The sequence below is a fragment of the Sphingobium sp. B11D3D genome, from assembly GCF_025961755.1.
GTDB lineage: Bacteria > Pseudomonadota > Alphaproteobacteria > Sphingomonadales > Sphingomonadaceae > Sphingobium.
Map to the genome: position 1 here is coordinate 3,118,468 of NZ_JAOQOG010000001.1, position 57,671 is coordinate 3,176,138.

Annotated in this window: 48 protein-coding genes, 1 tRNA gene and 1 riboswitch (3 of these 50 cut by a window edge); of the genes, 18 read left to right on the forward strand and 31 right to left on the reverse strand. The window is 63.4% G+C overall.

Features of this window, described 5'->3' with window-relative positions:
* The 10 genes from M2334_RS14755 to M2334_RS14800 all read right to left on the reverse strand — a co-directional run.
* Positions 1–287, reverse strand: the 5' portion of a protein-coding gene (locus M2334_RS14755; protein WP_264605803.1) for an arsenate reductase. The gene continues 64 nt to the left of window position 1, outside the view; only the first 287 of its 351 coding nucleotides appear in the window; the start codon lies at positions 285–287; the stop codon falls past the left edge of the window.
* 32 nt (positions 288–319) lie between these two features.
* Positions 320–754, reverse strand: a complete 435-nt coding sequence (locus M2334_RS14760; protein WP_181558641.1) for an RrF2 family transcriptional regulator — start codon at positions 752–754, stop codon at positions 320–322.
* A 120-nt stretch (positions 755–874) separates the two neighbouring features.
* A complete protein-coding gene (locus M2334_RS14765; protein ID WP_181558640.1) occupies positions 875–2,248 on the reverse strand; it encodes a class II 3-deoxy-7-phosphoheptulonate synthase in 1,374 nt (457 codons plus the stop codon).
* Between the two features lie 110 nt (positions 2,249–2,358).
* A complete protein-coding gene (locus tag M2334_RS14770; RefSeq protein ID WP_264605804.1) occupies positions 2,359–2,997 on the reverse strand; it encodes a YoaK family protein in 639 nt (212 codons plus the stop codon).
* A 9-nt stretch (positions 2,998–3,006) separates the two neighbouring features.
* On the reverse strand, positions 3,007–3,972 hold the full coding sequence (locus M2334_RS14775) for an NAD(P)-dependent oxidoreductase (RefSeq protein ID WP_264605805.1): 966 nt from the start codon (positions 3,970–3,972) through the stop codon (positions 3,007–3,009).
* The gene (gene cysS, locus M2334_RS14780) at positions 3,962–5,437 is read right to left on the reverse strand and encodes a cysteine--tRNA ligase (protein ID WP_264605806.1); all 1,476 of its coding nucleotides are present in this window, start codon (positions 5,435–5,437) and stop codon (positions 3,962–3,964) included. The genes M2334_RS14775 and cysS overlap by 11 nt, the downstream gene beginning before the upstream one ends.
* A gap of 123 nt (positions 5,438–5,560) precedes the next feature.
* Entirely contained in the window at positions 5,561–6,097 is a 537-nt protein-coding gene (gene infC / locus M2334_RS14785; RefSeq protein ID WP_181558636.1) for a translation initiation factor IF-3, read from the reverse strand.
* 224 nt (positions 6,098–6,321) lie between these two features.
* Positions 6,322–6,765: an acetyltransferase gene (locus M2334_RS14790; protein ID WP_264605807.1), complete on the reverse strand. Its 444-nt coding sequence runs from the start codon at positions 6,763–6,765 to the stop codon at positions 6,322–6,324.
* A 46-nt stretch (positions 6,766–6,811) separates the two neighbouring features.
* Positions 6,812–8,812, reverse strand: a complete 2,001-nt coding sequence (gene thrS / locus M2334_RS14795) for a threonine--tRNA ligase (protein WP_264595168.1) — start codon at positions 8,810–8,812, stop codon at positions 6,812–6,814.
* A gap of 281 nt (positions 8,813–9,093) precedes the next feature.
* Positions 9,094–9,435 (reverse strand): ArsR/SmtB family transcription factor, encoded by a 342-nt coding sequence (locus M2334_RS14800; protein WP_264595169.1) that lies wholly within the window; start codon positions 9,433–9,435, stop codon positions 9,094–9,096.
* A 70-nt stretch (positions 9,436–9,505) separates the two neighbouring features.
* Between M2334_RS14800 and M2334_RS14805 the strand changes: the two genes are divergently transcribed.
* From M2334_RS14805 to M2334_RS14820, 4 genes are all read left to right on the forward strand, one after another.
* Positions 9,506–9,973, forward strand: a complete 468-nt coding sequence (locus M2334_RS14805) for an SRPBCC family protein (RefSeq protein WP_264595170.1) — start codon at positions 9,506–9,508, stop codon at positions 9,971–9,973.
* A 155-nt stretch (positions 9,974–10,128) separates the two neighbouring features.
* A complete protein-coding gene (locus tag M2334_RS14810; protein ID WP_264605808.1) occupies positions 10,129–12,744 on the forward strand; it encodes a TonB-dependent receptor in 2,616 nt (871 codons plus the stop codon).
* Entirely contained in the window at positions 12,744–13,565 is an 822-nt protein-coding gene (locus M2334_RS14815; protein ID WP_264574377.1) for a hypothetical protein, read from the forward strand. The genes M2334_RS14810 and M2334_RS14815 overlap by 1 nt, the downstream gene beginning before the upstream one ends.
* A 108-nt stretch (positions 13,566–13,673) precedes the next feature.
* Positions 13,674–14,144, forward strand: coding sequence for a DUF4126 domain-containing protein (locus M2334_RS14820; protein ID WP_264595172.1), 471 nt, complete (start codon positions 13,674–13,676; stop codon positions 14,142–14,144).
* 126 nt (positions 14,145–14,270) lie between these two features.
* Here the strand turns inward: M2334_RS14820 and M2334_RS14825 are convergent, their stop codons facing one another.
* A complete protein-coding gene (locus M2334_RS14825) occupies positions 14,271–14,651 on the reverse strand; it encodes a hypothetical protein (RefSeq protein ID WP_264571954.1) in 381 nt (126 codons plus the stop codon).
* 562 nt (positions 14,652–15,213) lie between these two features.
* Complete coding sequence (locus M2334_RS14830; RefSeq protein WP_264605809.1) at positions 15,214–16,830, reverse strand: tannase/feruloyl esterase family alpha/beta hydrolase; 1,617 nt, start codon at positions 16,828–16,830, stop codon at positions 15,214–15,216.
* A 581-nt stretch (positions 16,831–17,411) separates the two neighbouring features.
* Here M2334_RS14830 and M2334_RS14835 point away from each other — a divergent pair.
* Positions 17,412–19,649 carry a TonB-dependent receptor gene (locus M2334_RS14835; protein ID WP_264605810.1) on the forward strand — a complete coding sequence of 746 codons (2,238 nt, stop codon included), beginning with the start codon at positions 17,412–17,414 and terminating at the stop codon, positions 19,647–19,649.
* A 58-nt stretch (positions 19,650–19,707) separates the two neighbouring features.
* Here M2334_RS14835 and M2334_RS14840 read toward each other — a convergent pair whose 3' ends face one another.
* From M2334_RS14840 to M2334_RS14865, 6 genes are all read right to left on the reverse strand, one after another.
* Complete coding sequence (locus M2334_RS14840; protein ID WP_264605811.1) at positions 19,708–20,946, reverse strand: GGDEF domain-containing protein; 1,239 nt, start codon at positions 20,944–20,946, stop codon at positions 19,708–19,710.
* Positions 20,947–21,063: 117 nt separating this feature from the next.
* The gene (locus tag M2334_RS14845) at positions 21,064–22,470 is read right to left on the reverse strand and encodes an efflux transporter outer membrane subunit (protein ID WP_264595176.1); all 1,407 of its coding nucleotides are present in this window, start codon (positions 22,468–22,470) and stop codon (positions 21,064–21,066) included.
* Positions 22,471–22,487: 17 nt separating this feature from the next.
* Complete coding sequence (locus M2334_RS14850; protein ID WP_264595177.1) at positions 22,488–25,664, reverse strand: efflux RND transporter permease subunit; 3,177 nt, start codon at positions 25,662–25,664, stop codon at positions 22,488–22,490.
* Positions 25,665–25,790: 126 nt separating this feature from the next.
* Positions 25,791–27,050, reverse strand: a complete 1,260-nt coding sequence (locus tag M2334_RS14855) for an efflux RND transporter periplasmic adaptor subunit (RefSeq protein WP_413716450.1) — start codon at positions 27,048–27,050, stop codon at positions 25,791–25,793.
* On the reverse strand, positions 27,047–27,451 hold the full coding sequence (locus M2334_RS14860; protein ID WP_181558624.1) for a hypothetical protein: 405 nt from the start codon (positions 27,449–27,451) through the stop codon (positions 27,047–27,049). Before M2334_RS14860 ends, M2334_RS14855 begins: the two co-directional genes overlap by 4 nt.
* Positions 27,452–27,776: 325 nt before the next feature.
* Complete coding sequence (locus M2334_RS14865) at positions 27,777–28,379, reverse strand: TetR/AcrR family transcriptional regulator (RefSeq protein WP_264605812.1); 603 nt, start codon at positions 28,377–28,379, stop codon at positions 27,777–27,779.
* A gap of 171 nt (positions 28,380–28,550) precedes the next feature.
* A riboswitch (cyclic di-GMP riboswitch) is annotated at positions 28,551–28,628 on the forward strand.
* Between the two features lie 202 nt (positions 28,629–28,830).
* On the opposite strand from M2334_RS14865, the gene M2334_RS14870 reads away from it, so the two are divergent.
* The 5 genes from M2334_RS14870 to M2334_RS14890 all read left to right on the forward strand — a co-directional run bounded on the left by M2334_RS14870 (position 28,831) and on the right by M2334_RS14890 (position 34,400).
* Entirely contained in the window at positions 28,831–29,952 is a 1,122-nt protein-coding gene (locus M2334_RS14870; RefSeq protein ID WP_264605813.1) for a hypothetical protein, read from the forward strand.
* Positions 29,953–30,062: 110 nt separating this feature from the next.
* Positions 30,063–31,667: a ShlB/FhaC/HecB family hemolysin secretion/activation protein gene (locus M2334_RS14875; protein WP_264605814.1), complete on the forward strand. Its 1,605-nt coding sequence runs from the start codon at positions 30,063–30,065 to the stop codon at positions 31,665–31,667.
* A gap of 113 nt (positions 31,668–31,780) precedes the next feature.
* On the forward strand, positions 31,781–32,251 hold the full coding sequence (locus M2334_RS14880) for a DUF3237 family protein (RefSeq protein ID WP_264574367.1): 471 nt from the start codon (positions 31,781–31,783) through the stop codon (positions 32,249–32,251).
* 3 nt (positions 32,252–32,254) lie between these two features.
* Entirely contained in the window at positions 32,255–32,767 is a 513-nt protein-coding gene (locus M2334_RS14885; RefSeq protein WP_181558620.1) for a nuclear transport factor 2 family protein, read from the forward strand.
* Positions 32,768–32,798: 31 nt separating this feature from the next.
* Positions 32,799–34,400, forward strand: coding sequence for a GMC family oxidoreductase (locus tag M2334_RS14890; RefSeq protein ID WP_264605815.1), 1,602 nt, complete (start codon positions 32,799–32,801; stop codon positions 34,398–34,400).
* A gap of 26 nt (positions 34,401–34,426) precedes the next feature.
* Here the strand turns inward: M2334_RS14890 and M2334_RS14895 are convergent, their stop codons facing one another.
* On the reverse strand, positions 34,427–35,992 hold the full coding sequence (locus tag M2334_RS14895; protein WP_264574361.1) for a carbon-nitrogen hydrolase family protein: 1,566 nt from the start codon (positions 35,990–35,992) through the stop codon (positions 34,427–34,429).
* 213 nt (positions 35,993–36,205) lie between these two features.
* On the opposite strand from M2334_RS14895, the gene M2334_RS14900 reads away from it, so the two are divergent.
* On the forward strand, positions 36,206–37,960 hold the full coding sequence (locus M2334_RS14900; RefSeq protein ID WP_264605816.1) for a PAS domain-containing protein: 1,755 nt from the start codon (positions 36,206–36,208) through the stop codon (positions 37,958–37,960).
* A gap of 154 nt (positions 37,961–38,114) precedes the next feature.
* Positions 38,115–38,201 (forward strand) — tRNA-Leu (locus M2334_RS14905).
* Between the two features lie 256 nt (positions 38,202–38,457).
* Here the strand turns inward: M2334_RS14905 and M2334_RS14910 are convergent.
* From M2334_RS14910 to M2334_RS14920, 3 genes are read right to left on the reverse strand one after another with little or no spacing between them, the layout of a single operon-like run.
* Positions 38,458–40,131, reverse strand: coding sequence for a recombinase family protein (locus tag M2334_RS14910; RefSeq protein WP_264605817.1), 1,674 nt, complete (start codon positions 40,129–40,131; stop codon positions 38,458–38,460).
* A complete protein-coding gene (locus tag M2334_RS14915; RefSeq protein WP_264605818.1) occupies positions 40,118–40,516 on the reverse strand; it encodes a DUF2924 domain-containing protein in 399 nt (132 codons plus the stop codon). The genes M2334_RS14910 and M2334_RS14915 overlap by 14 nt, the downstream gene beginning before the upstream one ends.
* The gene (locus tag M2334_RS14920; RefSeq protein WP_264605819.1) at positions 40,513–41,037 is read right to left on the reverse strand and encodes a DUF3489 domain-containing protein; all 525 of its coding nucleotides are present in this window, start codon (positions 41,035–41,037) and stop codon (positions 40,513–40,515) included. Before M2334_RS14920 ends, M2334_RS14915 begins: the two co-directional genes overlap by 4 nt.
* A 983-nt stretch (positions 41,038–42,020) precedes the next feature.
* On the opposite strand from M2334_RS14920, the gene M2334_RS14925 reads away from it, so the two are divergent.
* Positions 42,021–43,343: a DUF4365 domain-containing protein gene (locus M2334_RS14925; protein ID WP_264605820.1), complete on the forward strand. Its 1,323-nt coding sequence runs from the start codon at positions 42,021–42,023 to the stop codon at positions 43,341–43,343.
* Positions 43,340–44,800, forward strand: coding sequence for an argonaute/piwi family protein (locus tag M2334_RS14930; protein ID WP_264605821.1), 1,461 nt, complete (start codon positions 43,340–43,342; stop codon positions 44,798–44,800). Before M2334_RS14925 ends, M2334_RS14930 begins: the two co-directional genes overlap by 4 nt.
* 16 nt (positions 44,801–44,816) lie before the next feature.
* On the opposite strand, the gene M2334_RS14935 is transcribed toward M2334_RS14930, so the two are convergent.
* From M2334_RS14935 to M2334_RS14960, 6 genes are all read right to left on the reverse strand, one after another.
* Positions 44,817–45,818, reverse strand: coding sequence for a hypothetical protein (locus M2334_RS14935; protein WP_264605822.1), 1,002 nt, complete (start codon positions 45,816–45,818; stop codon positions 44,817–44,819).
* 218 nt (positions 45,819–46,036) lie between these two features.
* Positions 46,037–46,330, reverse strand: a complete 294-nt coding sequence (locus M2334_RS14940) for a DUF6378 domain-containing protein (protein WP_264605823.1) — start codon at positions 46,328–46,330, stop codon at positions 46,037–46,039.
* A gap of 19 nt (positions 46,331–46,349) precedes the next feature.
* Positions 46,350–46,880: a hypothetical protein gene (locus tag M2334_RS14945; RefSeq protein WP_264605824.1), complete on the reverse strand. Its 531-nt coding sequence runs from the start codon at positions 46,878–46,880 to the stop codon at positions 46,350–46,352.
* Entirely contained in the window at positions 46,834–47,739 is a 906-nt protein-coding gene (locus M2334_RS14950) for an ImmA/IrrE family metallo-endopeptidase (RefSeq protein WP_264605825.1), read from the reverse strand. The genes M2334_RS14945 and M2334_RS14950 overlap by 47 nt, the downstream gene beginning before the upstream one ends.
* A gap of 231 nt (positions 47,740–47,970) precedes the next feature.
* Positions 47,971–48,408 (reverse strand): hypothetical protein, encoded by a 438-nt coding sequence (locus M2334_RS14955; RefSeq protein WP_264605826.1) that lies wholly within the window; start codon positions 48,406–48,408, stop codon positions 47,971–47,973.
* A 657-nt stretch (positions 48,409–49,065) separates the two neighbouring features.
* Entirely contained in the window at positions 49,066–50,538 is a 1,473-nt protein-coding gene (locus tag M2334_RS14960; RefSeq protein WP_264572416.1) for an HWE histidine kinase domain-containing protein, read from the reverse strand.
* Between the two features lie 260 nt (positions 50,539–50,798).
* Between M2334_RS14960 and M2334_RS14965 the strand changes: the two genes are divergently transcribed.
* Together M2334_RS14965 and M2334_RS14970 are read left to right on the forward strand one after the other, a co-directional pair.
* Entirely contained in the window at positions 50,799–50,981 is a 183-nt protein-coding gene (locus M2334_RS14965; RefSeq protein ID WP_264605827.1) for a CsbD family protein, read from the forward strand.
* A 157-nt stretch (positions 50,982–51,138) separates the two neighbouring features.
* Positions 51,139–52,596, forward strand: coding sequence for a sensor histidine kinase (locus M2334_RS14970; protein WP_264572418.1), 1,458 nt, complete (start codon positions 51,139–51,141; stop codon positions 52,594–52,596).
* Here the strand turns inward: M2334_RS14970 and M2334_RS14975 are convergent.
* Positions 52,586–52,972, reverse strand: coding sequence for a response regulator (locus M2334_RS14975; protein ID WP_264572419.1), 387 nt, complete (start codon positions 52,970–52,972; stop codon positions 52,586–52,588). The genes M2334_RS14970 and M2334_RS14975 overlap by 11 nt on opposite strands.
* 466 nt (positions 52,973–53,438) lie before the next feature.
* Here M2334_RS14975 and M2334_RS14980 point away from each other — a divergent pair, with 466 nt between their 5' ends.
* Positions 53,439–55,067 carry an RNA-directed DNA polymerase gene (locus M2334_RS14980; protein WP_264605828.1) on the forward strand — a complete coding sequence of 543 codons (1,629 nt, stop codon included), beginning with the start codon at positions 53,439–53,441 and terminating at the stop codon, positions 55,065–55,067.
* Positions 55,060–56,667, forward strand: coding sequence for a DNA polymerase (locus M2334_RS14985; protein ID WP_264605829.1), 1,608 nt, complete (start codon positions 55,060–55,062; stop codon positions 56,665–56,667). Before M2334_RS14980 ends, M2334_RS14985 begins: the two co-directional genes overlap by 8 nt.
* A gap of 255 nt (positions 56,668–56,922) precedes the next feature.
* Here the strand turns inward: M2334_RS14985 and M2334_RS14990 are convergent, their stop codons facing one another.
* Positions 56,923–57,671: the 3' portion of a response regulator transcription factor gene (locus M2334_RS14990; RefSeq protein WP_264605830.1), read on the reverse strand. It continues 4 nt past the right edge of the window; 749 of the gene's 753 nt are visible here — the last part of the coding sequence; its start codon lies off the right edge, out of view; the stop codon is at positions 56,923–56,925.
* A protein-coding gene (locus M2334_RS14995) for an ATP-binding protein (RefSeq protein ID WP_264605831.1) crosses the window boundary here: on the reverse strand, positions 57,659–57,671 show its 3' end. 2,240 nt of this gene lie beyond the right edge of the window; only the last 13 of its 2,253 coding nucleotides appear in the window; the start codon falls outside the window, past its right edge; it ends in the stop codon at positions 57,659–57,661. Before M2334_RS14995 ends, M2334_RS14990 begins: the two co-directional genes overlap by 17 nt.

Below are 57,671 nucleotides of genomic sequence, written 5' to 3' on the forward strand. Positions count from 1 at the left end.
GTTACCACCGGGCGCTTGATCATCGAGGGATGCTCGACCATCAGCGCGATGGCCTTGGCCTCATCGATCCCGCTCTTGGCATCATCCGGCAGTTTGCGAAAGGTCGTACCGGCGCGGTTGAGCAGCACGTCCCATCCCGCCTGCTCTGACCAATCGGCCAGCTCCGCCTGCGTCGGCGGGGCTTTCTTGTAGTCGCGGAAATCATGAGCGATGCCCTGATCGTCCAGCCACTTGCGGGCCTTCTTCACCGTATCGCAATTGGGGATGCCGTGCAGGGTCAGGGACAATGCTCTCTCCTTGAAATACAGAACAGCCGCAATCAGGCCGGCGCGCCGACTTCGGCATCCTCGAATTTGTCGGCCAGCGTCAGGCGGTCGAGGATGGCGGCGGTCTCGTCGCGGACCTTGAGCATGATGCGCCGCAGCTCGCACTCATCTTCCGGCAGGCAGTTCTTGCAGGGCTGGTGTGCATAGCGGCTGGCACAGGGCACGAGCGCCAGCGCGCCATCGGTGAGCCGGAAGATGTCGCCATAGCGGATGTCGATCGGCGGCAATGCCAGCCAATAGCCGCCTTCCCGCCCCCGCCGCGTCGCCACGAGGCCCGCACGGCTGAGTTCGGACAGGATCACGGTCAGAAATTTGGCGGGAATATTCTGCGCGACCGCAATATCGGTGAGCTGGATCGGCCCCTCACCATAATGCCGCGCGAGGTGCTGGAGAGCGCGGATGGAATATCGCGTGCGTTGCGAAAGCATACCAACCTATTTGGCAGAGAATGCCGTCCGCGCAAGGGGCAAGCCCGCGCAATCGCTCGATAGCGGTTCTTTTTCAATCTCGGGAACGGGCCGTGACGCGCGCCACGGCCCTTCCGATTGTTAAGCGGCCTGCTTGCGCCGCTCGGCCAGCTCGTCGTTGAGCATTTCGGCCAGCAGGAAAGCCAGCTCCAGGCTCTGCGCCGCGTTGAGGCGCGGGTCGCAATGCGTGTGGTAGCGATCCGCGAGGCTCTGCTCGGTGATGTCGATCGCGCCGCCGGTGCATTCGGTGACGTTCTGGCCGGTCATCTCGGCATGGATGCCGCCGCCGAAGCTGCCCTCGGCGCGATGCACGGCGAAGAAGCCGCGCACCTCGGCGAGGATGCGCTCGAACGGGCGCGTCTTGTAGCCATTGGCCGCCTTGATGACATTGCCGTGCATCGGGTCGCACGACCACACCACCGGATGCCCTTCACGCATCACGGCACGCACGAGCGGGGGCAGCGCGCCCTCGATCTTGTCATGACCATAGCGCGTGATGAGCGTGATGCGCCCTGCCTCGCGGCGCGGATTCAGCGCATCGAGCAGGCGCAGCAGCACATCGGGCTGCAGGCTCGGCCCGACCTTCATGCCGATGGGATTGCCGATGCCGCGCAGATACTCGACATGGGCAGAGCCCTCGAAGCGCGTCCGGTCGCCGATCCACAGCATGTGCGCGCTGGTGTCGTACCACTGGCCGGTGAGCGAATCCTGACGGGTCAGGGCCTGCTCATAAGGCAGCAGCAGCGCCTCGTGGCTGGTGTAGAAGCTGGTCCCGCCAAGCTGGGGCACCGTGTCCGGCGAGAGACCGCAGGCCTTCATGAAATCCAAAGCTTCGCCGATGCGATCGGCCATCTCGCTGAACTTCTGGGCCCAGGGGCTGCGGCCCATGAAATCCAGCATCCAGCCATGCACCTTATCGAGGCTGGCATAGCCGCCGGTCGAGAAGGCGCGCAGCAGGTTGAGCGTGGCGGCCGACTGATTGTAGGAACGGATCATGCGCGCCGGATCGGGCTCGCGGCCATCTGCCGTGAACGCGATGTCGTTCACATTATCCCCGCGATAGCTCGGCAACTCTACGCCATCGATCGTCTCGGTTCCCGCCGAACGCGGCTTGGCGAACTGGCCGGCCATGCGACCCACCTTCACCACCGGCAGCTTGCTGGCGAAGGTGAGCACCACCGCCATCTGCAGCAGTACGCGGAACGTGTCGCGAATATTGTTCGGGTGGAACTCAGCGAAGGATTCGGCGCAGTCCCCGCCCTGCAGCAGGAACGCCTCGCCATTGGCGACCTTGGCCAGATCGGCCGTCAGGTTGCGGGCCTCGCCTGCAAAGACGAGCGGCGGAAAGGTCCCAAGCTGCGCCTCGGCTGCCGCGAGTGCCGCAGCATCGCGATAGATCGGCATTTGCAACCCTTCATGATCCCGCCAGCTTGCGGGCGACCATTTCGCCGTCATGATATTCCAGACTCCAAGCGTGTTCGCGCCACAACATGGGGTGCGGCGGACAAGGGGCAAGCCCCTACGCGTTTGAGGGCTTTGAGGCAAGGCGGTTGGGCACGGCGCTCCTAACGCGGCGCCGGGACGAACCGTGCGGCCAAAACTGTGAGAACCATCGCCAGCCCCGCCGCAATCCACAACGCTGAAGAGCCCAGCCTAGCATAAGCGAAAGCCCCGGTAATCGCGCCGGTCATCAGCCCGCTCCACAGGCCGAGGTCGACGCGCCAGTGGCTCGCATCCTTCCCGGTGAGACGGTTAGCAAGCGCCTGCCCCAACCGGACAAGCGCGCCGGTCATGTAGGTGAGCCCGACCTTCACCTCGCCATTATCGGCGAGCGCGGCATTTTCGGCGCCCATAGCCATGACCATCGCGGCGAGTGCAAAAGTCGGCGAAATCGGTGCGGCGAGCGCGGCCATTAGGAGCAGAGCCGTCACCAGGCCGAGCACGGCCGGACGGCGATGTGGACCCGCGCGATGCCCCACCAGCCCGCCCAGCACAACGCCCGTAACGAACCCGGCAATGAGGCCCGCGGCGGTCAGCGCGGCGCTGGAGCCCTCGCTGATCCCCACTGCCAACCGCGTGGAGTTGCCGCTCATGAACGAGACGAAAAAGCCGCCCGCAGTGAGGAAGCCCAGCGCGTCCACGAAACCGGCCAGCGCGGAGAGCGCGATGGCGAGGTTGAGCAGGCGGGCGTCGGACCTGAGCATCGCTCTCGCCTAATAATCCCGGTTGAGGTCGGCGACATGCTCCAAGGGCTCGCCGGCCAGATAGTGGCGGATATTCCGCGCGAATCGCTCGGCGCCGCGCTGGAAGGCGCTGGTCTGGCTCGGCCCCGCCAGATGCATGGTGACGAGCACATTCGGCGCGCGCCACAGCGGGTGTTCGGGCGGCAAGGGCTCGGGCGTCGCGACATCGAGGAAGGCGCTGCCCAGGTGCCCGGCCTCCAGCGAGGCGATGAGCGCGGGCTGATCGATCAGATCGCCGCGCGCGATGTTGATGAGGCGAGCGCCCGGCTTCATGGCGGCCAGTTCCTCAGCGCCGATCATCGCCCGTGTCTCGCTGGTGTTGGGCGCGGCGATGATGACGAAATCGAACTCCGCGAGGCGCGGGCGCCAGTCATCCGGACCGATCACCGCATTGGCGCCGTCTGCCGAGCGGCGCACGCCGGTCACCTGAACGCCGAAGGCGCGCAGGCGGGTGCCGATCTCCCGGCCGATGGCGCCATAGCCGATCACCAGCGCCCGCGCGCCCAGCAGCTCGAAATTGCCCGGCGGCCGCGTCAGCCAGTTCTGCCGGTCATGGGCGCGCACGACCTCGTCCAGTCGCTTGGCGAGCACCAGCGCGCCCATGACGGCATAATCGGCGATCACGTCCGGCATCAGGCCAGCGCCATTGGTGAAGATCTGGCCGCGCGCGCGCATGTCCTCGATCGGGAACGCATCGAAGCCTACGATGACCGTATGGATCCACTTGGCGTTCACCGCCGCGCACGGACCCTTGGCGTAGACATTGCCGGCGAACTCATCGAACCAGCCGATCTCCGCCTCCGGCGCAAAGGCCATCGCCTCTTCGGCCGTGGAGAAGCCGCGCAATATGACGCGCCCGGCGATCTCGGCGCCCAGCATGGCTTCCAGCCTCTCCCGCTGCGCTTCCGGCAGAACGATGAGCGGTTTATGCGCCATGATCGAGCCTCCATTCCCAGCCGAGCGGATCGCCGTCCATGACCTCGACGCCGGCGGCGAGCAGTTCGTCGCGCAGCGCATCCGAGGCCGCGAAGTCCTTGTCGGCCCGCGCAGCCCTGCGCCGGTCCATCAGCGCCGCGATGGCCCCTTCATCGATGGCGGCAGTCTTCGGACGCAGGCGCAGTTCTTCCCGCTCCAGAGTGAACAGCCCGAGGCCGAGCACGCTCTCCATCGCCTCGACCAGCGCGCGCTTCTCCTCGGCCGGCACCTTCTTCATCGCCAGCGCCTCGTCCAGCACGGTGAGCGCGACCGGCGTGTTGAGATCATCGCTGATCGCGGCATCGAAGCGCTCCAGCAAGGGCGTCAGCTTGGGATGCGCCACCGCATTAGCCGCAGCCACATCACGCAGGGGCGCTGCGCTCATCAGCATGCGCTTGAGCCGGGTCAGCGCCGCGCCGAGATTGTCCCAGCTGAACTCCAGCTCCGAGCGATAATGCGCCTGAAGGCACATCATCCGATAGGCGAGCGGATGATAGCCCCGGTCGATGAGCAATTGCAGCCGCAGGAACTCGCCCGATGATTTGCTCATCTTTCCGGTGCGGTCGATCAGGAAATTATTGTGCATCCACAGCCGTGCGCCGGAATGGGCCGCGCAATCGAGATGGCCGTGATCGGCATCATAGCCCTGGATCGCCTGATTCTGGGCGATTTCATTGGGGTGATGGATCTCGCGATGATCGATGCCGCCGGTGTGGATGTCGAACGGCAGCCCCAGCAGCGCGCGGCTCATCACCGAGCATTCCAGATGCCAGCCCGGCGCGCCCTTGCCCCAGGGCGAGTCCCATTCCATCTGTCGGCTCTCGCCCGGCGGCGTTCTACGCCAGATCGCGAAATCGGCGGCGTGGCGCTTGCCCTCGACCGGATCGATGCGGCTTTCGCCCTCGTCCGTCGCGGCGCGGGCAAGGCGGCCATAATCGGCGACCGTGCTGGTATCGAAATAGAGGCCGGTCGGCAGCTCATAGCAATGCTGGTCGGCAATACTCTTGGCGAACTCGATCATCTGCGGCACGAAATCAGTCGCGATCGACCAGTGCGCCGGCTGGCGGATGTTCAGCGCCGCCACGTCCGCCCAATAGGCCTGGGTATAGTGCTTCGCGATGTCCCAGATCGACTGCGCCTGCTGCGCGGCCATCCTCTCCATCTTGTCCTCGCCGGCATCGCCATCGTCGGTGAGGTGACCGACATCGGTGATGTTGATGACGTGGGTGAGCTTGAAACCCTTGAAACTCAGCGTCCGCCCGAGCGTATCCGCGAACACATAAGCGCGCATGTTGCCGATGTGCGGATAATTATAGACCGTCGGCCCACAGCTATAGACCCGCGCCTCGCCGGGGTGAACGGGATCGAACGGCTCGAGCTGGCGCGTAAGACTGTTGAAGAGCTTGAGTGACGGGGCTTGGATCATGGCGCGCCCATGTGAGCGCAGCCAGCGCGCGGGTCAACAGGGCACAAAGGCCGTGATGCGCTGACGGGGAAAGCCATAGCAATGGCAGAGGGCGGCGCAGGCACCGCCCCCTGACCGAAAATCTCAGCCCTTGGGTGCGAGCACCATGAGCATCTGCCGGCCTTCGAGGCGCGGATAGGATTCGACCTTGGCGATCTCGGCCGTGTTCTCGGCGACGCGCTGGAGCAGCTGCATGCCGAGCTGCTGGTGCGCCATTTCACGGCCGCGGAAGCGCAGCGTGACCTTGACCTTGTCGCCCTCACCGATGAAATCGACGACCTTCTTCATCTTCGTATCATAGTCATGATCGTCGATGTTCGGACGCATCTTGATCTCCTTGATCTCCTGCGTCTTCTGGGTCTTGCGGGCGATATTCGCCTTTTTCTGGGCCTCGTACTTATACTTGCCGATGTCCAGGAACTTGCAGACCGGCGGATCTGCATTGGGAGAGACCTCTACCAGGTCCAGACCGACGTCCGCTGCCTGCTCGATCGCCTCGCGCGTGAACATCACGCCCAGATTTTCGCCCTCTTCATCAATGACGCGCACCTTGGGCACACTGATGAATTCATTGTAGCGGGGGCCGTTCGCGGGCTGTGGCGCCATCGGGCGGCGCATCATCGGGGGACGTATAGCAGTTTCTCCTGTTGCCAATTCACATATGCGAGATGCGCACCTTACCGGTTTTCCATGAGAACGGAAAGAGGCCGTAGCGCGACACGAGGCGAACTGCGGCGCGAAGGCCACAGTTGCGTGCACCGTGCATTTAGGATCGCAAGCCGCTCACGGCAAGGGCCATCATCAGCGAGGCCGCATGATGAGTGAGCAGGGCGTTGCGGCATCCCTCAGCCCGGATGGCGGAAATGAATGAGCGGATAGGGCCGCCCTGCCGGATCGGTCTCTGAGCGCCCCGTGCGCACGAAGCCGCGCGCTTCGTAAAACGCGATGGCATGAGGCGCCTGCTCGCTGGCGTCCACCTTTGCGCCGGGCACCAGCGCGAGAGCGTGCGCGACAAGAGCGCTGCCATAGCCCTGACCATGCACGGCGGGATCGACGAACAGCGAATCGATCTCGTCTTCGCCCATGCCGAGAAAGGCCTGGATGGTGCCGGCCGCATCCGTCGCGACCCACAGGTCCACGGAGGGAAGATGCTCGTGTTCGACCATGCGATCGATCTCAACCCGGTCCTCGGGCGTGAGAAAGCCATGCGTCGCGTCGACCGCCGCCCGCCAGATCGCCAGCGCGCGCGGCAGATCGGCCGGAGTCGCCTTGCGGATGTGGATGCTCATCGGCTTCTCATCATCTAGCTCCTCCTCTTCAGGGGTGGGGCTAAGGTTAGGCCAGATCCGGGGGCGTGGCCTCCGCCACCAGTTGCGCGATGACCTCCTCCACGCTCAGCACCTTCTGATGCTCGTCACTGCCGAGGCGGCGCAGGGCGACGGTGCCCTCCTCCGCCTCGCGACGGCCCACGACCAGCAGATTGGGCACGCGCCCAAGGCTGTGCTCGCGCACCTTGTAGTTGATCTTTTCGTTGCGCAGATCGGTCTCGGCGCGGATGCCGGCGGCGCGCAGCTTCTCGACCACCTCGCTCGCATAGCCGTCCGCATCCGAGACGATGGTCGCGACCACTGCCTGCACCGGCGCCAGCCACAGCGGGAACTTGCCGGCATAATGCTCGATGAGGATACCGATGAAGCGCTCATAGCTGCCGAAGATCGCGCGGTGGAGCATCACCGGCCGGTGGCGCGCGCCATCCTCGCCGACATAGCTCGCATCCAGCCGCTCGGGCAGCACGCGGTCGGACTGGATGGTGCCGACCTGCCATGTGCGGCCGATGGCATCGGTGAGGTGCCACTCCAGCTTGGGCGCGTAGAAGGCGCCTTCGCCGGGCAGCTCCTCCCAGCCATACTCGTCCGTCGCAAGGCCGGCCGCGATAACGGCGTTGCGCAGTTCCGTCTCGGCCAGATCCCACATCTCGTCCGAACCGAAGCGCTTTTCCGGGCGCAGCGCGAGCTTGATCGAATAGGTAAAGCCGAAGTCCTTGTAGATGCGGTCGGCCAGCGCGCAGAAGGCGCGGACTTCATCGACGATCTGGTCCTCGCGGCAGAAGATGTGCGCATCGTCCTGCGTGAACTGGCGCACCCGCATCAGGCCGTGCAGCGCGCCATGCGGCTCGTTGCGGTGGCAGCAGCCATTCTCGTAGATGCGCAGCGGCAGATCGCGATAGCTCTTGATGCCCTGGCGGAAGATGAGGACATGCGCCGGGCAGTTCATCGGCTTGAGCGCCATCCACTGCGCATCATTCGACACGAGCGGGCCTTCGTCCTCGACATTCGGCACCTCGTCCGGGATGACGAACATATTCTCGCGATACTTGCCCCAGTGGCCGGACTGCTCCCACTGGCGCGCATCCATCACCTGCGGGGTCTTCACCTCGTTGTAGCCCGCGTCATCGATGGCGCGGCGCATATAGGCCTCCAGCTGGCGCCAGATGACGAAGCCCTGCGGATGCCAGAATACGCTGCCATGCGCTTCCTGCTGGAGGTGGAACAGGTCCATCTCCTGCCCGATCTTGCGATGATCGCGCTTGGCGGCTTCCTCCAGTCGCAGCAGATGCGCGTCGAGCTGCTTCTTGTTGAGCCAGCCGGTGCCGTAGATGCGCGAGAGCATCGCGTTCTTCTGGTCGCCACGCCAATAAGCGCCGGAGACGCGCGTCAGCTTGAAGGCCTGCGGATCGACCTTGCCGGTGGAGGCGAGATGCGGCCCGCGGCACATGTCCAGCCAATCGCTGCCGGACCAGTAGACAGTCAGATCCTCGTCGCCGGGCAGTTCGGCCGCCCACTCGGCCTTGAAGCGCTCGCCCTGCCCTGTCCAGCGCTTGACCAGCTGCTCGCGGGTCCAGACCTCGCGGCGCAGTGGCTTGTCGGCAGCGATGATCTCGCGCATCTTCGCTTCGATGGCGGGCAGGTCTTCCTCGGTGAACGGCCCGCGATCCGCCGGCGCCGCGACGTCATAATAGAAGCCATCGTCCGTGGAGGGACCGAAGGTGATCTGCGTGCCGGGGAACAGCGCCTGTACCGCCTCGGCGAGGATATGCGCATAATCGTGGCGGACCAGCTCCAACGCGTCCGCCTCGTCCCTGGCCGTGACCAGCGCCAGCTGCGCATCGGCCTCCAGCGGGCGGGTGATGTCGACCAGCTGGCCATCCACCCGCGCAGCCAGCGCCGCCTTGGCGAGGCCGGGGCCGATCGCGGCGGCGATCTCCGCCGGCGTGGTGCCGCGCGCAACCTCGCGCTGCGAGCCATCGGGGAGCGTGATTGTCACCTGTTGCGTCATCGGTCTGGTTCCTGCTGTGCGGCTTGCCGCTTAGGCAAGTGCGGAAGACTTGGGAAGAGGCGGAACGGGCCGGATGCGCATGACCGCCCCGATCCGCTGCTGGGATGGGGCCTTCGGTCCTGCGCGCTTCAATCGATGAGGCGCGTGCCGACGACCCCGGTGCTAGTCCGGGTGAGGGGCGTAGTCGCGACTGTGAAGCGCAGACGGGGCATGGCGGCTTTCATAAGGGGAGCGCGGAGGTTTGTCACCTGCTGGCGGGCATCCCTTACAGCGTCGTCGATTCAGCGCAGCCGAGCGAGCATCGACGCCGCATAGGCCGCATAAGGGCCGATCCAGCGCTCGTGGATCGCGTGAATGGGCAGTGCATCGAGGTGATTCCACCGCTCGCGCCCGCGCTTCTCGGCGATCACCAGCCCGGCACTCTCCAGCACGCCCAGATGCTGCATGACCGTGCAGCGATCCAGCTCCGGCAGGAGCGCGCACAGCATCCCGGTGGTCTGAGGGCCGCCCTTGAGCGCATCGAGCATCCGGCGGCGGGCGCGGTGACCGAGCGCCTTGAACAGCGCGTCGGCAGCATCCTCATTGTCCGTCTCGGGCTTTGCGATTTTAGTCTGCGTTGACATGTTATGTTTTTATAACATATGAGTCGCCCTATCAAGAGGCGGTGGTGCTTCCTTTGCGAGAGGATGGAGCATGGAGCTGAAGTTCACGGTCGGCGGGCGGATCGATAAGCCGGTGCATGAGGTATTTGAGGCCGTGGCGAACCCGGCCCACCTATCCCAATTCTTCACCACGGGCGGGGCGCAGGGGCGACTGGAACCGGGCGCAACGGTGACCTGGGACTTTCATGACTTTCCCGGCGCCTTCCCTGTCGAGGTGGTCGAGGTGGAGCAGAACGCGCGCATCGTGCTGCGCTGGGCCGGTGCGGACGACGCCGTGACGCCGGACGCCCAAGGCCGCGCGCTCACCACCGTGACCATGACCTTCACCGCGCTGGACGGCGGACGAACCCATGTGCAGATCAGCGAGGAAGGCTGGCGCGACAATGCGGCGGGCCTCAAAGCGTCCTACGGCAATTGCGAAGGCTGGACCGGCATGCTCTGCGCCATGCGCATATGGCTGGAGCATGGGGTAAATCTGCGCGACGGCTTTTATAAGTGACGAGCTGTCCCTGCCCACTGACCTGACGAGACCCACCCCGTCACCAATCCGTCATCCTCCCTTCATGTGCATGACGCCGTTCCGTCACCTCCCTGACGCAACGCCTCCCTATCTGCCGCCCCCAGAACAAAACCTGCTTTTGGGGACTCACCACAATGAAACCGCTTTACCCGACTTTCCGGGCCGCTTTGCTGTGCTCGGCCATTCTGCTTGCCACGCCTGCCTTCGCGCAATCCGCGCCCGTTCCGGAGGCCGAGAGCGAGGCCGGTGCGGACGGTGACACCATCGTCGTCACCGGCCAGCGCCGCGCGCAATATGAGGCGACGGCGGAGAAGCGCGAGGCGTTTGCGGTGATGGATGCGATCTCCGCCGACGATATCGGCAAGCTGCCGGACCATAATACGGCGGCGGCGCTGCGGCGCATTCCGGGTCTTTCCGTGCAGGAGGATCAGGGTGAGCCGCGCTTCCCGGTGCTGCGTGGCCTGCAATCCACCTACAACCGTACGACGGTGGACGGCGCGCTGGTGGCCGGCGTGGATTCGGGCGGGCGCACCGTGCCGCTGGACATCGTGCCCTCCGTGATGGCGGGGCGGATCGAGGTCATCAAGACGGTGACGCCGGAGAATGACGCCAATGCCGTCGGCGGCATCATCAATATCACCACCCGTAGCGCCTTCGATGCTGGGCGGCCGTTCTTCAACGGCATCGCCTCTTATGGCATTTATGAGCAGCATGGCGAGGTGCGCAACAGCAAGCCCTCCTACCGGCTGGCCTTTGCCGCCGGCACCACCTTCGGCGCGGATGACGAATGGGGCATCGTGATCGGCGCGAGCCAGGAGCAGCTCGATTACGACATTCCGCAGATCGAGGTAGCCAGCCCCTCCGTACGCGAATATACCGCCGCCGGCGCCCCGGTGGACAGCGGCGCGGCGACCGGCAACGGCATCCAGGTGCCGACCCAGCACCGCCTCTTCTGGTACAACAACACCAAGCAGCGCACCGGCGGCAACGCCAAGCTCGAATGGCGCCCCTCCGACACGTTCCGCTGGGAACTCTCCGGCGTCGTCGCCCGCACCGAGGACGATGAGGAGCGCATCGAATATCGCATGGAGCCGATCGGCAATGTCGCGAACCAGACGCAGACCAGCGGTCAGTTCGCGCGCGGGCGGATCATCGTGCAGCTCAACCAGCCGATTACGCGGCGCCTCGTCGCGCTCGGCCGCACCGCCTTCGCCTGGGATGGCGGCGAGCAATGGAAGCTGGACGGCGACGCGGTGTTCTCGCTCGGGCGGATGCGCGTGCCCAATGAGAGCATCGAGTTCCGCACCCGCGATGCCGACGCGACCCGCTATGCCTTCAGCTATGATACGTCGGACTTCTACCCCGTGTTCACGCCGACCAACACCGCCGCAGCGGTGAACCCGCAGAACTTCTATCTCCAGCAGCAGCGCAGCAATCTGGAGAAGTCGCTGGAGAAGAGCGGCCAGTTCCGCCTGAACTTCACTTATGGCGATGACAGCATCGACGGCGGCATCAAGCTCAAGACCGGCGCCGTGCTGCGCCTCACGAGCCGCAAGAACGAAGTCGAGCGGACCGACTACAAGGCCGCCAGCGGCTTCACCTACACGCTCGACAAGGTGGTGACCGCCGGGCCGAGCGAAGCGATCCGCGACAAATTCTACATTCCGATCCGCATCGATGCGCAGGCCTTTCCGGCCTTCTATCAGGCCAATCAGAGCCGCTTCACCACCACCGTCGCCTCGAAGGCGGGCGATTATAAGGTCAACGAGGACGTCTATGCCGGCTATGTGCAGGGCAGCACCCGGATCGGCAATGTCACGCTGCTCGGCGGCCTGCGCTATGAGCGCACGGAAGTCTCCTCCGATGCCTATCGCACGCTCGGAAGCGCGCTCACCCAGATCACGACGGACGGCAGCTATGGCAACTGGCTGCCCAGCGCGCACATCCGCTGGGATGTGACCGACCGCGTCGTGGTGCGCGGCGCTTATACCAACACCATCGGCCGGCCGGATTATTCCTCCATCGCGGCGAGCGAGACGCTCAGTTTCGATGGCAGCCAGCCAACGCTGTCCCGTGGCAATCCGGGCCTCAAGCCGCGCGAGAGCCGGGGCTTCGATCTCTCCTTCGAGTTCTACCCGAAGGATGGCGTGATCTCCGCCGCTTTGTTCCACAAGAAGATCAAGAACGAGATCTTCACCCTCTCCAATGTGGAGACGATCGATGTCGGCCGGGGCCCGGAGAGCGTACTCGTCTCTGAACCGCGCAATGCCGAAACGGCGACCATCAAGGGCCTAGAGCTGAACCTTCAGCAGGCGCTGACCTTCCTGCCCGATCCGTTCGACGGGCTGGGCATGAGCGCCAACGCGACCTTCCTCGATACGCGTTTCACCTTCCTCACCACGGCCGGCCCGCGCGTGACCGGCCTGTTCCTCCAGCCGGACACGGTGTGGAACGCCTCGGTCTATTATCAGAAGGGCAAGTTCGAGGGGCGCCTGTCTTACAACTATATCGGCGGCTTCCTGGAGACGATCAACGACACCATCCCCAATGCCGACCAATATTGGAAGAGCCGTGGCACGCTGGATGCCAATATCAGCTATCGCGTCACGTCCAACATCACGCTCTATGCCGAGGGGCAGAACCTCAACAATCAGGGCCGGCGCGAGCTGGTCGGGCCCGGGCGCACCTACCTGCAGGAATCCGCTGAATATGGCCGGACCTTCTGGTTCGGCGTGGCGGCGAATTTCTGATGGGCCTGCTTCTCGCTCTGGCAGCCAGTGCCGCCACGGCGGCAGCGGCGGCGGGGACACCCGCTGCCGCCCCGCCCCAGGGCCAGCCGGCCGAAACGCTGCGCCGCATCCCTGCCGAGGAAGCGCGGCAGGGCGTGGCGGTCGGCCCGAACGATGTCTATGCCGTCGCCAACTGGACCATCGCCCGCTACGATCGCAAGACCGGCGCGCGGCGGGCAGTCTGGACTGGCGAGCCGGCGCGCTACCCGCACATCAACAGCTGCGCGCTCATCAAGGCCGAGCTGGTGTGCGCGGCCTCCAACTTCCCCAGCGTGCCACAGGCCAGTTCGGTCGAGATCTTCGATCCCGTCACCCTCGCCCACAAGCGCACCGTCTCGCTCGGCCTTGGCACCGGCTCGCTGACCTGGGTCGACTGGCATGACGGACACTGGTGGGGGCTGTTCGCCAATTATGACGGCAAGGGCGGCGAGGCACCGCGCGACCACCGCCACACCACCCTCGTCCAGTTCGATACGGACTGGCGCCGCACGCAAAGCTGGGCGCTGCCCGCCACGATCCTCGAGCGGATCGCGCCGATGAGCATCTCGGGCGGCGGGTTCGGCCCCGACGGACGGCTGTGGCTCTCCGGCCATGACAATCCCGAGCTCTATGTGACGCAATTACCCAAGGGCGGCGCCACGCTAGACCATATCGCCACCGTGCCCATGGAGGCGGAAGGCCAGGCGATCGACTGGGACGAGAACCGCCCCGGCATCCTGTGGGGCATCAGCCGCAAGACCCGCGCCATGCTGGAGATGCGCGTGCCGCCGGTGCAGCCGTAGGACGGCGGCGGTGCCCCTCGCGCAACGCCGCCCAAGAATACTCACGCCCCGGAACGATCCCCGCATCGCGTCAGTTCTCCAGACGAACCCATCTACGGAGAACGCGACATGATCCGATCCTTCCTCATCGGCCTGGTGGCCGGGCAGCGTGGCATGACGCCCTTGGCGGCAGTGGCGACAGGCACGCGCAAGGGGGATATTCCGGTGGTGCTGCCCCTGCAGGGCCTGTTGCGCAATCCGCTGATCGCGGCAGGCGCAGCGTCGCTGGCGGCGGCGGAGATGGCCGGCGACAAGATGAAGAGCGCGCCCGACCGGATCGTGCCGATCGGCCTCGCCGTGCGCAGCGTGACGGCGGCCTATGCCGGCGCCGCCCTGGCGCCGCGTGGCCGCCGCGGGCTAGGCGCGGCGGTCGCAGTCGGGACGGCGCTGGCCTCATCTTATCTCGGCTGGCGCCTGCGCTGCGCGGCGATGCGGCGTTATGGGCAGACCGCGACCGGCTTTGTCGAGGACGCCCTCGTGCTCGGCAGCGGCCTTGCGATTGCGAGCCCAAGTGTAGCCGGGGCTGAACGATCAGCCTAGGCGGCGAGGGAAAGGTTGAATGCCGCGCTGGGTGGCCGTTGTCCGATATTTCGATTGGTGAGCTGCCATTCCCGGTACGACGACTTTGCGGACATTCTCTTAGCGCTGGAATGTCCTGAAGGCGCCTTACAGATTACCGGCGAGGGTTGTGGTTTTGAGGACGAAGTCCATTGCCGGATTGAAGCAAAGCCACACGACAAGCAGCGACATAATTACTAGAAGAAGATTGGTCGCGACCGAGCCAATCAAAGGTCGCAAGGCCATTTTCAAAACCGCCGACGCCAGCCAGGTCCCTACTCCAATCGACATCGCGATGACTAGCGTCCACATGACCCCGTTCAGGATGTGAAAGCCATCGTTATCGTGGCAACCCGATCCAGCTTCACAATCGCCCATGATGTTGCCAACAAACACAGCGAATCCCATCCCGACAAAGAGAAGGGCGCTAGGCAGACAGCCAAAAGGCATCGCTGTTTGAAGATGATGCTTAAACGAAGCGATGGTCATATCGTGATGCTACCGCCGCTCTCATCTGCGGTTCAAGCCAGAAGACCACAATCGGGATGTCCGCTCCCCACGCCAAACTGGCCGCTCATCCATCCTTCGTCACCTCTCCAAAGCGGCTATGGCTGTGGTCCAACCTTGGTGTTGAACGCGGACTGATCAGGCGCGACGCCATTGCCGGCATTCCCTCCGTTCGTCCTGAGTAGCTGCTGAGCTTGTCGAAGCGGCGTATCGAAGGCTGGCCTGTGCGCTGCGATGCTTCGATACGGGTCTTCGATACGCGCCTGCGGCGCTACTCAGCACGAACGGGGAAAATCGGCAAAGATCGCATTTCGACGTCGACCCAGCGACCCCGGCCGCCCTTCGCAGATGTTCCGTCGCACAGTAATTTGTCCACAGCACCGCAGAGCATTTCAATAAAAATGCCGACGGACGCGGGATGGGAGGCGCTGCCCCTCATCCAACATGGCAGGTGCGCGCCGCGACGGTCTGGCAGACGGACGTCGCGCCTATCCTTGCAACGACGGCCGCGCCCGGACGGGGGAGATGGCGCGGCCGTCGGTGCTCATGGCTGCGTGCAGCTGATCTGCGCCGCAGACTGATCCGATGTGTCGCCCGCCCGCCGGGCGATGGCGGGCGCCGCGCAGATAGGGCGCTGGATGCCGTTGAGGCCGGACATCGGCCCGGCGGTTGCGCTCAACTGATCGGGCCGCTTGCCCTGCTCCACCCACGCGACGAGGGCACCGAACGCATCATATTGATCCGTCGCCGGGCCGCCGGCGCAATGGCCCATGCCGGGCACTGGGAAGACGCGCACGAACTCGCGCGCGGCGCCCTTGTACCGGGCATCGACCTCGCCCCACCAAGCCAGCGTGTCGTTCACCGAGAAGACCGGGTCCGACATGCCATGCGGCACGATGAGCTTGCCGCCCCGCGCGCGAAACGCATCGAGGTCGTTCGAGCGCGCGCCGATATCCTGCCAGGCCGAGCGCGTGAACGGCGGCACCACCGCCTCCACGCCGGCGCGAGCACGATCCATGTCGAGGCGCATGGCCCAGGCCAGCAATTCGTCAGGCGCGGCGCCGGCCAGCGTTGGCGGCGTCATGAAGACGGCGGCGAGCGAGGGCAGGCCCATGGCGACATTGATCGGCGGCACGCTGCCATCGGGCGTGCCGAGCATCCAGATGCGCCAGCCCATGTCCGCCCAGCCGGCATCCCACGGGAAGCCGGGATAGATTTGCGCGCCCTTGCTGTCCCGCGCGCCCTCGTGAATGCGCGCCAGCGCGTCGAGCTGTGGCTGGGAGAGGCAGCCCTCGGCCTTGTCGCCCTTGCACAGGCTGGCGCGTAACTGCGGCAGCACCCTGGCGGAGGTGCACTGGCCGACCGCGCCGATCAGGCCATCAGTCGTGCCGTCGAGCGAGTCGCAGGCGGTGCGCACGGCCTGCCCGACCAGCGCGAGATCGCCCATGCTGAAACTCGCGCGCAGATGGGCAAGCGTGACCGGCTTGCCCGATGCCTGCACCACGGAGGCGAAGGCCTGCGTATTCCACGCCTCGGCAATCGCGGCCTTGGGCAGCGAGAAGCCCGGCGCGGCGGCGACAATCCCGTCGAACAGATCCGGGTAGCGCTGGGCGAGCATCATGCCCTCCTGCCCGCCCTTGGAACAGCCGACGAAATAGCTCTGGCGGGGATCGCTCCCGTAGAACTGGCGGATCGCCGCCTTGGCCGCATGCGCCACCACCGGCAGCGAGGTGCCGCCATAATCGGCGCGCGCCTGCGGATCGAAGCCGAAGGCGCTGGCGCCGCCGCGGGCGGGATCGCTATTGGTCGCATTATCGTGCCCGCTATCCTGCGAGAGCACGGCATAGCCCTGCACCAGGGCCGGCGCTGCGGCGGTCAGCCGGCCAATAGCGTCGCCCAGCTCGCCATTGGTACCGCCCCCGCCCGAAAAGAAGAACCGCCCGTTCCACGCCACCGGCAGGCGCAGATGGAACCTGATCGCATAGGCCTGGCCATCGACGCCGGTATGCGCGCGCGTCGCACCGACGATGGCGCAATGAGGCGGTAGCTCGACTGGCGGGGGCGTCATGCCGGGAGGGCCGGGCGGCACCGGCGCGGGGCCGGCGGGATTGAAGGTCGCGCTGAGCAGGCGGGTGGAGGCATCCGGCCAATGACCCGCCATCCTTGCCCCGAGCGCGGCGCATCGGGCGGTGGCATCTGCGATGGTCGCGGCGGGCATTGCGGAGGTCGTGCCCCACGGCGGGGCCTCGGCCGCCCGGAGCTGGTGAGGAAGAAGCGCGAGGATGGCCGCAAGCGGCGCAAACATAAGGCGTTGCATGGTCATGACGGTCTTCCGCTCCTCTCCACAAGGCGCCCTCACAGTAAACGCGTGACAGCGAATCAGCAATCGATTACAAATTTCGTGCAGAATGACTCTGTCCGGGAACTGTCGGGGTGTGGCCGCGATGATGATTTCCATTGCACGCCCCTCCCCATTCTCGCTCAGCGGCAACTGTGGACCGCGCGCCACAGGCAGACTATTTTCTTTTTCATATAAATGAAAGGAGTCGCCGAAACAAACGAAACCTCATAGACCAATAGCACAGCACGTCGCGATCCTCTGCCAGGCTCATGGAAGCCGCCAAAAATGGATGAGGCAGAGGCACAGCCGGCGGACTGAAAATGAAAATGAGAAGCCTCGCGCGCACCTGAAGGCACAATAGCCAAAGGAGGCCGGGGAAACAGACAAGGGAGAGGGAGGATATGAAAGCCAATCGACAGGTTTATGCCGTCCGCGCACTGCTGACGTTGCTTTCGTCAACGACATGCGTGGTTGCGATGGCACCCGCACTGGCGCAGCAAAACCCGCAGCAAGGCGAGGGTCTGGAAGAGATCATCGTTACCGCGCAACGGCGCGAAGAAAATCTCCAGAAGGTCGCCGTCGCCGCTACCGCGCTCTCAGGCCAGGGCCTGGTGGAGAAGGGCGTCACCCGGGTGGACGAACTGCAGACGGTCGTCCCATCGCTCTCCGTTACCGACGCCGGGCTGACGCAGAACGTCAACATTCGCGGCATCGGCCTCGCCAGCGGATCGCCCGCAGTGGCCAACGGCGTGGCGACCTATGTGGACGGCATCTTCCAGCCGCCCATCGTCACCACCTCCAGCTTCTACGACATTGCCACGGTGGAAGTGCTGCGCGGGCCGCAGGGCACCTTCGTCGGCTCCAACTCGACCGGTGGCGCGATCTTCATCAACACCCGCAACCCCAGTCTTGGGGGCGTGGAAGGCTCCATCGAGGGCTCGATCGGCAATTATGATGCGCGCAGCGTGGAAGCGGTGCTCAACCTGCCGCTCTCGCGCACGCTGGCCATTCGCGGCGCCGGCAAATGGCGCACGCGCGATTCCTTCTACACCGACATCGGCTCCGCCGGCAGCTCGGCCGGTCGGCTCGATGAGCTTTCCGGCCGCTTCGGTGCGTTGTGGAAGCCGACCGAAAGCTTCCAGGCGCTGTTCAAGCTGGAAGCCGCGGACAAGGAAACCGGCGGCTATGCTTACCGCCCCATTACCGGCACCGCCTATGCGGCCTATCGGACCAGCGACCCGCGCCTGATCGACTATGATACGCCGACGCAGAATGACGAGAAGGCAATCCAGGCCTCACTGGAACTGCGCTACGAGCTGGGATCGGGCATTACCTTGCGCTCGCTCAGCGGCTACCAGAACAAGCGCATCTTCAACCTCTACGACAGCGATGCGACCAATGCCGCGCGCTATAGCCTGGCGGATTCGACGCGCCTCGCGGTTTCGACGCAGCAACAGTTCGTGCGCGAGCGGGTGTGGACGCAGGAGTTCAACATCATCTCGCCGACCGATCAGGATCTTTCGTGGATCGTCGGTGGCTATTATCAGCGCAACCGGATCGACGTGATCATCGAGAACCGCTCGAATGGCTTCCCGACGGACATTCTGATCGACAATGACAAGACCACCACCGGCGTCTTCGGCCAGGTGACGTACAAGATCACGCCGCAACTCGCGCTGGACGTGGGCGCGCGCTACTCGCACTTCTCGGTGACCGGCGGCGGCAGCGTCTCGATCGGTCGGGGCATCCCCACCTTCCCGCCAAACGGCTTGCAGGTGGCGGATCTGAGCGGCGACCACAAGGACGGGCGGATGACCGGCAAGGTCTCGCTCAACTGGACGCCGGACGAGAACAACCTGTTCTATGCCTTCGTCGCGCGTGGTTACAAGCCGGGCGGTTCTAACTCGCTGGTCTCCGAGTTCGATCCGGAAACGGTGATCGATTATGAAATCGGCTGGAAAGCGACGATGCTGGGCGGTGCAGTGCGCACCCAGCTTGGCGCCTTCTATTATGACTATAATGCCTTCCAGTTCGACGCTCTCGACCCGGCGACCGGACAGACGGCGGTGACAAACCTCACCGATGCCAAGGTGAAGGGCATCGAGGCGCAGGTGCAGGCGCGGGTCTCCGGCTTCACCTTCGATGCGGGCGTGGCCTTTGTGGATTCCGAGCTGGGCGACGTGACCTTCGTGGACACGCGCGCTTACGCCCGCGCATTCCCGGGCGTAACCCCGGCCGTGCAGTGCCCAACAGGCCAGGCATCCAATCCGCCGACCTGCATCGACTATACCCCGTTTCTGCGCACCACGGGCGGCGGCTCCAATCTCTACTCACCCAAATGGACCTATAATCTGGGTGCGCGCTACGACCTGTGGGTGGGCGATGTTAAGATCACGCCAAGCTTGAGCTACGCCTATGTCGGCCCGCAATGGACCTATATCGGCTACTCGCCGATCAGCGACCGGCTGCCCTCACGGGGACTGCTCGGCGCCCGGCTCGGCGTGCAGAAGGGTGATCTGCTGGTCGAAGCCTATGGCACTAACCTGACCGACGAAACCTATGTCTCCGGCCAGTTCGGCGACAATGAGTTCTACGGCGCTCCGCGCGAATATGGCGTGCGGGTCCGGTACGACTTCTGACTGAGAGATGGGGCTGGTTCACCCGCCGTGGCCGGCCCCGCTCCTCTTCTGGCAGACCCTAGCCAGCGTCTTTCATGAGCGTGCGCGCAATGTAGCCGGACATGCCCGCCGAGCCGACAACGCAATTCCGTCCGTTTGCCTTGGCCTTGTACAGCGCGCCATCCGCCGCGCCGATGACATCCTCCACGGAGTCCTGAGCCGAAGGCTGCAACACCGCCACACCAATGCTGACCGTGACCGGCGCAACATCCTCGCAGCCAGGATGTGGAATGGCGAGATCGAGCACCGCGCGCCGGAGCGCCTCGGCAAAGGCGAGGGCCGGTTCGGGCGCAAGGCCATAAGTGATCGCGGTGAACTCCTCGCCGCCGAAGCGCGCGATATAATGTCCCTGCCGGTGAACCTCGCTCTGCAACGCCAAGGCCACCCGCTCCAGGCAGCGGTCCCCGGCATCATGCCCTGCGGTATCATTGAACAGCTTGAAGCGGTCGATATCGATCATGAGGATACCGAACCAGGCGTTGTCCACGCTTGCTGCCGCCCATTTGCCGTTCAGCGTCTCCGAAAGGCTCCGCCGGTTGCGCATGCCGGTCAGCGGGTCCGTCTCGGCAAGCTCCGCCAACGCCTTGGTCAAGGCAACAAGCTGGGCGGATTTGAGTTCGTCCCTCAGTTCGATGAGAAACGCATTTCGCGCAGAGCGCTCTGCCTGACAGCGCATAACGAGCGGCAGGAACGACGCGAGGGTAATGAATCCGCAGAGGGTAAGGGATTCGATGTTCGGGCCGCGCAGTAGAAAGGCCAGGCCGAACATGGAGAAGATCGACAGCGTCGTTGTCGCCAGCGCCTGCCGCACCGAGGTAGGGATTGCGAGATTTTTAAAGATCAGCAGCAGAGCCGCGGCCATCAAATAGCGGTCGCTATGCGGTTGCCCCACCTGAAGCCCGAGATAGGTCACGGTCGCGACAAAGATCACCATGGGCAGGATGATGGCGGCGTTCTGTAACCGCTTCGGGCCCCGGATCACGATCACCATGGCCAGCAGATAGGCCGGAGTCGTGATGCCCAACCGCAATGCCAACCCCAGCTGCAGCTGACCGACGATATAATCCAGAGGCAGGCACGCCAGATTGGCAATCAGCGCCCCGATGTGCCAGCTGGCAATGGTTGTGCGCCTTTTCAGGTCAGTGCGGTCGAGATAGGCGGTTTCGAGGGACGGCTCCAGAGCGATCTGGCCAACAGGCCGCAACAATGCGCGTTCGATTGCGTCGATCCGCTCACTGGAAACCTGACCTTCGTCCATTGCTGACTCACAACAGCTTCTCAGCCGCACGGGCTATGGTGCGGATGTTAAGATGTCATTAGCATTTCAGCGTCGGTCGCGCGACTCTTCGCAAGTCCGGGGACCATTGAGCCTCGCTCAGCTCGCCCAGCTCCCGCCCAGCGCCCGGAACACATCGATCTGCGCGCGCGCGACCTCGGCATCCTGTGCGGCGAGCGCGGCTTCTGCCTCCGCAAAGGTGCGCTCGGTGTCGAGCAGCTGGAGGGAGTCGATGGCCCCCTCGCGCTGCTGGGCACGGGTGATGCGCGCGGCGGCGCCGGCGGAATCGCGGGCGGCCTGCAGGCGTTGGCGGCGCTCCAGCGCGTGACCGTAGGTCGAGAGCGCCGTCTCGGTTTCCTCCAGCGCGTTGAGGACCGCGCCGTCGAAAGCGGCAAGCGCGGCGTCACTGTCCGCCCGTGCGCCGGCGATGCGCGCGCGGGCGGCTTCCTGATTGGGGAAGGACCAGCTGATAAGGCCACCCAGCAGCCAGCGCAGTGGGCCACCGCCGAACATCGCGCCAATGTCATTGCCGGTCGATCCGCCCGAACCGCCCAGGCTGATGCGCGGATAAAGGTCCGCCGTGGCGACGCCGATGCGCGCGGTATCGGCAGCGAGACGACGCTCGGCCGCGCGAACATCCGGGCGGCGGGCAAGCAAGGTGGCCCCATCGCCGACCGGAATGGCCTGCCGGATTTCCAGCCCGATGCTGCGCTGGCCGGCAATCTCCGGCAAGGCGTCCGGGGTCCGGCCGGTGAGCGTAGCGAGACGGAAGAGCGCGGCCTGACGCTGCGCCTCGATGAGCGGAATGTCGGCGGCGCGCTGGTCGCGCAAGGCGGCGATCCGCGAGACATCGAGCGTGGTCGCCAGACCCGCCTCGCGCCGCTTGCCGGTCAAGTCCAGCAACCGGTCGAGCAGGCCCACGATCTCGCGATTGACGGCCAGTTGCGCCGCGCCCGAGGCGGCATCGGCATAAGCCCGCGTGGTATCGGCGACGACGGCGACGCGCACGGCGTCGGCATCGCCCGCGGCTGCATCGGCATCGCCGCGCGCGGCTTCCACGCCCCGGCTCACACGCCCGAACAGATCGACCTCATAGGAGACCGACAGTCCGGCATCGAGCGCCCAATCCTCACGCGGCGCTCCCGGCGCGCGCTGGCTCGCGGGCAGGCGGCCATAATCGCCGCTGGCCGAAAGATCGGTGCGCGGCAGCCGATCCGCCCGGGCACCGCGCAGCCCGGCGCGGGCCTTTTCCAGCCGGGCGAGCGCGATGCGCACATCCGTATTGGCGGCGAGCGCGTCGGTGACCAGCCCGTCCAGCACCGGATCATTGTAGAGCCGCCACCAGTCCGGCTGGACCGGCGCCGGCGCAAAGGCCGGGGATGCGGCGGAAAGAAAGGGGCCGGAGGACGCCGAGGGGGGCGTGGGGGCGACGTAGTCCGGCCCCACCGCGCACGCTGAAAGCGCCAGCGCGGAAACAAGAGGTGCGAAGATGCGATGAGCAGTCATGATAGGGTCCTCCTCACTCACTCGGCGGGGGCCGGCACGGCATCGCCACCGGACCGCCCGCGCAGGCGTGCGATCCGGTCACCGAGCGCGCGGCTCACGACGTAGAAAGTGGGCGTGAAGATGAGGCCGAAGATGGTGACGCCGGCCATGCCGAAGAACACCGCTGTGCCCAGAGCCTGCCGCAGTTCCGCGCCCGCCCCGGTCGCCAGCACCAGCGGCACCGCACCCAGGATGAACGCAAAGCTGGTCATCAGGATCGGCCGCAGGCGCTGCCCGGCAGCGTGGACGGCGGCATCCAGCGTGCTCATGCCGTTCTGCTCCCCCTGCCGGGCGAACTCGACGATGAGGATCGCATTCTTGGCGGCCAGCGCCACGAGCACGATCATGCCGATCTGCGTGAGCACGTTATTGTCCATGCCGCGCAGGTTGACGCCCACCAGAGCCGCCAGCACCGACATCGGCACGATCAGGATGATCGCGAGCGGCATGACAAGGCTCTCATATTGCGCCGCCAGCACCAGGAAGACGAGCAGCACGGCGAGGCCGAAGACGAGGCCTGCAGTATTGCCAGCCGTCTTCTGCTGATAGGCGATGCCGGTCCACTCATGGCTGAAGCCACGCGGCAGATTGGCATTGGCGAGTTGCTCCATGGCATCCAGCGCCTGACCCGAGGATGCGCCGGGCGCGGTATCGCCATCGATGGCGACAGCGGGCGCCAGATTGTAGCGCTGCACGCGATACGGCCCGGTGGTGTCCCGGAAGGTGGCGATCGAGCCGATCGGCACCATCTGGTTATAGTCCGAACGCGTCTGCAGGCTGGCGATGTCCGCCGTGGTGCGCCGGAAGGCTTCGTCCGCCTGCGCGGTCACCCGATAGGTGCGGCCAAGCAGGTTGAAGTCATTCACGAAGGCCGAGCCGAGATAGATTTGCAGCGTCTCGAACACCCGTTCCGGCGGCACGCCGAGCATCTGCGCCTTCTCGCGGTCGATATCCGCGAAGATGCGCGGCGTCGCGGTGTCGAAGAAGGTGTAGACGAACGAGAGGCCGGGCGTCTGGTTGGCCGGGCCGATGACGCTGTAGGCCGCCTGCTCCATCGCCTTGTAGCCGGCGCCCTCGCGATCCTGCACCATCAGGCGGAAGCCGCCCGCCGAGCCGATGCCGCGAATGAGCGGTGGCTTGACGATCATCAGGCGCGCCTCGCTGATGTCGGCGGTCGCCTTGCGGGCTTCCTCCATCAGCTTGTCGATGGTCTGGCCCTTGGCGGCGCGCTCGTCGAAATCATCGAGCACCCAGTAGGCCGCTGACGAACTGGCGTTGCGCGTCTCCGAGGCCCCGTCGAAGCCCGAAAGCATGACAGCGTTGGTGATGCCCGGAATGGGCAGCATCCGCTCGGCGACCTTCTTCATCGCCGCATCGGTGCGCGCGGTGGAGGAGCCGGGCGGCAGCTGGATGATCGTGAAGAAATAGCCCTGGTCCTGCGCCGGGATGAAGCCCGACGGCGTGTAAACCAGCGCAGCGACGGTCACCGCGATCAGCCCGACATAGGCCGCCATGATCTTCTTGGGCTGGCGGACCAGCCGCGCGGTCAGGGTCGCATAGCGGGCACTGAACCGGTCGAACCCGCGATTGAACGCATCGCCCGCCCGCTCGGTGAGCTGGCGCCAGCGCGGCGCGCCCTCCGGCAGGGCATGGCGGTGCCGCAGCAGCAGCGCCGCGAAGGCGGGCGACAGGGTGAGCGAGAGGACCAGCGAGATGATCGTCGCGGCCGAGATGGTGATTGCGAACTGCTGGTAGAAGGCGCCGGACATGCCGCCGATGAACAAGGTCGGCACGAACACGGCGCACAGCACCAGCACGATGGCAATCAGCGCCCCGCCCACCTCATCCATGGAGGTGCGCGCCGCCTGGAGCGGGGTCATCCCGTTTTCCAGATTGCGCTCGACATTCTCGACCACGACGATGGCGTCATCGACGACGATGCCGATGGCGAGCACGAGGCCGAACAGCGAGAGGTTGTTGATGGAATAGCCCATGCCCGCCAGCACCGCAAAGGTGCCGATGAGCGAGACCGGGATCGCCAGCACCGGGATCAGCGCCGCCCGCCACTTCTGCAGGAAGACGATGATGACGAGCACGACGAGGATCACCGCCTCGACCAGCGTCTTCACGACCTCGTCGATGGACTTCTGGATGAACTCGGTGGGGTTGTAGACGATGCGATATTCGAGGCCCTGCGGGAAGTCCTTGGCCAGGACGTTCATCTCGGCCTTGATCGCCTCGGCTGCGGCCAGCGCGTTCGATCCCGGCATCTGGAAGACGGGGATGATGACGCTGTCCTTGTCGCCGAGATAGGCCGACGTGCCGTAATCCTCGGCGCCCAGCTCAACGCGGGCGACATCGGAGACGCGGACCTGCCGGCCCTGATCGTCGGTGCGGATGACGACATTTGCGAACTGCTGCGGATCGGTGAAGCGACCCTGCGTCTCGACATTGAGCTGGAAGGCCGATCCGCCCGAGGGGGGCTGGCCGAGCGTGCCGGCAGCGACCTGCACATTCTGCTGGCGCAGCGCGGAGACGATGTCGCCGGCCGTCAGACCCAGCGCCGCCGCACGGCGCGGATCGATCCACACGCGCATGGAGAGATCGCGCGAGCCGAACAGCTGCACGTCGCCCACGCCCTCGATGCGGGCCAGCCGGTCCTTGATGCGGGTCTGCGCGTAATTGGAAATATACTCGCGATTGAGCGAGCCATCAGGCGAAATGAGGTTCACCACCAGCAGGAAGTCCGGCGAGGTCTTCTTGGTAACGATGCCGAGGCGCTGCACCTCCTGCGGCAGGCGCGGCTCGGCAATGGCGACGCGGTTCTGCACCAGAACCTGCGCCTCATCGAGGTCCGTGCCCTGCTTGAAGGTGACGGTGACGACCACGCGCCCGTCCCCCGTCGATTGCGACGAGAGATAGAGCATGTTCTCGACGCCGTTGATCTCCTGCTCGATGGGGCTGGCAACGGTCTCCGCCACGGTCTCGGCAGAGGCGCCGGGATACATGGCCGAGACGGTCACCGTCGGCGGCACCACCTCGGGATATTGCGAAACGGGCAGGAAGAAATAGCTGATCGCGCCGATGATCGTGATGATGACGGCGATGACGGCCGCGAAGATCGGCCGGTCGATGAAGAAACGGGACAGACGCATGAGGAGATCTCCTCGGGGGCAGCGCTCAGAGCATGTCCGGGTCAGGCGGCTTCACCTGACGGCTCGGACATGCGGAAAGCAAAAGGGACCGGATCAGGATCGGCTTCAGGCGAAGCCGATCACGACCTAGCGCGTAAACGTGGCCTGGCCGGACATCAGCGCGGTGGCGGCGGCAGGCGTCGCCGGCTGCGTCTCAGGCGCAATGCGGCCTTTGCGGACCTGCACCTTGCCGCCGGGCATGGCGAGCTGGGTGCCAACGATCACCACCTGATCCGCGGGATCCAGCCCGGCCCGCACGACGCGCAGGCCATCGACAACCGGCCCAAGCTCGATCGGCTTGGCGGCGACGGTGCCATCCTTGCCGACGACGAGCAGCGTCTTGCGGGCCTGATCGGTCTGCACGGCGGTATCCGGCACCAGCAGCGCGCGGGTCGGCGCGCCGGTGGAGAGGCGCATGTTGCCGAACATGCCCGGCGTCAGGAACAGGTCGGGATTGGGCAGCACGGCGCGAGCGCGAATGGTGCCCGAGCGCGGATCGAGGCCGTTGTCGGTGAAATCGAGCTTGCCCTTCCAGCGATAGGCATTCTCATCCTGCAGCTTGATCTCGACCGGCGTAGCGTCGGCATCGGCATCACGCTTGGTCTTGAGGAACAGCGCTTCGGACCCCTCGAAGGTGAAGTAGATCGGATCGAGCGCGTTGATGGTGGTGAGCAACGTGCCGGATGCGCCCTCTCCCGATGAGGCGAGGTTGCCGGGGTCGATCCGCCGATCCGAGATGCGGCCGCCAATGGGCGCGCGCACGGTGGTGAACTCAAGGTCCAGCGCACGGCTGCGGGCGCGGGCCTGCGCACCGGCCAGCGCAGCCGATGCTGCCGAGACACGGGCGCGAAGACGGTCGACTTCGCTCTTGGAAACGGCTTCTACCGCCACCAGCCGTTCGGCGCGCTCAAGATCGCTGCGGGCCAGCGCGAGATCGCTCTGGGCCGTCGCAACGCCGGCACGCGCCTCGGCCAGCGCGGCCTGGAAGGGGCGCGGATCAATGGTGAAGAGCGGCTGGCCGGCGCGGACCATCTGACCGTCCGTGAAATGCACGGCCGTGATCTGGCCGGAAATGCGCGGACGCACCTCGACCGCGCGGCTCGGCTCGAACCGGCCGACATAATCGTCCCACAGCATGATCTCGCGCGCGAGCGGCGCCGAGACGGTGACGGTGGGCGCCGCCATCGCGGCCTGCGCCGGGGGCGACGGGCGCATCAGCGCGTAACCGCCGGCAATGGCGAGCACCGGCAGCGCCACCCAGGCGGCACGGGTCAGCGAGCGCCGCCGCGTCGTGCCACCTTCGATGGGCGTGGCTTCCGCCGGGCTGAGTTTCTTGAGCATGTTCATGCGCGGTTCCTCCGCTTGATCGACAGACGCAAGGCCCCGATGTGGCGGAGCAGCGTCTCATATTGATGGGTCGTATAGCCGGCCTCGTAAAAGCGACCGAGCTCGGATGGGGCGATGTTGTAGCCATGGTGCCAGCTCAGCACCGCGATGCGCCGCAGCGCTTCGAGGCGCGCGCTCGCCAGCGGCATGGCCCGGCGGAAGCCGAAGACGAGGCGCAGCAGGCGGCCCAGGCGGCTCTCTTCGCGCAGCGAAGACAGCCCGTCTTCTCGCGCAAGGCGGACAATCGTCCACTCGACCGGAAGGAGGTGGCCATCCTGCACCTGAAGGCTTGCAGCCTCCGATGCAGTGACACCCGGGACCATCGCCCGTGCCCCGCCATCTCTCAGATCCAGATATGCCATCACCGTGTCTCCTCCTGCTTCCCCGGCAGGCACGAGGGGGCAGCCCCGGACAGGCAGTGCTGCCGGGCGCGCGCATCGCGGATGCCAGGGATCGATCCGGGAAAGACGGTGCGCGACCGGCGCGTCCGTCCCGAAACCAGAACCTATGAAATTGCTGTCAAATCAAGTCGGGCAAGCAGAACGCGCCCGGCCAAGCCGCACGCACTCCCACGCCTTCTGTACCGACTGGTATATTAATGAGACGTTCAGCCGTCAACCCGGTTTTTTGTACCGACCGATATTTTATTTTGCAGCGCGCAAAATCGGTCTTGGGTCCCGGGACGCTTCAGCGGCTAGGCCACATCCCCATGGTGGTCTCGGCAACGCGCTCCAGCTCCTTGCGCGTGGTGCCGGAGCCGGCCAAAACCGCCATGCCCTGCAAAACGGCGATGAGATACTTCGTGATCGCTTCCGCATCCGCGGCCCCGACAAACTCGCCCTCGTCGATGGCGCGCTGCATCCGGGCCACCAATGCTCGCTTCACGGTCTCGCCGCGCTTGAGCACTTCCTCACGGATCGATTGCGCTTCCGCGCCACAGGCGGTGACGCTGATCACGCTGAGGCAGCCGGTGGGCTGGCCATTGCCGGCAATCGTGGAGAGTGCGCCATCGAGCAGATGCTGCGCCACGCCGCGCGCGGTGGGCATATCCAGCGCCGGACCGATATAGGCCAGCTTTTCCCGCTCGTAGAGATCGAGCGCCTGGCGGAACAGGGCCTCCTTGTTGCCGAACGCGGCATAGAGACTCGGGCGGGTGATCCCCATCGCGTCCGTCAGTTCGCTGAGCGACGCGCCCTCATAACCCTTGGTCCAAAACACACGCAACGCGGCCGCAAGCGCCTGCTCGCAGCAAAATTCGCGGGGCCGACCCCTGATGGCGGTCTGTTCCATATCGGACGGTATAGAATTCCTCGACGGGCTTGTCGAGTCCGGTGCGACGAAGGGAGCCAGGACGGTCCCGCTCGAGCGGCACGTTCTCCCAGGCATGATAAAAGTTAAGTTCAGACTCTTTTCCATGAACCTTTTCCAGAGCTTGACATTTCAAGCGCAGGATCACTCCGATCCCGATAATGGCAAAGCGGTGGTGACGCCGTGACGCAAAGCTTCCGGCCTTGGGTTCAAGGTAGCGGGGTTGCCGAAGGAGCCGAGGTCGGAGCTGTGTGTGCGTGTCTACGCCTCGCTCTGGCTATGATCGCTCCACACCGCTCCGCGCTACATGGGCCTGCCATCGGATAGCTCCGTCTCCAGCCCGGCTGCAAGCCTGACAGGAGATGACGCAATGGCTCAGGTTCTTTCCACGACGACATTACGATCCAACAGAACGTCACGACTATGCCGGGCCATGCCCGCCATAGCCGCCTGCTCCGCGCTCGCCATGCTGCTGAGCGCCTGCGAGACCAGCGGTTATTCCCGCTACGCCAATGTCGGCTCGCCGGCGCCCGGGTCGGGCGGCAGCAGCGATGGCGGCAGCAACAATGGCGGCGGCGGCACTGACACGGGCGGCGGGAACACGGGCGGTGGGAACACCGGCGGCGGAAATACCGGGGGCGGCGGATCGGCCGATGGCGGCGGCAGCACCGGTGGCGGTCTGGCTGGGGGCGTCGTTACGCAGGTCTCCCCGGTTCTGGCGACGGCCGGCAATGCCGTGCTCGGCGTCGCGGATGGCCAGCAAGGCGTGACCACCCCCATCGCCGCTGCCTTGCCAGTCACGCAGCCCCTGACCGGCACGATCACGCGGGTGCTGCAGGATACCGGCACGGTGCTGGTCGATGCCGGCGAAGGCCGCACGCTGCTGCTGCAGGGCGCGCAGGGCGTGGTCGGCGATGTCGTGTCCATCGATGTTGGCGGTCGCACCGTGACCAACGGTCTTGATGGCACAGCGGGCGCGATCGGCGTCGGCGTGCTCGGTGACACCCAGCCGACGGGCACGCTCGCATCCGCCGGCGTGCTGAACGCAGGCAATACCGCGCTGGCCACCGTGAACGGCATCGCCGATGTACGGGTGACCAACATTACGGCACCCACCGGCGGCATTTCCGACAATCTGCTGAACGTCGCGCTCGGCGGCAATCAGCTGCTGGGGAGCGGCGATCCGGCGCTGGTCAACGCCAATGTGCTGCCGAACGGCGCGTCCCTGCCCGGCGGGGGCACGGGGGCCGTGGGCGGCGTGCTCGGCGCGGTGAGTTCAACCGTCGGGTCTGTCGGCGGCGCCGTGGGCGTGGGCGGTGACGTCTCAGGCGGCGGCGTGCTTGGCGGCGGAACGGCCACGGGCGGCGACGTAAATGGCGGCGTGCTTGGCACGGTCGGTGCCACGGTCGGCTCGGTCGGCGGTGCGCTAGGCGTTGGCGGCAGCGTCGAAGCCGGTGCAGGCGCAGGGGCCGGCACGACGACCAATGGCGGCTTGCTGGCGCCGGTAACCGGCACGCTCAACACAGTCGGCACTTCTCTGGGGCTGGGCCGCTAAGCAGCCACCCCGCCTCAAGTCGCCAACCTCGGCGCAACCTTCCCTCCGGTGCGCGGCGGGCGGTCTCAAGACCCGCCGCGCACTCACCGCTCCAAGTCCGAAAGGTCCATATGGTCGCGCTCCTGCCTGCAGCCATTGCGCTGATCGCCATCGCCCAGCCCACGGGCAGCGGCCTGACACCGCCCCTCATCGATCAAAGCCAGCCCGGACCCGCCCCGGTACTGCCCGCACAGGAGCGGCCGGCCGCAGATGATCCGACAGGCCAGGTCGCCGTTGAGGCGCAGGCCACCGCAGCGCCGATCCGCAGCGTGACCTTTTCCGGCGTCGACGCGCCGGCGCCGGTCGCCGAGGCCGCCCGGGCCTTCATCGGCCAGCCGGCCACTCGCGAGAATCTGGGCGCCCTCGCCAAGAGGATTTCCGATGCCTACGCCAAGACCGGCATCGCGCTCTATACGGTCGCCATTCCGCAGCAGGATCTGGCCGAGGGCCATGTCCGCGTACTGCTGGCCGAAGGGTTTATCGAGGATATCGCTTATCCCAAGGGCGCCTCCCCGCTGATCCAGGCCTATGCTGCGCCGCTGGCGCGCGAGCACCCGCTCAGCCGCCGCACGCTGGAACGCAGCCTCTCGCTGATGCGCGACATTCCCGGCGCGAAGATCGACGCCAATATGCTGCGGGGTGCGCAGGTCGGTAGCGTTCGCCTCGCGATTACGCCGGAGCGGGAGTATAGCGATTTCTCCTTCGGCTTTGATAACCGCACGCAAAGCGGGCTGGGCAGCGGCCAGTGGCGCGCATCGGCCAAATTCTACAGCCTGCTGCGCGATGGCGACCGCAGCGACCTGACCCTGCTCAGCGCCGCCGATTTGAAGCGCTATCGCTATGCCGGGTTCAGCCACCAGACGCCGCTCGGCACGGACGGCCTCACTCTCGGCCTCTCGGCCTCCTGGCTGGATACGCGACTGCAGGCGCCCGCGATCGTCGGCGAGGCGCAGACGCTCGGGCTCAGCCTCTCCTACCCGGTCATTCGCGGATATAAACGCAATCTCACCGTCAGCGCCGGCATCGACGGGCTGAACAGCGATGCGGCCTATCTCGGATCGGTGATTTCCTCCGACCGCATCCGGGCCGTGCGCGCGGCCGCCGGCTACTCGATCGTGGCGGACAAGAGCGCCTTGGGCCTTGCCCTCACCGGCAGCCGAGGCCTCGATATGCTCGGCGCGCGCGGGGTGCCGGGCTTTACCGATATCGACTTCACCAAGATCGCCGGGCGCGCCAATTATGATCGGATGATCGGCAAGCGCCTTGTCGGACGGCTGCGCCTGAGCGGCCAGTATAGCGGCGACCGGCTGGGCGGCAACGAGCGCTTCTCGGTGGGCGGGCCGGAGATTGGGCGAGCATTCGAGACGGCGCTGCTGAGCGGCGACAAGGGCATGGCCGGCCTGTTCGAACTGGCCCTGCGTCCCAAGCTGCCCACGCGCCTGCAAGGGTCGGAAGTCTACGGTTTTGTCGATGGTGCCCGCGTGCGCCTCAACGCCCGCACCGGCCTGCCGGCAGCCAGCTATTCCATGGCCTCGGCCGGCGGTGGCCTGCGCCTCAACTATACCACCCGCGCTTCGCTCTCGCTGGAGGCCGCGCGCGTCATCGAGGCGCCCTTTCCCAACGCCGGGGACGGCTGGCGCTTCAACATCGGCTGGTTTCTGAAACTGCGGCGATAACCGAACGCGCGGCTCCCGCTTTTTTGCCTTGGCATTCGCAGGCGGGTTCCGGCACAAGCGTGCAGACAAAATCAATCTGACGAGCGGCACGAACGCTCGCGGGGGAGGATGATGTGCACGTTCCGGCGCTCGACCTGGCTTTCCATGTTCGTCTCGATTTTGGCGAAGGGCCGCGCACGCGGTTCCAGCCGGCCCTGCAAAGCTTTACGCGCGGCTTTGTCGCGCTCGCCGGCGGGGTGGTGAGCGGCCCGCGTCTTTCCGGCCATGTCGTGCCCTATTCCGGCGGGGACTGGCCCCGGCTCTGGTCCAGCGGCCTTGTCGAATTCGAGGCACATTACATGCTGGAGGCCGATGACGGCGCCATGATCTACATCCACAATCGCGGCATCGCCTATGCCAATCCGGAGATGACGGCGCGGATCGAGGCGGGCGAGCATGTCGACCCGCAGGACAATTATTGCCGCATCACGCCGCGCTTCGAGGCGCCGGAAGGGCGGCACGCCTGGCTCAACCGCACCGTCTTCGTCGGTATTGCCGAGCGGCGAGGCAATTCGACCTTCTTCGATTATTATGCGGTGACCTGAAGCATGACCACCCGCCTTTCCGCCGACGATCAGTTCGGCATCCGCGATGCCATCGCGCATTATGCCTGGGCGCTCGATACCGGCAATGTCGAGGCGTTCGTCGGCTGCTTCACCCGTGACGGGCTGCTGATCTGGGATGCATTCGAGACGCCGCTGCGCTGGCAGGGCGCGGACGCCATCCGCCATTTCGCGACCTTCATTCGCGACCAGCCGGCCTCGGCGGGGCGGCAGCATCATGTCACCAACATCATCGTCACGCCCTGCGAGGGCGGAGCGCGGGCGATCTCCTATGGCGCCGTGGCCCTGCGCCAGGGCGATGGCCCGCACGCCCTGCACGTGATGGGCTATTATGAAGACATCTTCCGGCAGGAGGATGGCGTATGGCGCATGGCGCAGCGCACGATCCGCGACTGGTCCGGCCCGATACTCGCGGGCTTTGCGGGGCAGACGGGCGCGCGGGAAGGTCGACCGCTGCCGCCCCCGCTCAAGGGGCTGCTGTACGACAGGCAGGATTGAAACAGCTTTTCAGGCAGGCGGACCGAACGAGATGGATGAATTCGACTATATCGTGGTGGGCGCTGGATCGGCCGGGTGCGTCGTCGCATCGCGGCTGAGCGAAGACCCCGGCACGTCGGTTCTGCTGCTGGAGGCGGGCGGCAGCGATAAGCGGCTGGACATCGCCATGCCGCTCGCCTTCCTCAAGACCATCGCCGACCCCAAATTGAGCTGGGGCGACATGGGCGAGCCAGAGCCGCATCTCAATGGCCGGCGGATCTGGATTCCGCGCGGCAAGGTGCTCGGCGGCTCATCCTCGATCAACGGCATGTTCTACATGCGCGGCCACCCCAATGATTTCGACACCTGGGCGCAAATGGGCGCGCGCGGCTGGAGCTATGACGATGTGCTGCCCTATTTCCGGCGCATGGAGGATAGCTGGCGGGGCGAAAGCGCCTATCATGGCGTGGGCGGCCCGCTGCATGTCGCGCCGATCCAGACCGGGCATCTGCTCCACGAGCCGCTGCGGCAGGCGACGCTGGCGGCCGGCTATCCGGCAACCGACGACATCAATGGCGCGGATGCGGAAGGCCCCGCGCGCGGCGAAGTCACCATCGACAAGCGCGGGCGACGGGCGAGCGCGGCGGCGGCCTATATCCGCCCTGCCCTTGGCCGCCAGAATCTGGACGTGCGGCTGAAGGCGCTCGCCTACCGCATCCTGTTCGACGGCAATCGCGCGGTCGGCATCGAATATTCGGTGGACGGCCAGACCCGCCAGGTGCGCGCGCGCCGCGAGGTCATTCTGAGCGGCGGCGTTTATAACAGCCCGCAGTTGCTCCTGCTCTCCGGCGTGGGGCCAGCCGCACAGCTTGCCGAAATGGGCATTGCGGTGAAGGCCGATGTGCCCGGCGTCGGCCGCAACATCTCCGAACATCCCTGCTGCATGATGGAGTTCGCGGCCACAAAGCCGGTCACCTTCGTCAAGGAATTGCGGCTCGACCGGGCGGCGCGCCATTTCGTCCAGTGGCTGATGCTCGGCACCGGCAAGTTCGCGACCCAGCTCAACAGCTGCAATGTCATCCTGCGCACCGATCCGGCGCTGGCGCAGCCGGACATTCAGCTGATGTGCAATCCGGTGACCTTCGGCGCGCGGCTGTGGATGCCGCCCTTCCGCCCCGCGCCGGCGCACAAGCTGGCCTGCGGCGTGGTGGTGCTCAACCAGCGCAGCCGCGGCTGGATGACGCTGCGCTCCACCGACCCGAACGACCGCCCCGCCATCACCCTCAATCTGATGGATGACCGCTGGGACATGCAGACCATGATCCGCGGCATCCGCGAGGCGCGGCGCATCTACCGCACCGCCCCGCAAGCCGCGCTGACCGGCACCGAACTGATGCCGGGTGAGCAGGTGCAGAGCGATGACGAGATGGAAGACTGGGTGCGCCAGGTGGTCGAGATCGGCCAGCACGCCGTCGGCTCCTGCACCATGGGCACCGGACCGGACGCCGTGGTCGACCCCGCGCTGCGCGTGAAGGGCGTCACCGGCCTCCGCGTCATCGATGCCTCGGTCATGCCCACCGTGCCCGGCGCCAACACCAATGCGACCGTGATCATGATCGGCGAGAAAGGCGCCGATCTGGTGAAGGCGGGCTAGGGCCTGGTCCCCGTCCCCGGCTTGCCTCAGCGCGCCCGCTTGGTGCGCGGCTCCTTCCATTGCACGCCGTAGAGGTCGAAGCGGCGGTCGCGCAGGTTTTGCACCGCGCCGCTCTGCCGGCTGGTCAGCAGATCGTCGAGGGAGAGGTCGGCAATGGCGATCGTCTCGGTATTGGGCGCGGTGTCGGCGGCCACGCCATCGCGCGCGAAGGGGAAGTCCGAGGGCGTCAGGATCGCGCTTTCGGCATAGTGAATATCCATATTCTCGACATTCGGCAGATTGCCGACAACGCCGGACGTCACGACATAGCACTGGTTCTCCACCGCCCGCGCCTGACAGCAATAGCGCACGCGCAGATAGCCCCGCCGCTCATCGGTGCAAAAAGGCACGAACAGCAGCAGCGCGCCCTGATTGACGAGGTGCCGCGCCAGCTCCGGGAATTCGGAATCATAACAGATCATCACACCGATCGGCCCGCAATCGGTGGGAATGGCATCGGCGCCGAAGCCGCCCTTGATGTTCCACCAGCGCCGCTCGGATGGCGTGGGGTGCAGCTTCTCCTGCGTGTACATCGCCCCATCGCGCAGGAAGACATAGCTGATGTTGCGGATATCGCCATTCTCGACCCGCGTGGGGTGGGAGCCGCCGATGATGTTGATATTGTAGCTGACCGCCAGCTTCTCCATGAACGCGCAATAACGCTCGGTATATTCCGCGATCTTGCCGATGGCCTCGCTGGGCGCCAGCTTGGCGCGCGAGATGGAGAGCAGTTCCAGCGTGTAGAGCTCGGGAAACACCACGAAGTCGGCGCGGTAATCCGCCGCGACGTCGACGAAATACTCCACCTGCTCCTCGAACTGCTCGATCCGCGTGATGCCGCGCATCTGGAACTGCACCGTGGCAACCCGCACCGATGACGGCAGCTTGAGGGTGCCATGGTGGGCGCGCCCTGTCCCCTCCTCGGGCGCCAGCGGATTGGGCCAGAACATGAGTACGGCATTGCCGGCGCTGTCCCGGTCGCCCGGCAGATAATCCGGCAGGATGCCCTTGGCCTGGAAGCCCTGCCCCAGCTGGAAATTGATCACCGGATCGCGCAGCTTGCGCTCGATCGCGGCATCGAGATAGGCCTGCGGATCGGGATAATCCCGGCGCCGCCGCGCATAGCCCGGCAGGCGGCCGCCAAAGGCGATGCCCTTCAGCTCGAAATATTGGCACAGTTCCTGCCGCTTACGATAGAAGCGCTGGCCGATACGCAGACGCCGGAAATCGGGATCGACGCAGACTTCCATGCCGTACAAAACGTCCCCTTCCGGGTCATGGCGCGTACCGAAGCCATCGCCGGTGATCTCGCCCCAGCTGTGCGGCGCGAAGGCAATCTCCTGCGAGACGATGAGCGTGGCGCAGTGGCCGACGATGGTGCCCTCATAATCGGCGACGAATTGCCCTTCGGGGAAGTTATTGATCTGGCCGCGAATTTGCGCGGCGGTCATGGCCTCGGCCTTGCCATAGACCTTGGTGGAGAGCCGGGCGATCGCGCGCGCATCCTTGGCGAGCGCGGGACGGACGATGAGCTTTGCCTGTGTATGAGCCATGCAGGCGATATAGCGCGATCGCGCCCAGCGTCCATGTTCGTGCAGTCCGGCTGCCCCCACATCGTCTTGCACCCCGACAATCGGACGACTAGCCACGCCCTGTACGCAAGGGCATTCTGGGCGGTTTTCGGGAACCACTCGGTCCTGATGCGTTTATCATGCTGGCTTCAAAGTCGCGGACGGCTGGAGCGGGCAACCACAGGGAATGCGACCTTGGCGATAGAATCGGGCGATCACAACGACTTCGCGACTGAAAACGGGGATACCGCCGCTTCGGACGACAATCAGGGCACTGAAGCAGCCGAAGGCCGGGTGACCGTGCGCGGCAAGGATCACTGGCGTGAGCGTACCATCACCGCGCCGGGCCTGAGCGAACGGGGCAACGTGTTTTTCGCCGCGATCGAAATGACGCGGATGCCGATGATCCTCACCGATCCCAATCTGCCGGACAATCCCATCGTCTTTGCCAACAAGGCGTTTCTGGACCTCACGCTTTACGAAGAGAGCGAAATCATCGGGCGCAACTGCCGGTTCCTGCAAGGCGCCGAGACGGACCGCGAGCGGATCGCCGAACTGCGCGATGCCGTGGCGCGGCACGAGTCCATCGCGCTCGAAATCCTCAACTACCGGCGCGACGGCACGCCATTCTGGAACGCAGTGTTCATCGGCCCGGTCTATGACGTCTCCGGCAAGCTGCTCTACTTTTTCGCCAGCCAGCTGGACGTCACCAAGCGGCGCGAAACCGAGCAAGTGCTGCGCCAGGCGCAGAAGATGGAAGCGATCGGGCAGCTGACCGCTGGCCTTGCCCATGACTTCAACAATCTGCTGCAGGTGATCGGCGGCAGCCTGGAACTGGCCTCGAACCGCATCGAGGATGAGCGGGCCGGGCGGCATATCGAGAATGCCCAGCACGCCGCCGCGCGCGGGGCAAAGCTGACCGGCCAGCTGCTCGCTTTCGCCCGCAAGACGCGCCTCACGCCCCGATCAGTGGACGTGAGCGATTGCGTGCAGAGCTTCGTGCATGTGCTGGAGAGCGCGCTCGGCAGCGATATCGAGTTGCACCTCAGCCTACGGCGGGGCCTGCCGCGCATCCACGTCGATCCTGACCAGTTCGAGATGGCGGTGCTCAACATCGTGATGAACGCTAAGGACGCGATGCGCGGCGCCGGCGGGCTGGTGACCATCACGACCGGCAAGCTGCATCTCAACGGCGATGCTGCCGCCCGCCAGCTTCCGCCCGGTGACTATATCAGCCTTGAGGTGACGGATGAGGGGGAAGGCATGCCCGCCCATGTCGCCCAGCGCGCGACGGAGCCCTTCTTCACCACCAAACCCACCGGTCAGGGCACGGGCCTCGGCCTCGCCATGGCCAGCGGCTTCCTGCAGCAATCGCGGGGCCGGCTGGAGATTGAGAGCGAACAGGGCGTCGGCAGCACGATCCGCCTGCTCTTCCCGGTTTCCGTGCAGAATGACGAGGATGACCGCGCCGGCAACCCGGCCCCCATCACCGCGGCCGCGCCCGCGGATGGTTCCTCCGGCAAGGCCCATATTCTGGTGGTGGAAGACAGCCCTGAAGTCATGGCCCTGTCCCGCGAGATCCTTGAAAGCGCCGGCTATCGTGTCTCGACCGCCATCTCGGGCGATGAGGGTCTCAAGGCGCTGCAGAAGCTGATGGAGGCCGACCCGGTCGATCTTCTCTTCACCGATCTCGTCATGCCCGGCAGCCTGAATGGCATTTTGCTGGCGGAGGAAGCGGTGAAGCTGGTGCCCGGCATCGCGATCCTCATGACCACTGGCTATAATGAGCAGCTCGTCTCCGATGGCCCGCAGACCATCTCGCAGGATGTGATCGGCAAGCCCTATCGCCCGGCCGAACTGCTCAACAGGGTCGAGCAGGCGCTCAAGAACCGCGCCACCGCCGGCGATGCCCGCCGGCACCGCTCCGATTACGGCCACGCCGAAGCCTGATCGAACGGGCCGGCTGACGAGGGCACGGGCGTAAGACGATCTATTCTCACGCGCGGTACATGAACGCCACCGAGCATCTGGCGTTTCCTAAAAAGGTGAGATATAGGCGCGCCAGCCATCCCCGCAGCGCGCTGCATCAAGGGGTTCGCGCCGTGCGGGCGTGGTGGAATTGGTAGACGCAGCGGACTCAAAATCCGCCATCCGCAAGGATTTGTCGGTTCGAGTCCGACCGCCCGCACCAGACAGTCCCTAATTCTCCGAGATTCGTGAGCGGTGGTATGGCCATAGCAAAACTGGCGCAGAACTGCGCCGTTTTGGCGCTCTCATTCCGCCAGTTGAGGTCTGCAGACCATGCACGCGGGCACCATCAGCCATTTCTGCCCCTTTATCTCAGTGGTCATTTTCCAGACCTCAATGCGGGTCAACGCTGCGCGGCATCGAACAAAAAACGGCCGGAGGACATCCGGCCGACGCTTTCCTTAGAGGGATGACGGAAGTCAGCTGCAGCCGAGCAAAGCCCGCTGCTCACTCCAGCTCATCGGCAGATCGACGCTGAGCAGTCTTTTGGTCGTAAGCGAGACCGGCTGGATGCCCTCGATGCATTGCGACACGATGTCCGGCGCAAGCGTTGCGATGCGCAGCAGCTGCGCGGAACGCTTGCGGCACTTGCCCTGCGCGTCGGCAAGTGATGCCAAGCTATGCTCCGGGGCGCCGAGCAGCGCCTGATGCAGCGCTCGGGCCTCAGCGATCAGTGCGACCAGCGGCGTATTGACCGTATCGGCTGAACGGTCCTGCGCGTCGCCGATGATCATGCGGACATCCTTGCCTTGTCGGATGCGGATCGCACGGCTTGTCAGTTGCACGGGATGATCATGCGCCAGTTGATCGAGACGCAGGAGGGCCAGCAGCTTGTCACGGTCGAGAGTGATGGTGATGCCCTCATCAGCCATATCGATTCGTGAGAGAAGCATGGTCAATATGGCCGTACGCTTTGATGCTTTGTCCAGATCGGCTGCAGCCTGTGCTGCCTTGGTAAGTGCGTTGATCGCTTGGCTAGTCCCAGCAATGTCGATGATCGCCCGACGGTCCATGAGCCAGCCCTTCAGGCGCTCGATGACGATCCGTTCGATCTCCGGCGCGCTGACCCGCCATGGTTTTTCGCTGCTGCCGATGAGTGCGTTGGGATGGGTTACATAATAGCGATAGCGCTTGCCGGCCTTGGCCGTGTGGCTGGGTGACATCTTTCGGCCCTCCCCATTGTGGATCAGACCGGTGAGCAAGCTGCGCTTGGGAGAGCGCCTGGCCGAGGGGTTGTTGCGTCCCAGTTCCAGCTGCCGCTGCACAGCATCCCAAAGTGCCTCATTGATGATCGCGTCGTGCTGGCCGTCATAGACCGCGCCCTTGTGTACGACCTTGCCGCGATAGATGGCATTGCCCAGCAGATGAGAGAGCGCGCCGCGACTGAACGCGATACCACCCCGGCCGTGAAGCTGCCTGGTGCGATAGCCATCGCGCAACAACTCTTCGACCAGAGCCTGTAGGGAGCCCAGCGCAAGGTAGCGGGTCATGATGTGCCGGACCTGTTGTGCCTCGGCCGGGTTGATGACCAGCGCCCTGTCCTTCACATCATAGCCAAGCGGTGGGTTGCCGCCCATCCACATGCCCTTCTTCTTCGAGGCGGCGATCTTGTCGCGGATGCGCTCACCGGTCACCTCGCGTTCGAACTGCGCGAAGGAGAGCAGCACATTGAGGGTGAGCCGCCCCATGCTGCTGGTGGTGTTGAACGCCTGCGTGACCGAGACGAAGCTGGCGCCGCGGGCATCGAGGATCTCGACGATGCGGGCAAAGTCGGACAGCGCGCGGGTCAGGCGATCGACCTTGTAGACCACGATCACGTCGATCTTTCCGGCTTCCACATCTGCCAGCAGGCGGACCAGCGCGGGGCGATCCATTGACCCACCTGAGTAGCCGCCATCGTCATAGGCGGTCTTGACCAGGGTCCAGCCTTCATGGCGCTGGCTGACGATGTACGCCTCGCAGGCCTCGCGCTGGGCATCGAGGCTGTTGAACGCCTGCTCCAGCCCTTCCTCGCTGGACTTGCGGGTGTAGACGGCGCAGCGCACGGCACCGCGCGGTCCGTCAATGACCTTGGGCCGCCTAGCCATGGTCATGCAGCCCGAAGAAGCGGGGACCAGACCAGGACGTTCCGGTTACCGCGCGGGCAATAGCCGACAGCGACCGATAGCAGCGCTCTTCCCACACATAGCCATCTTCAACCACGGTGACGCTGATGCTACGCCCGTTCCACTGCCGCATAAGATGCATTCCGCTCTTGAGCAGGACGCTCTCCTTGCCGGCAGCAAGGCGACGAAGGGCCTGGCCATGGGAGGGCGATAACCCTCCCATGGTTTTCTCCTGCAGCGCATAGCCGAGCAGTCGGCGCAGCAGATCGGCGCTGACGCGCGGCGGCTCTGAACCCATTGATGATCGCCATTGATCACGCAGCTCGCCCAACGACAGCGCCGCCAGAGCATCAAGGCGTGCCTCCAGGCTCATGCCGCAGCGCTTTCGACCAGACGATAGCAGGCGCGCTCACCGCTCTTGTCCAGCGTGATCCCATGGCCCTTCTTGCGCAGGCCGGTGAGCGCCGCGCGGGTGCTGTGCGGCAGCCAGCCGGTCATGCTGACCAGCTCATCAAGCGATGCGCCCTCCGCGCGGCGGAGCAGATCCAGCACCTGCTGCGATTTTGACCGTGCGCCGGTCGGTGGCGGAACACCCTCGCGATCAGGACCGGCATTATCAGCCTTATCGCTCTGCTCGCTTTCCACACCGATCGCCGCACGACCGGCCTGGGTGATGACAAGTGCGAAACGATCGTCACCCTCTTCCCGCCAGACCTTGGGCAGCTCAGTGGTTGCGGCTTCCTCGATCAAACCCCGCTTGATCAGCGGCGGAATGACTTTGCGGATCCTGCCTGCCTGGCCCGCGAGATGATCGGGCGGTGGCAGCAAGCTGCCATCGTCTCGCTGGGCAGCAGCGGACAGCAGAACGAGTTGCAGGTCGTTGAGCCTGGTCATGGGTGGTCTCCTCTTGCGGAGCAGCACTGCGCTGCTCCCACCACCCACAGCCCTGTCGACCAAGCCGGCAGGGCATATCCGCAGTTCTTTCCAGCGGCTCGACCAGCACCAATGCTCGGTGTCAGGAACAAGTCCAGTCGAATGTGCGGGCTCGCGGAAGATGCGCGTAGGGTCGGCACATGATGCCGAAATGATGATGGACCCCCGGGACGCGGACATCGCCCTCACTCGTCGCTTGCGAGTCTCGCGCCGTCAAGAGATAGGCACGCCATGACCGATCTCAGTTGGCTGACCTTTTGATCGCCGGACTAATCCGTGATCATGGTGGTACCCGTCAACGCTGGCGCAAGCTCATCGGTCTTATCCTCATATACGATCTCAGGACCCATCCGCATTGCAACTGGATGATGGATGCGACCGGCTCGAGCTCAGAAATCGCGAAGATCGAAAGCTTGCTCGATAAGCTGCGGCAGAGCCACCCGTTTATCACAGCGGATCGGTGCCGCAGGATGCTACCGATCAAAACTGCCGGCCGGTATTGGGACTTACCCGCCATTCGCGGGGCGCCAGTCACATAGCAGGTTCCGGCCAAATAGCGGACGTCAGCTCGCATGCCTTACAATGACCGCGATTGGGGACTGTCCGGACTGTCCGCTTGAAGCAGTTCATTGGGACAAAGCGGACGTCGGTTGCTGAGTTGGGGTTGGCGGCTTTTCGACCCGCATCGCCACTCAGCTATCATTTTTTTTGCTTTTGAATGCCAACCCTTCGCTCTTCCAGCCTGAGCATCCAGAACGCCCAACCAGAGGCCGGCAGCTTCAGATCCCGCGCTGCAGCGATTGTGACTCCAACGCGAAGCTAACGCACGACTAGTCTCCAGGCTCCGACCGCTCGCGGGTAGCGGTAAAGCCAGATTTTCACTATCTGTTCCCCCCGCTCCTGTGGTAGCTCTGCTTCCTATTCGACTGTTCCAAGATGGCGGCATGGCGAAAACAATCACGTCCAATCAGCTCATAGGCGAAATCGGCGAAGCGGCCGTAAGGCTGAAGTTTCTTGGCATCGGTTTCCAGTTCGATGCCCGCTCACGTCTCGAAGCCGGTATAGACGGCATCGCCGAAGTCATGGCGCAGGGGCAGCCCACGGCCCGCATGATCGCCGTCCAGGTCAAGAGCACCGCCAGAGGACGCTATTCCTCAGAAACCGATGATAGCTTCTATTATCTCATCCGCAGCGCTGATCTCGCTTACTGGCGGGGCTCGAACCTACCCGTAATCCTGGTGCTCTACCGGCAGGATGACGAGAGCTACTACTGGAAGGCGATCCCGTCCGACCTCGGCGATGGTGAGCGCCGGCTGCAATTCGATAAGCAGGCCGATCGCCTCGATAGCGCGGCGGTGGATCGCCTCGCGGACCTCACCGTCCCAAAGGCCGGCTTCGGCTATTATGTGCCGCCGCTGGGCGGTGGCGAAGAGGCCCTGGTCAACATCCTTCCGCTCACACTGCCCACCGAGATGTTCGTTGCGACCACGCCGCTCACCCCGAACAAGGCGATCGCAACGCTGCTGGACGGTGACGAGACGCCGCGCTTCGATTGGGCTATGCGCGGCGGACGCTTCTGGTCCTTTCATGACCCCCGCACCTCGGCCTGCCGCGAGCTCGTCGACGAGGATCAGGTCGAGGCCATCGAGACCGAACATTTCGCGTTTCACGACGACGAGGACGAGCGGCACATCTTCTCGCATCTACTGCGCGACACGCTGCGCCACCAGTTTCGCGACGATCTGTGGTGGTCGAAGACGCGCAAGTTGCTCTACTTCTGCGCCTTCGAGGAAGGAGTTCCACGCACTTTCTATTATGAGTCAGCGAGGAAGAAGACTGACGCAGATGTCGTCAACGTGGTGCGCAGCAAGACCGATCCAGACCGGGTCGATTTCGTGCGCCATCACGCCTTCTCGCCGCGCTTCGAGCTCCTCGCCGGGCAATGGTATCTGGTCGTCAATCCGAGCTATTATTTCACGACTAACGGGTTCCGGCCTCATCCGCATCCCGCCGCCCTCCTTGCCGGCAAAAAACGCCTCGACAACAGCAGCGCACTGCGCGGCCAGGTCATCATGTGGCATCGCTTTCTGTCCGCCAGGCACTCGGAGAAAGGCGATCTCTTCACCGCCGCGCCCATCATCGAACCCGGCTTGATCTTCGGCGCGCCGCCCAGCATCGAGCTCAGCACCCGCGTGCCCGAGGACGTCTGGGGAAGCCCCAAGCGTAAGGTAGAGGACTCCGACGAGCAGGAAGGGCTGTTCGCATGACGCCTTTCCCGACCAAGATCTTCGACGAACCAGAGCTCGAATTCGGGGACCGCCACCATCATCCCGATCCGCGGCTTGGTCTCGTAGACGCGGGACCGCTCCAGACCTTCGTCGGCGACGTCATCAAGGTGGCGGTGGTCGGCAGCGCCAAGACCGTCGAAGATGCGAAGGGCTTCATTGACACCGCGTCGACCGGTGTCGAAGGCAAATCGGAAAAGCATCCCAACCTCCATCCGGCCTTTCCAGGGCTGAGCAATCAGAATCCCTATCGCTGCCGCTTCGAGATAGATGAGGGCGCAACCGCCGCTTTATCCCAGTCGCAGATCGATAAGATCGCCAAGGAGCCGAACCACGAAAAGGCCGTCGAGATGGCAGTCGACGCTATCATCGAGCAGCTGCAGATGCTCGATGATAGCAGCAGCCGGCCACATGTCGCTTTGGTCGCGCTGCCAGTGCGACTGATCGAGCGAGTCTGGAGCGCCAAGGTTGACTCGGACGGCACCACCGAGGAGGAGGACAGCGCGGGATCTGACGCTCCGAATTTTCGCGGCCTCCTCAAGGCCAAGGCCATGGGCCTCAATTTCCCAATCCAAATTGTCTGGGAGGATGTGCTCGACGACAATGCCGTGATCCCACGAAAGATCAAGGAAACAAGCGCGCGCAAGATTCAGGACTTGGCAGGGCGTAGCTGGAACTTGCTGACCACGCTCTATTACAAGGGTAGCGGCCGCATACCTTGGCGTCGACTTCCCAAGGAAGGCGAATACACCTCATGTTATATCGGGATCAGCTTCTACCGTGAGGTCGGTGGTCAACAGCTTTTCACCAGCTCGGCCCAGATGTTCGACGAACGCGGGCGCGGTTTCGTGCTAAAGGGCAATCGCGCCCACACCGAGAGCCGGGGGCGGCATCCTTATATGGCCCGCGACGACGCCAAAGAACTCGTCGGCCGAGTGCTCGCTGCCTATCGCACCCATCATAAGACGCTGCCGGCGCGCGTCATTGTTCTCAAGACTTCTCGGTTCCGTCACGAGGAAGCGGAAGGAATCTATGAAGCGCTCAGCGACGCCGGCACCGAGCTGCGCGATCTCGTATGGGTGCAGGAATCCTATTCGGTGAAGGTGCTGCGCGACGGCAACTATCCCGTGTTGCGCGGCACATTCGTCGATCTTGGCGGCAAGGGCTTGCTCTACACCAACGGGAGCATGCCCTATTACGGCACCTATCCCGGCCTTTACGATCCACGTCCGCTCCTCCTTTGCCCCTATCCTGGCAGCGACAGCACGATCTCGCAAATTGCCGAGGAAGTTCTGTCTCTCACCAAGATTAATTGGAACTCGACCCAGATGAACCAGCGGCTGCCGATCCCCATTCGTGCCGCGCGTATGGTCGGGGAGGTACTTAAATATGTGAAGGAGGGGCAGGCCGTTAGCACGGACTATCCCCGTTACATCTAGGCGATCGGCCAGTGACTCATACGATAGCGCGATCGATCATTGCTTGAAGCAATTCTTCACGCATCAGCGGCTTTCCGTTAAGGATGACTTCGCCAAAGGTGTCGTCGATAACGCGTTCATTACCGTCGTGAACATGCACATGGATGCCATATTCCTGCGGCCTACTGGCGGTCCATACAATCGCAGGGGTCGAGGCCCAGACGGTGTAGCTGTGCCCCTTGTAGTCGTCGAGATTCAAACTTCGATCGGGCAGAAGACAGGTAAGATGTGTCACCGTTCGATCATGCAATGGCAGTAAAGGCGTCGAAATTATTGGACCCTTGCTCCAAGTACTGTCTCTTCCGCAGTTCGCGCAGAAGTGCTTTCGATGCGGAGTCTTGCCAAATTCACCGAGATCGAGATGAGGATGCTTGCAGTACGAACATTCTATACAGCCCATTTTTTGGTGCGCTTCTAGACCGCAGACAAAATCAAACGCAGCTGGCGGCGTGATATCAACTCGAACAATTTCGTCGTTGCTGAACAGACCATGTCGCGTCGAATAAACGGCGGAAATCGCTGCAAAGTCTGCGTCAACGCACTTGCAAGATTCAGGTGTATCGCGCAGGTGGACATGAATCTTTGGTGGGCGGGGCTTAATCTCAAAGGTCGAAAGGGCCGCAGGCAGAGAACACCAAATGCCCGCCTCAGCATAATTATCGAGATATACTGAAAAAGGGTCGACCTCATAGTTCATGAGCTGACTGTGATTGGCACATACGATTTCGTTTGACGACTGCAGTGCCGCTAAATCAGACTTAGTCCCCCAATGGCTCTGGTGAGTACGGCACCACCACCGATGAGCGCCGTGTCGGTACTTTCCAGAATAAACAAAATCGCATGGCATAGTAATATTAGTGGCGCGTTTTGCCGTTAAGTGACTGAGAAGTTCTGATGAGCGAACTTCAATGTTGCCCAAAGTACGCCCATGCGCCCAACAGACGGCGCCGCGTTCTTGCATTTCGCTATCATCTGCCATTACCAACGGCCGCTCATCCGCAATCTTGCTGATGAGTGTCCGCTCCTTCTCGGCCCCCGTTTTGGCCCACCAAAGCTCTACGCGCCCCGACGCAGCACAGATCTTTCGTTCGATTATCAATGCATCCTCACGGTATGGCTTGCGGTTCGAACGGCGCACATCGACTATAGAGCCCCTGCGAATGAACGAGCCTGGAGGTCCAGGTGGAGCATGCTGCTTTACAGAGACCGATCGTTCAGCAACATCACACCGCAACGCGCATAGCCAGCAACATCTACCCAAGAATCAAGATGGTCTGGCGTTTGTACCAAACGCGCAACCTTAGTGACGACCATGCCTAAGATTTCGCGAATCTGCGGGTCTCGGCACTCGTCCACCACAGACCGCAATGCTGCAATGCGACGATATGTCTCTTCAGGTGCGCCGTAAATGTCGCGTCGATCAAGTGTTACAGTCGCATAAGCGGTATCGAACTGCTCGAGCAAGCTGTTCGGAAGTCGCCCTTCGCTCATCACATCCTCCCCGCATCAATCACGCTGCTTCGCCAATACAGAAGAAATCACTCGGCACGTCGGGTAGAAAGCCACCGCACTCCCGCATTTTTCTGTAGCCCGCGAAAGCATCCGTGCACACCAGCAAAGACGCTTCCACCGAAAACTTCAGGAGGCGAAGACTGCCCATGACTCTGGCGTCACCGAGCAGGTTATTGGCGAGCCGTCTCGCTGCAGCATCATCTGTACAAAACGCGCGATCCGTTGCCTCACAAACGGAGATGGATTCGAGTTCGCCGTCGCCAATGTCGTGATCGGTGACAAGCTCTAAGAAACGATCTGGCGAAATCTCATCGTCCGGCACGAAATGGATGAGTCCAGCGGCTTGCAACGAAATGATCTCGGCTGCGCAATCTAGGCCGCATTCCGAGACCACTATGGGAGACAGAGCGACCTCGGTGTCTGGAAGCTCGCAGACAACCGCAAGCTTCCCACAATTGAAAAGGTTTATCGCTGCGCAGGCATCAATGAGTAGTCGCACGGCGCCCACCCGTCGATGCGTGGGTTTCATAAATGCTTTCAATCGTCGTACCGAAGCGATCGGCGATCCACGACGGCGAAGTCTCTCCGCGAGCTACGCTCTCATGGACGAACTTCATAAGAAGCGGAGACACGAGATCGAAGTGAATCTGCTCCCTAGGCGGCAGATTCAATGCTTCAGCTCGCTTCTCCGGACTTTTGTAATGCTCACGGATATACTGCGCGAGGGAGGCGGCCCCACCGGGGGGCAAAAGGTCGAGATTTTCACAACGTCGTGCAGCGACGTCGAACGAAACGCCATGCAGACGGGCGAGGATCAGGATTTCCACATCGCCGATCTCGTTGCCAGATGCGCCGATGAATTGACGAATTGCCTGCAACGACCCACCAACCGCTTGTGGCGGGAGAAGGAAGGCTGAGGAGAACGCATCGGCAAAGCCTTCAACCCTGTTGCGAAAGCTCCCGATGTGGGACGCGAGATCGAGGTGCGCAGACTGCACTGAATGATGAGCCACGACGTGACCCAGCTCGTGTCCAAGGGTGAACAGCATGCGCGCGGGAAAGCGCGGTGAAACGAACACAAATAGATAACCGCCCGCAGCCACAGAGGCGCCTTCAAACTTCGAATTCTTAAGCTGGCTAACGATCAGCCCGTCAAGCGCGCGCAGGCGCTGCGGGAGGTCAACGGCTGGGCTATCAACTTCGCCCGGGTAGAGGACAGTACGCAGATCCGCTGCTAGCCGTTCGGCCTCATCATAAGTTTCCGGCCCCTGCAGGCCAAATTGGTCGAGCCAATCGGGAAGACGTCCACGAACAGGAAGGACCTTTAGCGCCGCTTCCACAAAGCCCGCCAGTCGATCGAGCGTCGGTTCGCGCTCTGAGTCAGCCACTCCTGGCGCCCGGAAGAGAGCTCCAAGTCCGGAGCTGTTTGCAGGCGATCCCACGGATGTAAACGCGCGCATGGATAGCTTCAGTCCACGCGCTAAAGCACGAAGTTCCGATGCTGTTACCGGCGCGCCATCGAGAATTTCTCTCACGCGCTCCGTTGCTAAGCGTGTCCGCGAAGCGATCTCGCCGGGTTTGAGCGAAAGCGCCCGAAGGGTGGCTGCGACGTTTGCCATTTAAGCTGATTGTTGCTTGATTCCCTGCAGCCAGTCCAGAGTCTTCTCGATCTGAACCTGGTCTAGACGGGCCCAACGACCCATCACATCGATAACGCGGTTGGCGCGTCGCTTCTCTAAAATCGAAGACAGCCGGTCCAAAGTTTCGCTTCGGCCGCGCGCCACCTCCGCCGGCGTCTCAAGCGCCACTGGATTAACTCCGACCAAATAATTTTCTATACGACTGGCGAAATTGGTCGGACTGTGGGTGTCGAGAGGATGCTGCTTCCCGGTGCTATCGACTAGGACATTGCCGACGACTTTTCCTTCAGCATTCAGTTGGAGCCGGTTCTCCGGGAACCGGTTATATGCGGCCAGAGCGTCGATTTTCTCCGCCACTTCGAAACCGCCAACCACATACTGCTGAACTCCTTTCGTCGCGCCGCTAATCACAAACACATGATCCCCTGGCCGGACCAAGCGTCGGATAGGGGGCATGCAGCCACCGAGGGTCGGGGTTCGTCTAAAGATAGGGTCGTTCAGATTTCGATTACGGTCGGGGTCCGCATTAGGACTGCTGATGTAGATATACCCTTTCATTACTTGCCTCCCCCCTGACCGACTATCTCGCACGCAAAAAATGGATCGCACTCGAAGAAAATCTCCAGAGAACCACCAATGACACGCGTACCGCTGCGTATCAAGCGATGGCAAATTTGCTCCTGTTCGGAGTCGAGCTGAGTGGAACTCCCATCATGTCGTGAGCGCCGACCGCTCCCGGCTAGAATGTCTGAGAACGGTCGACCGAACTTCAAAATGAACAACCGGATTGCCCCACGTGATGCGATAGACTGCAGAGTGAACGAATGGCCGCTTTCGGGCGGCGTCACCTTGACCGTGAATGACCGACTTGTGGGCGGCTGCCGACCAAACAACGACATTTTGATTGGTCGCTGGGAATGTCTCTTTAAGCCGAAATTTGCCGTTAGCAGTTTTGACAGTCGCGGACGCTGCATACCCTCTGATCGAGGCTCGCCAATGGCGACGATCCCGCTGGTAAGTCATTACATCCGCAAGGCTAGAGAAGCGCGCGAAGACCATGGTGCGGCCCTCTCATCAAATCTCCAAGGCGTCATCAAACAAGGGGATTTCGATGGCAAGGATAACCCCCTCAGCGGCATAATCGATTTTGGCTGCACCACCCGTATCGCGCGCCAGAACGCGTTCGATCAAGGTGGTCCCAAACCCAGTCCGATCAGGCGCCGATACGGTTGGACCGCCACTCTCGGACCAGCGCAGGAGCAAGCGCCTGGCCCCGGAACTGCTGTCAATCTCCCACACAATCCGTACTTCACCGGAATCGACTGACAGCGCGCCGTATTTCGAGGCGTTGGTTGCCATCTCGTGCATGCCAAGCGCGAGTGACGTCGCGATGCGGGGGGGAATTTGAACGTCGGGCCCAGCAAGATGAAACTGCGCTCCGTCCTTCGCACCAAACGGGGCCAAGGTGCGCTGAAGAAGCTCGCGCAGTGAAGCGCTTTTCCAGCTTTGTTGAACCAGTATATCATTTGCGGCAGCCATGGCTAACACGCGGGCCTGCAGCGTCTCACCGGCTTCCTCAAGCGAGCTTGCTCGACGCAGGGTCTGCGAAATGACAGCCTGGATCATAGCAAGGCTGTTCTTCACGCGGTGGCTCAATTCGCCGGCAAGAAGTGCTCGATGCTCCTCGGCACGCTTCCGGCCGGTGATGTCCTGCGACACGCCGATCATCGCAAGTGGCGTGCCGTCAGCACGGTAGTTTGCCTGTCCTCGAACCTGGACCCAGCGCTCCTCGCCGCCTGGGGTGAGAAGTCGATACTCAACATCGAGCAACGAACCACTGGCTATCGCAGCCGCCACCGCCTCATCCCTCATTGTCCTGTCATCAGGGTGGACAGCCGCCATTAGGTCTTCATAGGAAAAAGGCTCGCTGATGGGCCTGCCGAAATTCTCCTTGCATCCTTCAGACGCGATCATGCGCTGAGACTGGATGTCGAGGCTCCATGACCCCATCTGCCCTGCCTTCAAGGCAAAGCGAAGTCGCTGCTCGCTAGCGATCAGTTCGGCGTCACGCCGGGCAACCTCGGATTCCAGATCGAAGCGCTCTTGCTCCAACCGGACCAAACGCTCACGCTCGAGCGTGACGTCAAACTGGGAGGCAAAGAAGTAGGACAGCGTGCCATCGCCATCGAAAACAGGCGACACCAGCACACGATTCCAGAATGTCGCGCTGTCCTTTTTGTAATTGAGCAGGTCCAACTCAATTGGCGTTTTCGCGGAGATCGCTTCGCGCAGCCGCGCAACCTCATCACGATCTGTCTCCGGCCCCTGCAAAAAACGACAATTGCGCCCCAAAATTTCATGCCGGGCATACCCGGTCAGCCGCGAGAAGGCATCATTGACGAACACGATGGGGTTGTCGGGTTGGTTGGGATCGGTGATCAGCATCGGCATCCGCGTCGCGCGGACGGCGGATGCGAAAGGATCAGGGCCGCTCCCCGCTCGGGTAAGCTCTGCAAGAATGCGAGCGTCTTCGTTGGCATCTGTCACGCGCTATTCCGCTCAAAGTCTTTCGCTGCCATATAGATAGAACGAAGTGTGAACGCCACTACATTTGCACTGGGGACGGGATGGCTGAGCTGACTTAATCGAGATGCGGGAAAGGGTACTATTCAAGCGCTAAAGGCCGTGCGTCCGCCCCTCCCGCCCATCGCTCTCGACGGTTAACGCTTGCTCTCTGGGAACCCACGTCCGTCCGTCCGGGTTTTGGTGGCACCGCGTCTAGCTGTGTCAAAACGAAGGAACTGAAGATGGGCGAGCTCACCGATAAATTGAACGCTGCAGGCAATAAGGCTGTTGGCAGTGCGAAGGAAGCGATCGGCAAGGCGACCGATGATGAGAAGCTGGTCGCCGAGGGCGAAGCGCAAAAGCTGAAAGGCACGGGTCAGGATGTGAAGGGCAGCGTCAAAGGCGCGCTCGGCGACAAGATTTGAACTGTTGATGGGATCGCTGCAGAGACAGCGGTCCCGCGACTGCTCTCGAACATATTTTCCCCGCCTCCTTTCCGAAATCAGCAATTTCCGTGCTTCGGTGTACGCCGGAGCGACAGCGGGCCAAAGCACTTGAAACAAACGATAGGGCGCCGCCAAGATGAAGAGCTTTGATCTACCCGCGCTGGAGAATGACGCCACGCTCAAGGCGATCGCGGACTTTGCCTCAAAATTGTGTGACGCCCCGATAGCACTGGTCAGCTTTGTAGAGGCTACGCGGCAATGGTTTCCCGCCCGCACTGGTCTCAACGCACGAGAAACGCCGCGCGAGCAATCTTTCTGTGCCCATGCGATGCTTGGCGAAGACATCATGGTCGTTCCCGATGCGCAGCGGGATCCTCGCTTTAGAGGCAATCCGCTGGTTACCGGCGAACCTCATATTCGCTTCTACGCTGGCGCCCCGCTGGTGTCTGACGACGGCATCCGTCTGGGCGCGCTTTGCGTCATTGACAGTGAACCGCGCTCGGGCCTCACTGTGACGCAACGGCAAGGCCTCAAGGTCCTCGCGGCAAACATCATGCTGTTTCTCATATCACGACGCTCGAGCCGTCGTAGCGATCGAGAGCTGCATGAGCGCGAAGCCAAGTTTCGGGTGCTCGCCGATACGATGCCGCAGATGGTCTGGTCAACGAGGCCTGACGGCTTCCACGACTATTACAATGCGCGTTGGTACGAATTTACCGGCGTCGAACCCGGCTCCACGGACGGTGAAGGCTGGAACGGCATGTTCCATCCCGATGACCAAGAGCGAGCATGGTCGGTCTGGCGACATTCGCTGGAGAGCGGCGATCCCTATGAAATCGAGTACCGCCTTCGGAACGCACATGGCGAGTACCGATGGACGCTCGGTCGGGCACTTCCCATTCGCGATAACAGCGGGACAATCACGCGGTGGTTTGGTACCTGTACGGATATCCACGACCAGAAGATGATTCAGGCACAGCGCGAGGTGGTGGCGCAGGAACTCAGCCACCGGATCAAAAATATATTCTCGGTAATCACCGGTCTGATCAGCTTTTCCACGCGGCACCACCCCGAGGCTCGGGACGTGGCAAACGACCTGCGCGATCGCATCATGGCGCTTGGCCGCGCCCACGACTTCGTGCGGCCTCACAGCGAGGCGTCGCGGCCCGAAACAGGGCAAAACAGTCTTCTTGGCATGCTGCGCGAGCTTTTGGGCGTCTATGTCGAGCGGGTACATATCGAGGGTGAGGATGTCACTATCGATGACCGATCAGCGACGCCGCTCGCACTGGTCTTTCATGAACTGGCGACCAACGCCGCCAAATATGGCTCGCTGTCGGTGCCTGAAGGTACAGTGCATCTCCGGAGCGAATCGGATAACAAGTCGGTGAGACTGGAATGGCATGAAGTCGGTGGACCGGCTATTTCCCAGCCCGCAAATTCCGGGTTCGGGACACAGTTGATCGAACTCAGCGCGATCCGGCAATTGAGCGGTAAAATCGAACGTGACTGGAACTCCAACGGACTGCGACTCGAGCTGACAGTACCGTGTTCATCGCTACATCGCGCGCCAGTGTCCGCTCTCAGAGCCTGAGAATAGCCTCATGGCCGGAGGCAAGTACGCCGCCCGAGATCGCTTGGGCCGCGGCAGCCAATATGGCATCCGGCGTAAAAGGCTTACGGATACAGCCGATGGCCTCCGGCGCCGGCTCGCCAATCTGAGATGGATTGGCTGTGACATAGACGACCCGAATGCCGTGACGAGATGCGAGTTCGTGCGCGATCTGCGGCCCCGTCGGGCCGTCACGCAGATTGAGATCAACAAAGGCCAGTTGGGCGGTTGGTCCCACCGACAACGCCTCCGCGTGGTCAGCCGCTATGGCAACGACATTGTATCCGGCTTCCTCTAGAATTCGCTCGATCTCCATCGCGATGAAAATCTCGTCTTCCACAATAAGCACGGATGTCATTGGTTTCGCCCTGTTACCGGGCACTAAATGTTGCACAGAGCACATCGTTCCAGATCATGCAGCGAGTCGACACCGGCCGAGACGACAGCACGGTTCGCCGATGACGACCAACTCAAGCCACTCAGCGTCGTGGGTGTGGGTGTCGGCTTTTGCTGAAACCCGCCAATTGGGTTCCGCACACCGGCCGGTCGGCTATCCGCCTCAATTGTGGTCGTTCAATTACGAAGTTGCTGATCTCAAAAGCAGCCATACGTTAATCCGGTCTTGTTGGCGGCAGGGAAAACCGAACGTAAGACTGCCCGACCCGAGTCGGCCCCTTTCAGCCTAAGCGTCTAGAATTAGAACCTAGCGAGGATGATCGCGGAATGACCCGAGTAGTCTCGCTGGGCGAGCGGCACTCGCCTCTTGGATACAACGCACGAAGAGGCTAATCCTCAGCCTTCGCAGGGGGATATGAGGGGTATTGGTGGCGGTCTTGTTGGGACCCATCGAGTTCGACGAAAAGGTCATCAAGCGTCAATTGCGCCGAGACCTTTTGGACGACTGGTTCCCTGATCCCAGACGATTTGACGATATGCTCGACATCGACCATGTCGAAGCCGTCCTCGTCGATAACTTTCAGCGCAACGAGGGAACGTTCAAGCCCGAGAAGCGCACGCTTTTTAACATTCCCAAAAGCAACTTCACGCTGCGCTACGGCCTAGAGATCAGTCTCGCAGAACGTGCTCTTTATCAGGCGCTGGCCGCGCGACTGGTACCCCTTTACGACCCCCTTATACCTTGGAGCGTTTTCAGTCATCGCGCCGCCGAAAACCAAGATGGGAGGTATCTCTTTCGGCGTGCTATCCCCGCTTGGCAGGACTTCACCGGTGTGGTGCGCGACGGTCTGACTGGTGCTCAGGTTCTGCTCTCGACCGATCTCACAAATTACTTCGAGAATATCGATCTCGAAAAATTGCGCGAAACGCTTATTGAACTGCTGCCCGAGCTTGCCACCGATGCTGCCGAAAAGTCTATCGTTCGCACCCACATCGCCACGCTGTTCGAATGCCTGAAGAGCTGGTGCTATTCCGAGCGAGCTGGCTTGCCGCAAAACCGCGATGCGTCTTCGTTCCTAGCCAACATCTACATGTTGCCGGTTGACCGCGCTATGATCGCCCAAGGCTATCGCTATTTTCGCTATATGGACGATATCAAAATCGCCTGCGACAGCGAGCATCATGCCCGGAAGGCGCTTAAAGCCCTGAGCCTCGAGCTGCGTCACCGAGGTCTTTCGGTTAATTCAGGGAAGACTTCGATAGTGCCGGTGGCAAGGTCCGAAGAAATTTCGAGATGCCTCGACGCAGGCGAGGCTGAAATGCAGCAGATCGACTCGATCTGGCAAACGCGGTCACTCCGGTCGATTGGCCGTTCCTTTCCGCTGCTGAGCGACCTGTCGCAACGTCTGTTGCGCGGGGGAGAGGTCGGTAGTCGCGCCTTCCGGTATTGCATTCGTCGACTTGAAGCGCTTGCGAGCTGTCCCGAATTTGAAGTGCCAGAGGCCTATTTCGCGCCGATCACGCCCCTTGTCATCGATGCGCTCTCCGCGAGTCCGGCTTCGACCGACGAGTTGGTGCGGTACCTGCGCGCCGTTCCGACAACAGATGACGATCTCGACCGGGTCGCGCAGCTTCTCCAGGATGGCGGGCGTAATTATTACAATTGGCAAAATTATCGGCTGTGGGCGCTGCTCGTCCAGAAGAAGTTCAACCGGCCTGCGCTTGTCGCTTATGCGATGACGATCGTTCGCGATCAGCCCGACTGCGCGACTCGGTGCGGTGCGACCCTTTACGCGGGCGCCTTCGGCAGCAAGGATGATCGCATCGCGATCGCGCAGGGGTTTGGTGCTCTTGAGTCCTTCATGGGGCAGCGCGCAGCGCTACTGGCGATACAAGAACTCCATTTCAAACCGCATATTCGCGACCATGTTCGCCCAAACCTGCGCAGCGATTTGAAGAACGTCTACAAAGGTCTCAACCGCCAAGGCATCTATGTCGCGCCGCCGCTGCCGATCTCGATTACCCGTGTCCTCGACACCGAGCGCGACTATGACTGACGTCTCAATACTGGCCTATGTACCGGACCCGTTCGCGGTTCAGACGTCCCGCTTCCTCATCCGAAAACCGTCGGGCGAGCGCCTACATGTCAACGCGCGCGAACTAAGCGACTTCCCGACGCCGTTGCTCACCTATGAGATGCCCGCGTTGATCGACGACCTACGCCGCCTGAAACACCCTCCGCCAATCCACATTCTGGATATCGGCGACGCCTTACGACTGCTCGTCGGTCGGCCTAAGGACGAGGGCGGTGAGAAGCTTTGGAATATCTGGCCGGTATTAAAACGCCGTTTTGCCGACAAGATTGACGCCGACCTGTTCGAGCGCCTTGCGTTATCGCGAGTGAGCCGCCCCGATCCGGATGAGCTGTCGCGACTACTCGAAGCAGCGGGGGAAGCCCTCGCTGCCCTCTGGGAGAGTTTAGCGTCCCGGCTGAGGCATCAAGGAGAATATGACCGGCTGACCACGGTCGAGTGGCCGTTGCAAAGTGCCTTCGCGTATCGCCAGTTCCGCGGCGTCCGGGTCGATGCCGCTGGCGCGTCAGCGCTCCTTGAACGTATCTCAGCGGAAAAATACGCCGCCTATCGGCGGGTCGCGGAGCATCTCAACAAGAGCCCGACCGGCTTAAATTACTGGAACATTCAGCCGCACCTGAACAATACCGACGTGGCCTACTTGATGGATCTTGATCCAGGGGGGCAGCTGCAGAGCGCGTTCGAAATGGCCGCGACCGCATCGCCTTTTGCTGAGGCATTCGTATCCTTGATGAAGGCGGGACGTGATTCAAGCATCGTCCGCCGCGCTCTCGGTGGGTCCGATCGCCTCTTTCCGATCTTCCATGTGATGGGCACAGTTAGCGGCCGTATTCTAGTCTCCGATCCCTATCTCCAGCAGCTCCGTCGCGCATATCGGTCATTGGTCGCGGCGGAGCCGCATCATCGCCTAATCTATCTTGATTATGCCCAGTTCGAGCCCGGGGTGCTCGCCGGCCTGTCCGGCGACGCCAAGCTCATCGCGGCCTATAATGACGGTGACCTATATACCGCACTCGCCGAGGTGCTGTTCGGCGACGGCGCGCAGCGTCCTGTTGCAAAAAGAGTCTTCCTCGCCTTCTCCTATGGCATGACTCCGGATCGGATTGCGATCATGCTCGCGGGCGAAGCGGCAGCAAACGAGCGGGAAGCTTATGCCGCAAAGATCGCTACGTTTTTTGAAGCCTTTCCGCACCTTGCTTGCTTTCGCATCAGCCAGCAGGACGCGTTACGAGCAGACGGTCATGTCGCGAGCCTGTTTGGCAATCGGCGCCTGCGCACAACGACGGGCGAGCATCTGTCATTGAAGGAGCAACGCTGGGCTCTGAACCAGCCTGTCCAGTCCACCGCATCGCTCATCTTCAAAGAAGCTCTCAACGGTATCATCGCAGAGTTCGGCGCCGAGCCGGTAATCCTACCCGTGCATGATGCGGTGTTGCTCCAATTTCCTGACGACGAGCGTTTCGACGGCCGCGCTCAACGTGCGAGTGAGATCATGGTTGAGCGCTTCTCGCATCGGGTGCCCGGCGTCAGGGCTAGGATCAAGGCAGGCGCATTTAACGAGTGATCCCCCTTTGACAAGCCCGCAAGCTTGGCCGCGCAGGCTACAGTGGCCGTTCTGGCAGTTCATTCGCCCAAAGCCTGCATGACCGTTAGCGGCTTAGCTTCGGTCGTGCCGCGACGCTTGTCGGGCGAGGCCTGAACGTCCGCTTCTGACAAGGGGTGCCGTTCGACCTAATGCTCTGGAACGGCAGTTTTGTCCCAAAGACTGCCCTTCCCAGAGAGACAAACGAAGGTCCGCTTTCGTGGCAAGCAGTGGCACTCATCCGTGCCAGGACACCTCCACATGCAGCTCTTCCAGCGCCTTGCGGAGCAGCACCACGGCCTCCATCAGCACCGCGGGATTGGCGGGGCCATCATGAGAGGCCAGGCGGCTGAGCAGATGTTCGACGCGCTTGAGCGACTGGGCGATCTTGGCGCGGTCGACACATTGCCCGTCCACGGTTGCGGCCTGGGCGCCGAGCGCCGAGAGCCGTTCTTCCAGTCGCATCCGCTGCGCGATCTCGCGCGTGAGCCGATCTTTCAGCTCGCGCCGTTCCAGCGCGCCGGTGGACTGGCGCCGGTCCATTGACGCATATTCACTGCGCACGGCCCGGGTCGCGCGGGATGCCTGCAACTGCTTTTCGATCCGCGCCTTGAGGGCGATGAAGTCGATGGGCTTTGGCACATAATCATTGGCGCCAGCTTCCAGAACATCGACGATCGTCGTCGCTTCGGTCCGCGCCGTCAGCATGATGACCGGCAAGTCGGCATAATGGGGATTGGACCGCAATTCGCGCAGGACAGCGAGGCCGGTCAGATCCGGCATCATATAATCCAGCAGCACGATGTCGGGCCGGGAGGCGTAGATGGCGGCCAGGCCGCTGCGGGCACTGTCTGCCGATTCCGGCATGTAGCCCATGCGCGCCAGGTGGCGGCAGACGATCACGCGATTGTCCGCGACGTCGTCGATAACCAGTACGACCGGCGCCTGCTCCTGGGCCGACGCCACATCAATCTTAGTCGAGTAGG

Coding starts and splice junctions, on each gene's coding strand:
- M2334_RS14920 (WP_264605819.1), bottom strand. CDS start 41,037: ATGACCAGGCTCAACGACCTGCAACTCGTTCTGCTGTCCGCTGCTGCC.
- M2334_RS14850 (WP_264595177.1), bottom strand. CDS start 25,664: ATGCGTCTGTCCCGTTTCTTCATCGACCGGCCGATCTTCGCGGCCGTC.
- M2334_RS14815 (WP_264574377.1), top strand. CDS start 12,744: ATGGGCCTGCTTCTCGCTCTGGCAGCCAGTGCCGCCACGGCGGCAGCG.
- M2334_RS14985 (WP_264605829.1), top strand. CDS start 55,060: ATGACTGACGTCTCAATACTGGCCTATGTACCGGACCCGTTCGCGGTT.
- thrS (WP_264595168.1), bottom strand. CDS start 8,812: ATGACGCAACAGGTGACAATCACGCTCCCCGATGGCTCGCAGCGCGAG.
- M2334_RS14890 (WP_264605815.1), top strand. CDS start 32,799: ATGGATGAATTCGACTATATCGTGGTGGGCGCTGGATCGGCCGGGTGC.
- M2334_RS14840 (WP_264605811.1), bottom strand. CDS start 20,946: ATGGACGAAGGTCAGGTTTCCAGTGAGCGGATCGACGCAATCGAACGC.
- M2334_RS14835 (WP_264605810.1), top strand. CDS start 17,412: ATGAAAGCCAATCGACAGGTTTATGCCGTCCGCGCACTGCTGACGTTG.
- M2334_RS14945 (WP_264605824.1), bottom strand. CDS start 46,880: ATGAAACCCACGCATCGACGGGTGGGCGCCGTGCGACTACTCATTGAT.
- M2334_RS14820 (WP_264595172.1), top strand. CDS start 13,674: ATGATCCGATCCTTCCTCATCGGCCTGGTGGCCGGGCAGCGTGGCATG.
- M2334_RS14895 (WP_264574361.1), bottom strand. CDS start 35,992: ATGGCTCATACACAGGCAAAGCTCATCGTCCGTCCCGCGCTCGCCAAG.
- M2334_RS14800 (WP_264595169.1), bottom strand. CDS start 9,435: ATGTCAACGCAGACTAAAATCGCAAAGCCCGAGACGGACAATGAGGAT.
- M2334_RS14965 (WP_264605827.1), top strand. CDS start 50,799: ATGGGCGAGCTCACCGATAAATTGAACGCTGCAGGCAATAAGGCTGTT.
- M2334_RS14770 (WP_264605804.1), bottom strand. CDS start 2,997: ATGCTCAGGTCCGACGCCCGCCTGCTCAACCTCGCCATCGCGCTCTCC.
- M2334_RS14790 (WP_264605807.1), bottom strand. CDS start 6,765: ATGAGCATCCACATCCGCAAGGCGACTCCGGCCGATCTGCCGCGCGCG.
- cysS (WP_264605806.1), bottom strand. CDS start 5,437: ATGATCCAAGCCCCGTCACTCAAGCTCTTCAACAGTCTTACGCGCCAG.
- M2334_RS14845 (WP_264595176.1), bottom strand. CDS start 22,470: ATGACTGCTCATCGCATCTTCGCACCTCTTGTTTCCGCGCTGGCGCTT.
- M2334_RS14810 (WP_264605808.1), top strand. CDS start 10,129: ATGAAACCGCTTTACCCGACTTTCCGGGCCGCTTTGCTGTGCTCGGCC.
- M2334_RS14855 (WP_413716450.1), bottom strand. CDS start 27,050: ATGAACATGCTCAAGAAACTCAGCCCGGCGGAAGCCACGCCCATCGAA.
- M2334_RS14775 (WP_264605805.1), bottom strand. CDS start 3,972: ATGGCGCATAAACCGCTCATCGTTCTGCCGGAAGCGCAGCGGGAGAGG.
- M2334_RS14875 (WP_264605814.1), top strand. CDS start 30,063: ATGGTCGCGCTCCTGCCTGCAGCCATTGCGCTGATCGCCATCGCCCAG.
- M2334_RS14870 (WP_264605813.1), top strand. CDS start 28,831: ATGCCCGCCATAGCCGCCTGCTCCGCGCTCGCCATGCTGCTGAGCGCC.
- M2334_RS14860 (WP_181558624.1), bottom strand. CDS start 27,451: ATGGCATATCTGGATCTGAGAGATGGCGGGGCACGGGCGATGGTCCCG.
- M2334_RS14830 (WP_264605809.1), bottom strand. CDS start 16,830: ATGGCGGGTCATTGGCCGGATGCCTCCACCCGCCTGCTCAGCGCGACC.
- M2334_RS14760 (WP_181558641.1), bottom strand. CDS start 754: ATGCTTTCGCAACGCACGCGATATTCCATCCGCGCTCTCCAGCACCTC.
- M2334_RS14805 (WP_264595170.1), top strand. CDS start 9,506: ATGGAGCTGAAGTTCACGGTCGGCGGGCGGATCGATAAGCCGGTGCAT.
- M2334_RS14910 (WP_264605817.1), bottom strand. CDS start 40,131: ATGACCATGGCTAGGCGGCCCAAGGTCATTGACGGACCGCGCGGTGCC.
- infC (WP_181558636.1), bottom strand. CDS start 6,097: ATGATGCGCCGCCCGATGGCGCCACAGCCCGCGAACGGCCCCCGCTAC.
- M2334_RS14925 (WP_264605820.1), top strand. CDS start 42,021: ATGGCGAAAACAATCACGTCCAATCAGCTCATAGGCGAAATCGGCGAA.
- M2334_RS14865 (WP_264605812.1), bottom strand. CDS start 28,379: ATGGAACAGACCGCCATCAGGGGTCGGCCCCGCGAATTTTGCTGCGAG.
- M2334_RS14935 (WP_264605822.1), bottom strand. CDS start 45,818: ATGGCAGATGATAGCGAAATGCAAGAACGCGGCGCCGTCTGTTGGGCG.
- M2334_RS14975 (WP_264572419.1), bottom strand. CDS start 52,972: ATGACATCCGTGCTTATTGTGGAAGACGAGATTTTCATCGCGATGGAG.
- M2334_RS14765 (WP_181558640.1), bottom strand. CDS start 2,248: ATGACGGCGAAATGGTCGCCCGCAAGCTGGCGGGATCATGAAGGGTTG.
- M2334_RS14915 (WP_264605818.1), bottom strand. CDS start 40,516: ATGAGCCTGGAGGCACGCCTTGATGCTCTGGCGGCGCTGTCGTTGGGC.
- M2334_RS14970 (WP_264572418.1), top strand. CDS start 51,139: ATGAAGAGCTTTGATCTACCCGCGCTGGAGAATGACGCCACGCTCAAG.
- M2334_RS14940 (WP_264605823.1), bottom strand. CDS start 46,330: ATGAGCGAAGGGCGACTTCCGAACAGCTTGCTCGAGCAGTTCGATACC.
- M2334_RS14825 (WP_264571954.1), bottom strand. CDS start 14,651: ATGACCATCGCTTCGTTTAAGCATCATCTTCAAACAGCGATGCCTTTT.
- M2334_RS14885 (WP_181558620.1), top strand. CDS start 32,255: ATGACCACCCGCCTTTCCGCCGACGATCAGTTCGGCATCCGCGATGCC.
- M2334_RS14930 (WP_264605821.1), top strand. CDS start 43,340: ATGACGCCTTTCCCGACCAAGATCTTCGACGAACCAGAGCTCGAATTC.